45 protein-coding genes and 2 tRNA genes are annotated in these 51570 nt (G+C 69.9%); 31 read left to right on the top strand and 16 right to left on the bottom strand.

The window, feature by feature from the left end:
- A partial coding sequence (locus NS283_RS02515; RefSeq protein WP_346338191.1) for a sugar kinase occupies positions 1-897 on the top strand: 897 nt, incomplete at its 5' end.
- 132 nt (positions 898-1029) lie between these two features.
- On the opposite strand, the gene NS283_RS02520 is transcribed toward NS283_RS02515, so the two are convergent.
- Entirely contained in the window at positions 1030-1611 is a 582-nt protein-coding gene (locus NS283_RS02520; protein WP_153003263.1) for a hypothetical protein, read from the bottom strand.
- 278 nt (positions 1612-1889) lie between these two features.
- Between NS283_RS02520 and NS283_RS02525 the strand changes: the two genes are divergently transcribed.
- Positions 1890-2972, top strand: coding sequence for an NAD(P)-dependent alcohol dehydrogenase (locus tag NS283_RS02525; protein ID WP_428838648.1), 1083 nt, complete (start codon positions 1890-1892; stop codon positions 2970-2972).
- 833 nt (positions 2973-3805) lie between these two features.
- On the opposite strand, the gene pgm is transcribed toward NS283_RS02525, so the two are convergent.
- Positions 3806-5452 (bottom strand): phosphoglucomutase (alpha-D-glucose-1,6-bisphosphate-dependent), encoded by a 1647-nt coding sequence (gene pgm / locus NS283_RS02530; protein ID WP_058595317.1) that lies wholly within the window; start codon positions 5450-5452, stop codon positions 3806-3808.
- 114 nt (positions 5453-5566) lie between these two features.
- On the opposite strand from pgm, the gene NS283_RS02535 reads away from it, so the two are divergent.
- Both NS283_RS02535 and NS283_RS02540 read left to right on the top strand, forming a co-directional pair.
- On the top strand, positions 5567-6220 hold the full coding sequence (locus NS283_RS02535) for a response regulator transcription factor (RefSeq protein WP_058595318.1): 654 nt from the start codon (positions 5567-5569) through the stop codon (positions 6218-6220).
- Positions 6213-8381: a sensor histidine kinase gene (locus NS283_RS02540; RefSeq protein ID WP_058595319.1), complete on the top strand. Its 2169-nt coding sequence runs from the start codon at positions 6213-6215 to the stop codon at positions 8379-8381. Before NS283_RS02535 ends, NS283_RS02540 begins: the two co-directional genes overlap by 8 nt.
- Here the strand turns inward: NS283_RS02540 and NS283_RS02545 are convergent.
- Both NS283_RS02545 and NS283_RS02550 read right to left on the bottom strand, forming a co-directional pair.
- Positions 8348-9880 (bottom strand): chitinase, encoded by a 1533-nt coding sequence (locus NS283_RS02545; RefSeq protein WP_058595320.1) that lies wholly within the window; start codon positions 9878-9880, stop codon positions 8348-8350. The two genes, NS283_RS02540 and NS283_RS02545, sit on opposite strands and share 34 nt — an antisense overlap.
- An 8-nt stretch (positions 9881-9888) precedes the next feature.
- Positions 9889-12114 carry a glycosyltransferase family 2 protein gene (locus NS283_RS02550; RefSeq protein ID WP_058595321.1) on the bottom strand — a complete coding sequence of 742 codons (2226 nt, stop codon included), beginning with the start codon at positions 12112-12114 and terminating at the stop codon, positions 9889-9891.
- A gap of 229 nt (positions 12115-12343) precedes the next feature.
- Here NS283_RS02550 and pheA point away from each other — a divergent pair, with 229 nt between their 5' ends.
- Positions 12344-13306 carry a prephenate dehydratase gene (pheA, locus tag NS283_RS02555; RefSeq protein WP_058595322.1) on the top strand — a complete coding sequence of 321 codons (963 nt, stop codon included), beginning with the start codon at positions 12344-12346 and terminating at the stop codon, positions 13304-13306.
- 139 nt (positions 13307-13445) lie between these two features.
- Here pheA and NS283_RS02560 read toward each other — a convergent pair whose 3' ends face one another.
- Positions 13446-14483 carry an LLM class flavin-dependent oxidoreductase gene (locus NS283_RS02560; RefSeq protein WP_058595323.1) on the bottom strand — a complete coding sequence of 346 codons (1038 nt, stop codon included), beginning with the start codon at positions 14481-14483 and terminating at the stop codon, positions 13446-13448.
- Between the two features lie 98 nt (positions 14484-14581).
- Here NS283_RS02560 and NS283_RS02565 point away from each other — a divergent pair, with 98 nt between their 5' ends.
- Together NS283_RS02565 and NS283_RS02570 are read left to right on the top strand one after the other, a co-directional pair.
- Positions 14582-14887 carry a hypothetical protein gene (locus NS283_RS02565; RefSeq protein ID WP_058595324.1) on the top strand — a complete coding sequence of 102 codons (306 nt, stop codon included), beginning with the start codon at positions 14582-14584 and terminating at the stop codon, positions 14885-14887.
- Between the two features lie 121 nt (positions 14888-15008).
- Complete coding sequence (locus NS283_RS02570; RefSeq protein ID WP_058595325.1) at positions 15009-15428, top strand: Asp23/Gls24 family envelope stress response protein; 420 nt, start codon at positions 15009-15011, stop codon at positions 15426-15428.
- A 109-nt stretch (positions 15429-15537) separates the two neighbouring features.
- Here NS283_RS02570 and NS283_RS02575 read toward each other — a convergent pair whose 3' ends face one another.
- Both NS283_RS02575 and NS283_RS02580 read right to left on the bottom strand, forming a co-directional pair.
- Positions 15538-16908 (bottom strand): cryptochrome/photolyase family protein, encoded by a 1371-nt coding sequence (locus NS283_RS02575; protein ID WP_058595326.1) that lies wholly within the window; start codon positions 16906-16908, stop codon positions 15538-15540.
- Positions 16909-16983: 75 nt separating this feature from the next.
- Positions 16984-18273 (bottom strand): diacylglycerol kinase family protein, encoded by a 1290-nt coding sequence (locus tag NS283_RS02580; protein ID WP_193752617.1) that lies wholly within the window; start codon positions 18271-18273, stop codon positions 16984-16986.
- Positions 18274-18438: 165 nt separating this feature from the next.
- Here NS283_RS02580 and serS point away from each other — a divergent pair, with 165 nt between their 5' ends.
- On the top strand, positions 18439-19707 hold the full coding sequence (gene serS / locus NS283_RS02585) for a serine--tRNA ligase (protein WP_058595327.1): 1269 nt from the start codon (positions 18439-18441) through the stop codon (positions 19705-19707).
- Entirely contained in the window at positions 19704-20600 is an 897-nt protein-coding gene (locus NS283_RS02590) for an HAD family hydrolase (protein WP_058595328.1), read from the top strand. Before serS ends, NS283_RS02590 begins: the two co-directional genes overlap by 4 nt.
- Positions 20601-20603: 3 nt before the next feature.
- On the opposite strand, the gene NS283_RS02595 is transcribed toward NS283_RS02590, so the two are convergent.
- Complete coding sequence (locus tag NS283_RS02595) at positions 20604-20798, bottom strand: PLDc N-terminal domain-containing protein (protein WP_058595329.1); 195 nt, start codon at positions 20796-20798, stop codon at positions 20604-20606.
- Positions 20799-20924: 126 nt separating this feature from the next.
- Positions 20925-22202 carry a DUF2254 domain-containing protein gene (locus tag NS283_RS02600; protein ID WP_058595330.1) on the bottom strand — a complete coding sequence of 426 codons (1278 nt, stop codon included), beginning with the start codon at positions 22200-22202 and terminating at the stop codon, positions 20925-20927.
- Between the two features lie 83 nt (positions 22203-22285).
- Here NS283_RS02600 and NS283_RS02605 point away from each other — a divergent pair.
- The 10 genes from NS283_RS02605 to NS283_RS02650 all read left to right on the top strand — a co-directional run bounded on the left by NS283_RS02605 (position 22286) and on the right by NS283_RS02650 (position 31860).
- Positions 22286-22370 (top strand) — tRNA-Ser (locus NS283_RS02605).
- Between the two features lie 328 nt (positions 22371-22698).
- Positions 22699-22983, top strand: a complete 285-nt coding sequence (locus tag NS283_RS02610; protein ID WP_193751314.1) for a type II toxin-antitoxin system Phd/YefM family antitoxin — start codon at positions 22699-22701, stop codon at positions 22981-22983.
- Positions 22980-23252: a type II toxin-antitoxin system RelE family toxin gene (locus NS283_RS02615; protein WP_058595331.1), complete on the top strand. Its 273-nt coding sequence runs from the start codon at positions 22980-22982 to the stop codon at positions 23250-23252. The genes NS283_RS02610 and NS283_RS02615 overlap by 4 nt, the downstream gene beginning before the upstream one ends.
- 618 nt (positions 23253-23870) lie before the next feature.
- Positions 23871-26303 carry an OpgC family protein gene (locus NS283_RS02620; protein ID WP_058595332.1) on the top strand — a complete coding sequence of 811 codons (2433 nt, stop codon included), beginning with the start codon at positions 23871-23873 and terminating at the stop codon, positions 26301-26303.
- A complete protein-coding gene (locus tag NS283_RS02625) occupies positions 26300-28351 on the top strand; it encodes a glycosyltransferase (protein WP_081317215.1) in 2052 nt (683 codons plus the stop codon). The genes NS283_RS02620 and NS283_RS02625 overlap by 4 nt, the downstream gene beginning before the upstream one ends.
- The gene (locus NS283_RS02630; protein ID WP_081317216.1) at positions 28348-29538 is read left to right on the top strand and encodes a PP2C family protein-serine/threonine phosphatase; all 1191 of its coding nucleotides are present in this window, start codon (positions 28348-28350) and stop codon (positions 29536-29538) included. The genes NS283_RS02625 and NS283_RS02630 overlap by 4 nt, the downstream gene beginning before the upstream one ends.
- Complete coding sequence (locus NS283_RS02635; RefSeq protein WP_058595334.1) at positions 29535-29867, top strand: STAS domain-containing protein; 333 nt, start codon at positions 29535-29537, stop codon at positions 29865-29867. Before NS283_RS02630 ends, NS283_RS02635 begins: the two co-directional genes overlap by 4 nt.
- Positions 29857-30276: an ATP-binding protein gene (locus NS283_RS02640; RefSeq protein ID WP_058595335.1), complete on the top strand. Its 420-nt coding sequence runs from the start codon at positions 29857-29859 to the stop codon at positions 30274-30276. Before NS283_RS02635 ends, NS283_RS02640 begins: the two co-directional genes overlap by 11 nt.
- A gap of 128 nt (positions 30277-30404) precedes the next feature.
- Positions 30405-31673: an LCP family glycopolymer transferase gene (locus NS283_RS02645; protein ID WP_058595336.1), complete on the top strand. Its 1269-nt coding sequence runs from the start codon at positions 30405-30407 to the stop codon at positions 31671-31673.
- 98 nt (positions 31674-31771) lie between these two features.
- Positions 31772-31860, top strand: a tRNA-Ser gene (locus NS283_RS02650).
- Positions 31861-31907: 47 nt separating this feature from the next.
- Here NS283_RS02650 and NS283_RS02655 read toward each other — a convergent pair.
- Positions 31908-32846, bottom strand: coding sequence for a MauE/DoxX family redox-associated membrane protein (locus NS283_RS02655; protein ID WP_058595337.1), 939 nt, complete (start codon positions 32844-32846; stop codon positions 31908-31910).
- A gap of 234 nt (positions 32847-33080) precedes the next feature.
- On the opposite strand from NS283_RS02655, the gene NS283_RS18560 reads away from it, so the two are divergent.
- From NS283_RS18560 to NS283_RS02670, 3 genes are all read left to right on the top strand, one after another.
- On the top strand, positions 33081-33917 hold the full coding sequence (locus NS283_RS18560; RefSeq protein WP_058595338.1) for a PrsW family intramembrane metalloprotease: 837 nt from the start codon (positions 33081-33083) through the stop codon (positions 33915-33917).
- 120 nt (positions 33918-34037) lie between these two features.
- Positions 34038-34958, top strand: a complete 921-nt coding sequence (locus NS283_RS02665; RefSeq protein WP_058595339.1) for a DUF808 domain-containing protein — start codon at positions 34038-34040, stop codon at positions 34956-34958.
- Between the two features lie 62 nt (positions 34959-35020).
- Positions 35021-35344 (top strand): hypothetical protein, encoded by a 324-nt coding sequence (locus NS283_RS02670; RefSeq protein WP_058595340.1) that lies wholly within the window; start codon positions 35021-35023, stop codon positions 35342-35344.
- 19 nt (positions 35345-35363) lie between these two features.
- On the opposite strand, the gene NS283_RS02675 is transcribed toward NS283_RS02670, so the two are convergent.
- From NS283_RS02675 to NS283_RS02690, 4 genes are all read right to left on the bottom strand, one after another.
- A complete protein-coding gene (locus tag NS283_RS02675) occupies positions 35364-36902 on the bottom strand; it encodes an acyl-CoA synthetase (RefSeq protein WP_058595341.1) in 1539 nt (512 codons plus the stop codon).
- A 70-nt stretch (positions 36903-36972) separates the two neighbouring features.
- Complete coding sequence (locus NS283_RS02680) at positions 36973-37425, bottom strand: MaoC family dehydratase (protein ID WP_058595342.1); 453 nt, start codon at positions 37423-37425, stop codon at positions 36973-36975.
- On the bottom strand, positions 37422-38324 hold the full coding sequence (locus NS283_RS02685) for an amidohydrolase family protein (RefSeq protein ID WP_058595343.1): 903 nt from the start codon (positions 38322-38324) through the stop codon (positions 37422-37424). The genes NS283_RS02680 and NS283_RS02685 overlap by 4 nt, the downstream gene beginning before the upstream one ends.
- Before the next feature lie 5 nt (positions 38325-38329).
- The gene (locus tag NS283_RS02690; protein WP_058595344.1) at positions 38330-39259 is read right to left on the bottom strand and encodes an SDR family oxidoreductase; all 930 of its coding nucleotides are present in this window, start codon (positions 39257-39259) and stop codon (positions 38330-38332) included.
- Positions 39260-39339: 80 nt separating this feature from the next.
- Between NS283_RS02690 and NS283_RS02695 the strand changes: the two genes are divergently transcribed.
- Positions 39340-39813 (top strand): MarR family winged helix-turn-helix transcriptional regulator, encoded by a 474-nt coding sequence (locus NS283_RS02695; protein WP_058595345.1) that lies wholly within the window; start codon positions 39340-39342, stop codon positions 39811-39813.
- 110 nt (positions 39814-39923) lie between these two features.
- Here the strand turns inward: NS283_RS02695 and NS283_RS02700 are convergent, their stop codons facing one another.
- Positions 39924-40523 (bottom strand): PadR family transcriptional regulator, encoded by a 600-nt coding sequence (locus tag NS283_RS02700; protein ID WP_058595346.1) that lies wholly within the window; start codon positions 40521-40523, stop codon positions 39924-39926.
- A gap of 92 nt (positions 40524-40615) precedes the next feature.
- Between NS283_RS02700 and NS283_RS02705 the strand changes: the two genes are divergently transcribed.
- Together NS283_RS02705 and NS283_RS02710 are read left to right on the top strand one after the other, a co-directional pair.
- A complete protein-coding gene (locus NS283_RS02705) occupies positions 40616-41725 on the top strand; it encodes an aromatic ring-hydroxylating dioxygenase subunit alpha (RefSeq protein ID WP_058595347.1) in 1110 nt (369 codons plus the stop codon).
- Between the two features lies 1 nt (position 41726).
- The gene (locus NS283_RS02710; protein ID WP_058595348.1) at positions 41727-42710 is read left to right on the top strand and encodes a PDR/VanB family oxidoreductase; all 984 of its coding nucleotides are present in this window, start codon (positions 41727-41729) and stop codon (positions 42708-42710) included.
- A gap of 143 nt (positions 42711-42853) precedes the next feature.
- Here NS283_RS02710 and NS283_RS02715 read toward each other — a convergent pair whose 3' ends face one another.
- The gene (locus NS283_RS02715; protein WP_058595349.1) at positions 42854-43414 is read right to left on the bottom strand and encodes a flavin reductase family protein; all 561 of its coding nucleotides are present in this window, start codon (positions 43412-43414) and stop codon (positions 42854-42856) included.
- A gap of 251 nt (positions 43415-43665) precedes the next feature.
- Here NS283_RS02715 and NS283_RS02720 point away from each other — a divergent pair, with 251 nt between their 5' ends.
- The 6 genes from NS283_RS02720 to NS283_RS02745 all read left to right on the top strand — a co-directional run bounded on the left by NS283_RS02720 (position 43666) and on the right by NS283_RS02745 (position 50975).
- Positions 43666-44649 (top strand): ABC transporter substrate-binding protein, encoded by a 984-nt coding sequence (locus NS283_RS02720; RefSeq protein ID WP_058595350.1) that lies wholly within the window; start codon positions 43666-43668, stop codon positions 44647-44649.
- 74 nt (positions 44650-44723) lie between these two features.
- Positions 44724-46325 (top strand): sugar ABC transporter ATP-binding protein, encoded by a 1602-nt coding sequence (locus NS283_RS02725; RefSeq protein ID WP_058595351.1) that lies wholly within the window; start codon positions 44724-44726, stop codon positions 46323-46325.
- Positions 46322-47365: an ABC transporter permease gene (locus NS283_RS02730; RefSeq protein WP_058595352.1), complete on the top strand. Its 1044-nt coding sequence runs from the start codon at positions 46322-46324 to the stop codon at positions 47363-47365. Before NS283_RS02725 ends, NS283_RS02730 begins: the two co-directional genes overlap by 4 nt.
- Positions 47365-48384 carry an ABC transporter permease subunit gene (locus tag NS283_RS02735; RefSeq protein ID WP_058595353.1) on the top strand — a complete coding sequence of 340 codons (1020 nt, stop codon included), beginning with the start codon at positions 47365-47367 and terminating at the stop codon, positions 48382-48384. The genes NS283_RS02730 and NS283_RS02735 overlap by 1 nt, the downstream gene beginning before the upstream one ends.
- Before the next feature lie 52 nt (positions 48385-48436).
- A complete protein-coding gene (locus NS283_RS02740) occupies positions 48437-49969 on the top strand; it encodes a sugar ABC transporter ATP-binding protein (protein WP_081317221.1) in 1533 nt (510 codons plus the stop codon).
- On the top strand, positions 49962-50975 hold the full coding sequence (locus tag NS283_RS02745) for a LacI family DNA-binding transcriptional regulator (protein ID WP_058595355.1): 1014 nt from the start codon (positions 49962-49964) through the stop codon (positions 50973-50975). The genes NS283_RS02740 and NS283_RS02745 overlap by 8 nt, the downstream gene beginning before the upstream one ends.
- Positions 50976-51570: the final 595 nt, after the last annotated feature.

Consider the following 51570-nt stretch of genomic DNA (forward strand, 5'->3'; position numbering starts at 1 on the left):
TCCGTGCTGCTCGCCGTCGGCGAGACGATGGCGATGCTGGCCCCCGCCGACGGCGGGGGAGTGATGGGTGCCGTGGACTTCCTCGTCGACGCGGGCGGCGCGGAGTCGAACGTCGCCGCGCATGCCGCCGCCGGAGGAATGACCGCCCGCTGGTTCAGCAGGCTCGGCGCCGACGCGCTCGGCGATCGGGTGCTGCGGCAGGTCGCCGCGCGCGGTGTCGACACCGCGGGGGTCGTGCGCGACGTCGAGCGCCCGACAGGGCTGTACGTCAAAGACCCCGGCCGCGGTGTGCGGTACTACCGGCGCGGGTCCGCGGCATCCGCCCTCTCGTCGACGGATGCCGAGGTCCTCGCCCTCGACGACGTCTCCGTGCTGCACGTGTCGGGGATCACGGCGGCCATCTCGACCTCCGCGCGCGGGTTTCTCTTCGCGGCGATGGCCCGCGCCCGGTCGCGGGGCGTGACGGTGAGCTTCGACGTGAACCACCGGTCGGCGCTCTGGTCGGCGGCCGAGGCTGCCCCCGTGCTCGCCGACCTCGCAGCCCGCGCCGACGTCGTCTTCGTCGGACGCGACGAGGCCGAGACCCTCTGGAAGACACCCCGCGACGTCGACGTCCGCGCCCTGTTCCCCGACGTTCCGGAACTCGTCGTGAAGGACGGCGACATCGGCGCGACCGTGTTCGCGGGCGCCGAGCGCACGTTCGTCCCCGCTCTTCGCGTCGAGGTCCTTGACGCCGTCGGCGCGGGCGACGCCTTCGCCGGCGGGTATCTCGCGGCGCGTGCTCGCGGTGGCGATCCCGCGGCTCGCCTCGCGGCGGGGCACGAGAGGGCGGCCCTGACGCTTCGCACCTACGGCGACTCCCTGGACGACTCCGGGGCGCGCCGAGGCTCCGACTGAGACGACTTCCGAGCTGACCCGTCTCGACGCGGGCGTCGCCGTGTCCGGTCGCGTTCAGCGGGCCGAGGTCCAGTGGGCCGGGGTCCAGTGGGCCGGGGTCCAGCGGGCCGGGGTCAGCGGGAGAGCGTCACCTCAGGCGAGCGGCGGGCCGATGACGAAGTCGGTCGCGGCTTTCCACGGGGCCAGGATGACGGCGTCGCCCGTGAAGAGGAACGTCTGGTTGTAACGGCCGTCGATCTTGTACGTCAGGTAGGTGCCGCGCGGGCCTTCCTCGGTGAACCAGGCGCTGTCGGTGGTGAGCTCAGCGACGAGGGCGTCCCAGTCCGTCCGCGACGCCGGCGACCACGTGTAGTCGTCGCCGGCGGGTGACCCATCGGTGGAGCATCTGGGACCCTGTGCGATCGCGGGGTAGTCCGGGAGTGTGACGGCCCCCTCGGGGAGAACGACGTCGCGCACCGTCTTCCCGGATGCCGGATCCATGATGTTGTCACACGTCGGCGCCACGCGCGCGGAGGCCGGAGCCGTGAGACGCGCATCGGTGGTCGCGCTGACGCTCGGGGTGGGGGTGGCGGCCGCCACGGTCGGCGGGGTGGTCCGAGCCGCATCGCCCGAGGGCGTGGCATCCGGAACGCACGCCGTGAGAATCGACAACGTCACCCCGGCGAGCGCGAGGATCACGGGTGCTCGGCGAGTACGCGGCGAGAGGGAGGGCACGGGTTCACCGTAGCGCGCCGTGCGCCGAGAGCGCCGTCGACCGCACCCCTGCCCGCTCGCGAGGTCCCTGAGCCCGTCGAAGGGACTGAGACGAGTCGCGAGGCCCCGGGCCGTCCCGCGGACTCCGTCCCCGACACGCCGCCCAGGCCCTGTCCCCGCCCGCGCGCCGCCCACCGACTCCGCCTGACGGCACACTGCGCGAGCGCGCCATCGCCGCGTTCGTGACAGTTCGCGCACATCCGTGCAAGCCCGCGCCGGGAATCGCGGCGAGGAGGAGGATGGATGCATCCGCATCGACCCTCCTGAGGAGACCCATGCACGTCAACGCCTACGCGGCGTCGTCCGCGACCTCGCCCCTCGAGCCCACGACCATCGAGCGTCGTGACGTCGGCCCGAAGGACGTCCTCATCGACATCGCCTACGCCGGCATCTGCCACTCCGACATCCACACCATCCGCGGCGAGTGGGGCGACGTGCCCTACCCCCTGACCGTCGGCCACGAGATCGTCGGCACGGTCGCCGAGGTCGGCTCCGAGGTGACCTCGCACAAGGTCGGCGATCGCGTCGGCGTCGGCTGCATGGTCAATTCGTGCCGCGAGTGCGACAACTGCCTCGCGGGCGAGGAGCAGTACTGCGAGAAGGGCAACATCGGCACCTACGCCGGTAAGGACGTCGACGGCACCATCACGCAGGGCGGCTACAGCGAGAGAATCGTCGTCGACGAGCACTTCGTGCTGCGCGTGCCCGAGTCGATCCCCTACGAGAAGGCCGCTCCGCTGCTCTGCGCCGGCATCACGACGTACTCGCCGCTGAACCACTGGAACGCCGGCCCCGGCAAGAAGGTCGCGGTCGTGGGTCTCGGCGGACTCGGCCACATGGCCGTCAAGATCGCCCACGCCATGGGTGCCGAGGTCACGGTGCTGTCGCAGACGCTCAGCAAGAAGGACGACGGCCTGAAGATGGGCGCCGACCACTACTACGCCACGAAGGACGACGAGACGTTCGAGAAGCTCAAGAAGAGCTTCGACCTCATCATCAACACGGTCAGCGCCCCGCTCGAGCTGCGGAAGTACCTCGGCCTGCTCACGCTCAACGGCACGATGGTGAACGTCGGCGCCCCGCCGGAGCCCCTGCCCATCCAGGTCTTCACGCTGTTCACCAACCGCCGTTCGTTCGCCGGTTCGTCGATCGGCGGCATCCGCGAGACCCAGGAGATGCTCGACTTCTGCGCCGAGCACGGCATCGCGCCCGAGACCGAGCTCATCTCGGCCGACCAGATCAACGAAGCCTACGAGCGCGTGCTCAACAGCGACGTGCGCTACCGCTTCGTCATCGACGCGAAGACCTTCGCCCCCGCCTGACCCCGGCTCCGGATGCCACGGCCCCGACATTCCCTAGAGCGTCGGGGCCGCGGCGTCCCTCGCCCTGTGCCGTCGTGCGGAGTTCGTGCCCGACACGCCGTGACCCGTGCCGCGGGCACCGGCGTGTCTCTCTCGGGTTCCGCCTGACGGCTCGCGGTTCCGGATGCCGTGGCCTCGACGTTTCCGGGTCGCCGGGGCCGCGGCATCCCTGTCCCCGTGCCGTCGTGCGGAGTTCGTGCCCGACACGCCGTGACCCGTGCCGCGGGCACCGGCGTGTCTCTCTCGGATTCCGCCTGAGGGCTCGCGGTTCCGGATGCCGTGGCCTCGACGTTTTCGGGTCGTCGGGTCCGCGGCATCCCTGTCCCCGTGCCGTCGTGCGGAGTTCGTGCCCGACACGCCGTGACCCGTGCCGCGGCGACCGGCGTGTCTCTCTCGGATTCCGCCTGAGGGCTCGCGGTTCCGGATGCCGTGGCCTCGACGTTTTCGGGTCGTCGGGTCCGCGGCATCCCTGTCCCTGTGCCGTCGTGCGGAGTTCGTGGGCGACACGCCGTGTGCCGGGCCGCGGCCATCGGCGTGTCTCTCTCGGGTTCCGCCTGAGGGCTCGCGGTTCCGGATGCCGTGGCCTCGACGTTTTCGGGTCGCCGGGGCGGCGGCATCCCTGTCCCTGTGCCGTCGTGCGGAGTTCGTGGGCGACACGCCGTGTGCCGGGCCGCGGCCATCGGCGTGTCTCTCTCGGGTTCCGCCTGACGGCCCGCGCCCGGCCCGCGCCCCGCCCCACCCTACGCGCCAAAGCGGCGCCGCCCCGCAGGGCGACGCCGCTTTCGACGAGAGCGTTACGCCTGACCGAGCGCTGCCGACACGACCGCCCGCGCCTCTTCCTGCACCTCGCGGAGGTGCTCCTCGCCGCGGAGCGACTCGGCGTACAGCTTGTAGACATCTTCGGTGCCGGAGGGGCGGGCGGCGAACCACGCGGACTCGGTCTGCACCTTGAGGCCGCCGATCGCGGCGCCGTTGCCGGGCGCGTGCGAGAGCTTCGCGGTGATCGGCTCACCCGCGAGTTCGGTGGCGGTCACGGCATCCGGCGACAGCTTCGACAGCGCCGACTTCTGCGCGGGCGACGCGGGGGCGTCGACGCGCTGGTAGGCCGAGGCGCCGAACTCGGCCTCGAGCTCGGCGTACCGCTGCGACGGCGTCTTGCCGGTGACCGCGAGGATTTCGGCGGCGAGCAGGCAGAGCAGGATGCCGTCCTTGTCGGTGGTCCAGACGGTGCCGTCCTTGCGCAGGAACGACGCTCCGGCCGACTCCTCACCGCCGAAGGCGACGGAGCCGTCGAGCAACCCGGGGACGAACCACTTGAAGCCGACGGGAACCTCGAGCAACTGCCGCCCGAGCGACGCTGCCACCCGGTCGATGATCATCGACGACACGAGGGTCTTGCCCACGGCGGCGTCGGCGGGCCAGTTCGGACGGTGCGAGAACAGGTAGTCGATCGCGACCGCGAGGTAGTGGTTGGGGTTGATCAGCCCCGCGTCGGGGGTGACGATGCCGTGGCGGTCGGCGTCCGCGTCGTTACCGGTGAGGATGTCGTACTCGTCACGCGCGGCGACGAGCGACGCCATGGCCGACGGCGACGAGGGATCCATGCGGATCTTCTCGTCCCAGTCCAACGTCATGAACTTCCACGTCGGGTCGACCTCGGGGTTCACGACGGTGAGGTCGAGGCCGTACACCTCGGCGATGAGCGCCCAGTACTCGACCGACGCTCCGCCGAGCGGGTCGGCGCCGATGCGGACTCCGGCGCTCTTGATCGCGTCGACGTCGATGATGGATGCCAGATCCCGCACGTACGCGTCGCGGAAGTCGTACTGGCCCAGGCCGTCGAGGTCGATGTCGGCGTGACGGGTGCGCTTCACGCCCTCGAGACCCGCGGCGATGAGCTCGTTCGCGCGGTCGGCGATCCAGCCGGTCGCGTCGGTGTCGGCGGGGCCGCCGTGCGGGGGGTTGTACTTGAAGCCGCCGTCGCGCGGAGGGTTGTGCGACGGGGTGACGACGATGCCGTCGGAACGGCCCGGATCGTCGAGAGCGCGGCCGCGGTTGTAGGTGAGGATCGCGTGGCTGAGTGCGGGGGTCGGCACCCACGAGTCGCGCGAGTCGACGCGCACGTCGACGCCGTTCGCGACGAGAACCTCGATCGCGCTGCGCTCGGCGGGCAGCGACAGGCCGTGCGTGTCACGCCCGAGGAACAGCGGTCCGGTGATGCCCTGCGCCGCGCGGTAGTCGACGATCGCCTGGGTCGTGGCGAGGATGTGGTCCTCGTTGAAGCTCGTGCTCAGCGACGATCCGCGGTGACCACTGGTGCCGAACGCAACGCGCTGCTCCGGGACCGTGGCATCCGGTCTGCGGTCGTAGTACGCCGCGATCAGTTCGTCGATGTCGATGAGATCGGATGCCTCTGCGGGCTGCCCTGCGCGACTGCTCATGCGCCCAGTCTGCCCGCTGTATCCGACATGCGCACACGCGACGACACAATCCAAGGGAATCCGTTGTCGAAATGCTTTTCACCCCATGCACGCGAATACGTCATACTCATCGCCATGGGTGCCGGGACTGACGCGCGCGTGGCGATCGTCGACGATCACGAACTCGTCGCCCTCGCGGTCCGGAACCTCCTCGCGGATGCCGAGGGCCTGACGTTCGCACGGCACGCCGGCACCGTGAAGGCGCTGACCTCCCGTGCCCTCGACGCCGACCTGGTGCTCCTCGACCTGAGCCTGCGGGACGGCTCCACCCCGGACGAGAACGTCGCATCCTTGCGCAGGTGGGGCGCGCACGTTCTCGTGCTGACGTCGGGTGAGGACCCTTTCCTCGTGCGCGCCGCGTCACGGGCCGATGTCGCCGGGATCGTGCGCAAATCCGCCCCTCCGGCCGCCCTGCTCGAGGCCATCGCCGCGGCCGTCGCGGGCGAGCACGTCGCGACGACCGAGTGGGCCTCGGCCGTCGATGCCGATCCGCTGCTGCAGGGCGCGCCCCTGACCGAGCGTGAGCGCGAGGTGCTCGGCCTCTACGCGTCCGGCCTCGGCGCGCGAGAGGTGGCGGCCCAGCTCTTCATCTCCGAGAACACCGTGAACGATCACCTGCGACGCATCCGGGCGGTCTACCAGTTGCTCGGACGGCCGGCGGCATCCAAGGTCGAGCTCTATCAGCGCGGCATCGAAGACGGGTTCGTGCCGGGCCCGCGCCGTGTCTGACGAGCGGTCGGGGCTGCGCGCCGCCCGCCTCGTCGTCATCCGGGCGTCGGCGTTCCTGATCGTCGTCGTCGCGGTCGTCAACGCGGGGTTCCTCAGCCAGGGCGAGCAACAGGGATTCCCCCTCTGGTACAACGCGCTCGGGACGAGCGCGGGCGCGATCACGCTCTTCGTCGGGCTCATCGCGCCGCTGCTCCCGGCGCCCGCCCTGCGCACCGGAGCCGCTGTGGCGCTGGCGACGTACCTGATCTTCGTCGCCCTGTTCCCACTCGCCGCGAACGTCGGCCATGTGGAGCGGATGCCATGGCTCCTGACCGCGTCCAGTGCCGCCGTCGCGGCCGCTCTCGTCGCGGGAGGGGTCCGGTGGGGCTGGGCGACCGTGCTCTTCGGGGCGACGGCGGGGGTGTTCTATCGCCTGGGGTTCGGCGGCTTCGATGTCGATGGGGTCATCAACGACGCGCACGCAGTGCTCACCGCCTCGGTCATCTGCGTCCTCGGCGGGTACGTCCTCTCGGTCGGTGCCGGCCTCGACCAGGCAGCGGCCGCCCGACGGGAGGCCGGCTCACGCGAGTACGCCGAGCGCGGTCGACTCGCGGCGCGCACACGCACGGCGGCGCTCGTGCACGACGAAGCCCTCGCGACGCTCGCGCTGGCGGCGTCTCCGCTGCCGGTGCCCACGGATCGACTGGCCGCACAGGCACGGCGCGCGGTCGACATGCTCACGCGTCTCGTCGATGACGACGCCGGTGGCGTGGTGCCCCTCGAGGCCGCTCTCTCCTCCGAGGCCCGCGCCTTCGGCGCCGAGTACACCCCTCCCACGTCGAGTGTGCCGCCGCTGCCGCCGGCGGCGCGGGAGGCGATTCTCGGCGCCGCCCGCCAGGCCCTCGACAACGCCCGACGTCACGCTTCCGGGGCATCGCGCTCGATGACCGTGCGCGTGAGCGGCGGGGCCGTCGACGTCGAGATTGCCGACACCGGCGAGGGGTTCGACCCGACGCGCATCGCCGACGATCGTCTCGGTGTGCGTCAGAGCATCGTGGGTCGGATGGCGCGCATCCCGGGCGGCGCTGCACGCGTCGAATCGGCGCCCGGGCAGGGGACGCGTGTCGTCCTGTCGTACGTCCCGGAGGACGCCGTCGAAGTCGCCGTGCCCGGCGATCGGCGGTCTCTGCGGCGCGGAGCCGCCTTCATCGGGGCCGGCTTCGTCGTCGTACAGGTGGCGTGCGCCATCGTCATGGTGGTCGCCGACCCGTCGTCGTGGCCGCGCCAGCTCGCGATCCTCCTCGTCGTCGTCATCGCGGCGGAAGCGCTGCGACGGTCTCCGGGACTCGTACCCGGCCTGGGGCGGACGGCCGTCGTCGTCGCGGCCGCTGTGCTCGGTGCGGTCATCACCGTCGTCGCCGCTCCCACCACGTACGGCGATCTCTGGCCCGTCGTGGCTCTCGCGTTCCTTCTCGTCGGGCTCGCGATCCGGGGGAGATATGCGACCGCCCTCGTGGCCGGAGCGGTCGTGATCGCCATCGTGATCGCCGGTGGGCTGGTCGACGGTGCCTCCCTCGGTCAGATCCTCGCGCTGACGACCCGCCCCGCCCTCATCGTCGTCATCGCGACGGTGATGCTGCTGGTCGTCCGACGGATGCAACGGCGCATCGCCGCGCTCCATCACCAGGCCGTGACGGCGGCGGAGCAGGAGAGCTGGTCGCGCGGTGCGCGCGCCGAGTTGCGGGAGCGCACCGACGATCTCGCGCGCACCGTGGTCCCGTTACTCTCGCGCATCGGCGAGGGGCACCCGGTGTCCGACGCCGACCGGCGGGAGTACGCCGCGCTCGAAGGAGCCCTGCGCGACGGCCTGCGCGCGGGCGCTCTGTCTCGCGAGCCTCTGCGCGGAGCGGTCGCGGCGGCGCGCGGTCGCGGCGTCGACGTGGTCCTGCTCGACGACAGCGACCAGAGCCTGTCGGACACCGACATCCGCGCCGTGACGACCTGGATGGTCGACGCGGTGGCCCAGGCGCAGCGGAGTGTCGTCGGTCGGCTCCTTCCGCCGGGAAGACAGACGGTGGCGAGCGTCACGATCGACGGACGGCCGCTCCTCTTCGAGGATGCCGCTCACGGGGCCGCTGAGGGCGCCGCTCAGGGCTCGGTCACGAGCTTCCAGGGCGAGTAGTCCCGGTCCGTCACGGATCGGTCGGGGCGTTGACCCCGCGACCACCACTTGGCCTCGTACCCGCTGCCGTTGTACATGACGCGGTCGCCCTGGTTGTAGAGGTCGCCCGCGACCCACTCGGGATAGGTCCCCGCCGGAAGCTGAGGCAGGGCGTAGGGCTTGTCGCCGGGCAGCACAGGACCGACGTAGGTCCAGGCCGAGGCGGCGGCATCCAGGGTCGGGTCATCCGGGACCGCGCCGTCTTCGTTCCACCACTTCGACACGTAGACCGATCCGTGCCACACGACGAAGACGCCCGCCGAGTAGAACGACTGCGACGACCAGACGGGGAAGGGGCTGGTCTCGGGATCGTCCGCGATGACGGGGGAGTCGTCTTCGGGCGCGATCCGCCCCGAGGGGGTGCCGTCGCGCCCGGCGCCCAGCACGTCCGAGAACGTCTCTCCCGCCTGCTCGACACCGCTGCACGACACCGACACGGTCCGCGGATGCGGGTAGTTGGTGCCACAGGTACGGTCGCGATTCACCGACCACAACGACATGCGCTCGAGACCCACCTCGTCGGCGAACGCCGCGAGAGCGTGCGCGTCGTCGAGGCTGAACACCTCGTGCTCGACGTCGTTCTGCCCGATCATCGGCGTCGCTCCGAGCAGCGACCACGCCCCTCCGGCGGGCAGCGGCAGCTTCCGTTCGTTCCACGCGGTCTCGAGCTGCGCGGCGGTCGCTCGCAGCGCGCCGATCGACAGGTCGGCCATCGACACCGAGCGGTCGTCGGCGTTGAAGTTCATGGTCATCGCGTTCACCCCCGCGATCGACACCCCGGCATCCATCAACGACGACACCTGCGCGAGACCGTCGTCGGTCAGTCCGTTCGGGGCCACGGGCAGGGTGAGCCAGACGTCGAGCGGGCGTCCGTCCGCGGCGCGCTCCCGCTGGAGCTGGGCGACCGCGGCCGCCCGTCTCGCCGTCGCCGCGGTGTCGCGAAGCGCGTCGCCCTCGATGTCGAGGTCGATGACGTCGATGCCGTACCGGTCGAGAACCAGACCATAGGCGCGGGCGAGGGCGTCCACGGTGGAGCAGGCCGACGCGAGTTCCGTATTGATCGCGCCCCCGAACGACACGGCGAGCGGACGCCCCTCGCGGCGGAGGCGCTCCACGCGGCGGTCGAGTTGGAATCGGGATGCCGCGTCGTCGAGCGTGTACGCCTTGCCCCAGGTCGGCGTGCAGTCGGCGTCTCCGGCCGCCACGACGAACGCGAGCACGATCCCGCCGGGTCCCTCGGCCATGGTGCTCCGCGCGAGCTGCTCGCCGCTGTCGAGGGTGACGTCGTAGTAGCCGGCGAACCACCGGTCCGAGCCCGGCGCGGTGGCAGGCGTCGTGAGGACGGGCACGACGGCGGCCGCGGCCCCGACCCCGACGACGGCGAGAGCCGCGAGAACGGTCAACGCGACCCGCCCGAACGACAGGCGTCGCCCCGCGAAGCGCGAGCGGGCGGGTGCCATGACGGGGCTCACGCGACGGCTCCGGTCGCGTCCAGCGGGCCGTCGTCGAGCACGGCCGCCCAGCGCGCGCGACCGAGATCGGGCGCGGGCGCGGGCACCACCGGGGTGACCCAGATCCAGTCGAGCCACGCGAACCACAGGTCCGAGACCGTGTGCCGGATGCCGATCAACCGCGTGATCGCCCACAGGATCGCGAGCGCCGTGAAGGCGGCGAACACCGTCGTCCCCCACGCCTGAGTGAACACGGATCGGACGGCCACCGCGATCGCGATGCCCGCGATCGCGAGCGGAGCGAGCAGATACAGAGCGGGCACGCGGGTTCGCGTCGAGACCTTCGGCGTGCGGGCGAATCGGGCTCGTCGACCGCTCAGCACCTGGACGAGAGAGGCGGCGCTTCCCGCCAGGTTCACGGGCAGCAGGAGCAGGTTCAGCCCGTAGATCGCGGCGACGTCCCGCCGGTGATAGCCGAGCGCGTGCAGGTCGGAGGCCATCTCGGTGAAGTACGGCACCGCGATGAGCAGGAGCAGCAGCGTGACCAACTGCCCGTCCATCGGGTACAGGGTGAGGACCGCGAGCAGCCCGAGGGTCACCCACGAAACCGAGCCCAGGTAGTTCATCCTCAGCAGCCGTTGCGCGAGCCCCAGCGGCCGCCCTTCGCGCCGACGCTGGAGCGCCAACGCGTGCAGTCTCGGCAGCACGAGCAGTCCGCCGTCCGCCCACCGTCGTCGCTGGATCACCAGCGTCCCGAAGTCCGGAGGCGTCGCGCTGTAGCTCAGCCGCTCCGGGTAGTTCAGCAGCGACCAGCCGTGCGCGGCGATGTCGATCGACGACTCGGTGTCTTCGATCGCGGTGCGGTCCGAGATGAACCGGACGATGCGGATGCCGTCCTCCCGGCTTTCACGCCGGAGCGAGCGGACAGCTTCCCACCGCAGGATCGCGTTCGCCCCCACCCAGAAGGTGGCGTCGAAGGCGGTCAGCCCCTGGTGGACGATGTGCTGCAGGTCGGTGGTCGCCCCCGCGAGCCGTTCCAGGCGCGTCGGTGCTCCGCGATAAGCCGAGTAGGGAGTCTGGATCACGGCGACGCCGGCGTTCTCGGGCTGTTCGAGGGCGTGGATCAGACGCATGCAGTACCCGGGCAGCAGCATCGAGTCGGCGTCCAGGGTGAGCACGTAGTCGCTCTCGGGAACGTCGAGATCCGCGGGGCCCTCGTCGACCCGCTCGAGGGCGACACCCCCGACCCCCGCCTGCTCGCGGTACCGGCCGCCCATCAGCCCGAGGTACGCGTTGAGGTTCATGGCCTTGTTCGCCGTGTGCGGGAGGTTCGTGTACCGGCGCCGTTCGAAGGTCCGGGCTCGGAAGCCGAAGATCCGCACGAGCCGATCCATCAGGTGACGGGCGCGCTCGACGGCGAGCGGTGGCTCCCCGGCCTCGGCGGCCTCCTTGAGCGCGGTGGCCGTGGCATCCAGTTCGTCGGCGAGGCGTCTCAGGACCTGTTCGACGAAGAACACCTCCACGTGCGTCGTCGTGGGTTCCTCCGCGGCGCGAGCCCGCAGCCACTGGGCGCACGCGGCGTGCTCGCGCATGACGACCTCGGTCGCCTCCGCGTCGCCGATCGCCTCGTCCTGTACGCGGGCAGCTGCAGCCTCGACCCGGTCGACGACGGGCCGCAGCGTCGCCGTGAGTTCGCCGGTGAGCCGACGGCATCCCTCCAGCCCCGCCCGAGCGTCGTCGTCGACGGGCGAGGGGTCGTCGTCGAGCAGCAGCACGATGTCGATGCGCGGGAACTCCTGCAGCGCCACCGACCACAGCCCCATCCGTACGAGCGCGGGATCCTCCGCCCGCGAGGGCAGCAGCGCCGTGAGCCGGGGCTCGCGGCCGGCGAAGTGCTCGTCGAGCACGATGCGGCGCGTCCGCCGGTGGGCGGCGAATCGAGGCAGGGCGCCGGAGCGCGCGAGCAGGTGCATGCACGCCGAGAGGGTGAGGAACGTGACCGAGACGAGGAACACCGCGGTCGTGATGAGTTGGGCGGCGTCGACGAGCGCCCCGCCGCGGGAGAGGGCGACGACGACGGTGGCGCAGTACAGCACCCACATGAGCGCGCACAGCACCACGGCGAGGCGCGCCCGTGCGATGCGTCGCGCGGAGGGGCGCGTGTGCGTGACCGGTTGCGGTGTCGCGTCGCGGTCGGTTCCGCGCTGACGGCGAGGAGGAACGACGATGGTCTTCTCGGGCATGGTGGCTGGCCTTCGAGCGAGTGCCCGGCGGGTCGGGTCCCGCCGGGCAGGCATCGGTGGGGGTCGACGCCTACGTCGTATCGTCCTCGTTCGTCGTCGATGGCACGGTCGGTTCGCCCACCGATTCAGGTGGTTTGCGAACGGATGCCGAGCCCCGCCGCCGAAGGGGTCGCCGCGACCGAGGGGGTCGGCGAAACCCCGCTCGATCCCGGCGCACTAGGCTGAGCCGGTGCTGCCCGACACAGATCACACCCCCGCCCGCCGTACCTACAGCTACCTCGGCCCGGCCGGGACCTTCACCGAGGCCGCGCTCGCTCAGGTGCCGGAGGCGCGCGATCAGATCTGGCGGCCCGTCCGCAACGTCGGCGAGGCGCTCGCCGACGTAGTCGAGGGGCGATCGGATGCCGCGATGATCGCGATCGAGAACTCGGTCGACGGGGGCGTCTCCACCGCGCAGGACGCCCTGGCCACGGTGCCGGGCCTGCGCATCGTCGGCGAGTACCTCGTGCCGGTGAACTTCGTTCTCGTGGGGCGTCCGGGCGCGACCCTCGCCGACGTCTCGCTCGTCGCCGCGCATCCCGTGGCGTACGGCCAGTGCCTGAAGTGGCTGAGCGAGCACGTGCCCGCCCACGCGCACCTGCCCGCCGAGAGCAACGTCGCCAGCGCCCTCGGCGTGCTCGACGGGACGAGCGCCGCGGATGCCGCGATCGCCGCTCCCGGCATTGTCGCCCACCACGATGTCGCGGTGCTGGCCGAGAACATCGGCGACAACCCCAACGCGGTGACGCGCTTCGTGCTCGTCAGCCGCACCGTGGCCCCCGCTCCTCCGACGGGCGCCGACAAGACCTCGCTCATCGTCGAGCTGCCCGAGGACCACCCGGGTGCGCTTCTCGAACTGCTCGAGCAGTTCGCCACCCGGGGCATCAACCTGAGCCTGTTGGCATCCCGCCCCATCGGAGACGCGCTCGGCCGCTACCGCTTCGTCATCGACGCCGACGGACACGTGCAGGACGAGCGCATGGCCGATGCCCTCCTCGGCCTTCGCCGGTTCAGCCCCAAGGTGATCTTCCTCGGCTCGTACGCGCGTGCGGACCGCGCGATCGTCCGCTACCCGCAGCGGTACAGCGACGACGTCTTCGTCGAGGCCCGCGACTGGCTCCGCGGCCTGCTGAGCGGAGAGCCCGAGGCCTGACGGCCCTTCCGTCGAGCCCTGCCGGCCGGACCGTCCGGCGGAGTTTCTGCCGGACACGCCGGTTCAGGATGCCGTGCCTCGGCGTGTCGGAGACGGACTCCGCCCGACGGTACAGGCCACCGGCCCCGGCCGCGAACCCTCAGGCCGCCACGGCCGCCGGCGCCGCGATGAGCTCGAGCGTCTGCGCGCGCCCCTCGGAACCCTCGCCGTCGTACGCGCCCGCCACGGGCGACACCATGATCTCGTCGACGCCGTGCTGCGCGGCGAACGCGGCAAGCTGCCCCTGAACGTCAGCACCCGTGCCCACGAACCACTTCTGCCGCGTCGAGGCCATGATCGACTCCGCCATCGCGTCGAACGGATCGGCCTTCGCCTGCTCCACCGTCTCGAGCGGCGTCAGGGGGCGGTTCGTGCGCAGACGCGCCATCATCCGCAGCTGCGGCATCGCCCGCTCCTCCGCCTCTTCGGCGGTGGGCGCGGCGACGACGTTGGCGGTGACGAAGGTGCGGGGTCCCTCGCCCGACTCGTTCGGGACGAACTGGTCGCGGTACAGGCGCAGGGCGTGATCGAGTCCCTCGCCCGAGAAATGGTTGGCGAAGACGTACGGCAGACCGAACGAAGCCGCGAGCTGCGCGGAGTAGTCACTCGAACCGAGGAGCCAGACCTGTGGCATCCCGGATGCCGACGGCGTGGCCTTCACCTGATACTCGGTGCCCGAGGTGAACCGGACGGTCGCCCCCTCGGGTGAGGTGAGCGCCATGATGTCGGTCACGTGGTCGGGGAAGCGGGAGACGTCGCTCGTCGTGCCCGAGCGGTTCAGCAGCTGCGTGATGACCGGGTCGCTGCCGGGCGCGCGGCCGATCCCGAGGTCGATGCGGCCGGGGGCGATCGCCTCGAGTGCGGCGAACTGCTCGGCCACGATGAGCGGCGAGTGGTTCGGCAGCATCACGCCGCCCGACCCCACGCGGATGCGCGAGGTGCGAGCGGCGGCAGCGGCGATCAGGACGGGGGGAGTCGTCGACGCGACAGCGGGCATGTTGTGATGCTCGGCGAACCAGTACCGGCGGTAGCCGAGGCGGTCCGCGCGCTCCACCAAGTCGAGGGCCGCAGCCACGGCTTGAGCGCTGGTCTGTCCCGCACGAACCGGGACGAGGTCGAGAACAGAGAGGGAGGGCATCACGGTGGAGAGAACCCCGCGGAGGCGCTGTGTATTCCGTCGTCGTGCACACGGCAACCCCCCTCGCGGTCTTCACCCGAGCCGCCTAGCCTCCCGGCATGAGCCACGATCAGGCAGGTGACATGCAGCCCGACCGACGCACGATGGTGCGGACGCAGATCGCGATCGACGAGGCATCGTTCTTCCTCGCGCAGGGGCAGGACCTCGTCGCGCTGAAGGCGCGAATCGAGGAAGCGGTCCAGGCGGGCGGCGGCTTCGTGTCGTTCGTCGTCGTCGGCAACCGCGAGGTGAGCGCCCTCTTCACCGCGCATTCGCGCGCGATCCTCTCGGTCGAGACCGTCCCATACGACGCGCGCGACACCGGCGACTCCGACGACCCGTACGGCGGATTCTTCGACGCCTGAACCCGCGGCATCCATCCCCAGCTTTCTCTCAGGAAATCCTCGTGACGAATCCGCTTCCCGCCTCGTCTCATCTATGACATCGCGGGACACACGGTCCCGGAGACGACGGAAGGAAAGTGACATGGCCACCCCCACCACCACCCCCACCACCGCTACGAAGGACGGCGGCTCGACCGTCATCGTCGACGCCGTCGTCGCAAAGGTCGCCGGCATCGCCGCGGCCGAGGTTCCCGGCGTCCACGCCCTCGGGGGCGGTGCGGCCCGCGTGATCGGCAACATCCGCCAGGCCGTCGGCGCGAAGGACTACGCCCAGGGCGTGAGCGTCGAGGTGGGCGAGACCGAGGTCGCCGCCGACATCGCGATCCAGGTCGACTACCCCGAGCAGCTGCAGCGTGTCGCGTCGAACGTCCGCGCGGCCGTGCACCAGGCCATCACCGAGCTCGTCGGCATGAAGGTCGCCGAGATCAACGTGACCGTGGTCGACGTCTACATCCCGGGCGACGACGACGAGGACGACGCCGACGAGGCTCGCGTCAACTGACATCCATCGTGAGAAGGGGCGTCGCCGAGAGGCGGCGCCCCTTTCGCGTGCCGCGACGTCGAGCGACCGTCCGTCCGGGGCCGCGACGCCACGTCGACGGAGGCTCGGCTCAGCCGCCGTGCCGGACGTGCGCGTAGGCGTCGAGCGCGCGCCTGCGGGTCTCGCTCAGATCGACCATTGGCTCCGGCGGGTTCTCGTCCAGGAACTCGGGCGCCCATTCCCGCACGTACTCGTCGTGCGGGTCGAACTTCTTGCGCTGCGTGTCCGGATTGAACACGCGGAAGTACGGGGCGGCATCCGCGCCGGATCCCGCGACCCACTGCCAGTTGAAGGGGTTGCTCGCGGCATCCGCGTCGACGAGGCAGTCCCAGAACCACTGCTCCCCGTGTCGCCAGTCGATCAGCAGGTTCTTGATGAGGAAGGATGCCGTCACCATGCGCACCCGGTTGTGCATGACGCCGGTCTTCCACAGCTGACGCATCCCGGCATCCACGACCGCGACGCCCGTTCTGCCCTGCTGCCAGGTCTCGAGGTGTGCGCGGTTCAGGCGCGGCCAGGGGAACGCGTCGAAGTTGCGGCGCCAGTTCACGGTCGCGATGTCGGGGGAGTGATAGGTGACGTGCCACGCGAACTCGCGCCACACGAGCTCCGACAGGAACCCGCTCGCGCTCCTCGCGTGCTCTCCCGAGCCGCGGTGCTCGATCGTGTCGTGCCACACCTGGTAGGGGCTCACCTCGCCCCAGCGCAGGCGCGGCGAGAGGTTCGAGGTCGCGCCTCCCGCGAACTCGTCGCGATAGGTCGAGTAGTCGCCGAGGTCGTCGTCGAGGAACTCCCGCAGCCGTGTCTTCGCGGCCGGCTCGCCCGGCTCCCACGTCTCGCGTAGACCGCCGGCCCAGTCGGGCTTCGTGGGCAACAGGTCCCAGGCGCCGAGCTCGTCGCCGTCGACGTGCCCGTCGAACCCCGGCACCTTGCGCGCCTCCGGCATCGGCGGACGCGGCGCGGGAAGCTTCTGCACCGCGCGGGCGAACGGGCTGTACACGCCGTAGGGCTTGTCGGCCTGCGTGCGCACCGTCCACGGTTCGTAGAGGAGGTTCGCCGCGAACGACGCGACGGTCACGCCGTCGTCGCGCAGCTTCTCCTTGAGCCCGGCGTCGATCTCGCGCTCCACTCCGCCGTAGCGCCGATTCCAGAACACCGCCCCCGCGCCGACCTCGTCGACGACGGCCGGTACGACCTCGGCCGCGCGGCCTCGACGCAGCACCAGCTGTCCGCCGCGCTCTTCGAGACGTTCGCCGAGGGATGCCAGAGACCCGTGCAACCACCAACGGGCCGCCCCGCCGATCCGGCGCACCCCGTCGGACTCCTCGTCCAGGACGTACAGCGCCACGATCGGCTCCTCGCGGTCGAGGGCCGCGCGCAGAGCCGGATTGTCGGTCAGGCGCAGGTCGTCACGGAACCACACGATCGAGGGCGAAGCCATCCCTCGACGCTATCCACCGCGGCATCCGTTGATCCGGGCTTGACACCCGCCCGCGCGATCGGCCCGCTGGCCCCGTCAGAGCGTCGAGACGTCGTGCCCCTTCGGCAGTGCCACGACGAGACCGTCCGCCACGATGCGCGTGTAGATGCGGGTCGCCTCGCCGAACTCATCGCCGTCGAGCTCGATGGGCTGTGCCGGTGCCGTCGCCAGCTCGATGCCCGTGCCGCGGAGGTACCGCACCGACGTGTCCTTTCGGCGTTCGAGCACACGGCGACCGGCGCGGAAGCGGCGCAGAACGGAGTTGTCCCACACGATGCTCCTCCACACGCCCAGCCAGCCCAGCACTCCGGTCGGCTGGAGCACGGCCACGTCGAGGCGACCGTCGGCGATGGAGGCATCGGGGATCAAGGCCACTCCGCCTTGCAGGGCGCCGCAGTTCGCGAAGAGCACGCTGTGCACCTTCGCCGAGTGCAGGCGGTGTTCGTCCAACTGGTACATCACGCGGAAAGGCTTCGCGTTCACGAGGGAGCGGGCGGCGCCGTCGACGTACGCGACCCAGCCGACCTGCTTCTTCAGGTCGTCGCGGGTGTTCTGGATCATCGCGGCGTCCAGGCCCATGCCGGCCATGACCGAGAACCCGTGTTCCTCGACCTCGCCGTCGGCGCGGCGGATGCGAGCCAGCCCGGTGTCGATGGAATGGATGTCGCCCTCGAAGGTGGCGCGGATCATCGCGTCGGTGTCGGTCAGCGGGAGGTTCAGGTTGCGCGCGAGGAGGTTCCCCGTGCCGCTGGGCACGATCGTGAGCGGGACGCCGGTGGAGGTGAGAGCCTCGGCGACCGCGCGCACGGTACCGTCGCCGCCCGCCACGAGCACGGCATCCACCTTCTCGTCGAGAGCGGCGCGGGTCGCGTCATCGCCGAGGTCGTCGACGGTCGTCTCGTAGAACAGCGGCTCTGCCCACCCGGCGTCGGCGGCGAGCTCGGCCACCCGGGCGCGCAGCACCTCGGGCTCGACCTTCGTGGGGTTGTAGACGAGAGCGGCGCGCTTCTGCTGCGTGCGCTCGGCGTCTATCGGGGCCTCCTCGCCCTCGGCGTCCACGCGCTGCGTCTTGCCGGGCAACTCGGCCGAGGAGTCGGGCTCGATGTCCTCCGGCTGACGGATGGTGTCGTCGGGCTCCGCGGCGTCCTTCGGATGCGGGACGTCCTTGCGCGGATGATCGGCCACGTCGTCGCCCAACCGAGCGGCGTCGAAGTGCTCGTGGGAGCCGTCGGCCGCGGCCGCGTCGGCTTTCACCTCGTCGGGCGCGTCGGAGGGGACGTTCTCGGGGGACTCCGCGTCGTCACGCGGCTCGTCAGGGGCGGCCATGCGTCAACCATAGGACCGCGATCCACTGCGGAACGGGCGAATCGTCCGGGCTTGACGACCGGATGCCGTTGGCGCATAGCCGTCGCGACGCGCCCGGGGTCCCCGGGCTCGGTGCGTGCCGTCCGGGCGCGGATTCGCAGTCGGCGCCGACCGTAGGATGGACGCGTGATCGACCTGACTCTGCTGCGTGAAGATCCCGAGCTCGTGAAGCGCTCCCAGATCGCCCGCGGGGAATCGCCCGCGTCGGTCGACGACGCGATCGAGGCGGACAAGCTGCGGCGCGCCCGAATCACCGAATTCGAAGAGCTGCGCGCCGCTCAGAACGCGCACGGCAAGCGCGTCGCGCAGGCGCCGAAAGACGAGAAGGCCGCCCTCGTGGCCGAGGCCAAGCAGCTCAGCGAGCAGGTCAAGGCCGCGCAGCACGCGGTCAGCGAGGCCGAGGCCGCCGCCGATGAGGCGCTGGCGAAGATCGAGAACATCGTGCTCGAGGGAGTCCCCGCCGGCGGCGAGGAAGACTTCGTCACCCTCCGCACGCACGGTGAGATCCCGACCTACGACTTCGCGCCGCGCGATCACCTCGAGCTCGGCGAGAAGCTCGGCGCCATCGACATGGAGCGCGGCACGAAGGTGTCGGGCAGTCGTTTCTACTTCCTCACCGGCATCGGCGCGCGTCTCGAGCTCGCGCTCATGACCCTCGCCCTCGACCGGGCGCTGCAGGCCGGGTTCACGCCGATGATCCCCCCGACGCTCGTCCGTCCCGAGGTGATGCGCGGCACCGGCTTCCTCGGCCAGCACGCAGACGAGGTCTACCACCTCGACAAGGAAGACCTCTACCTCGTCGGCACGAGCGAGGTCCCGCTCGCCGGCTACCACATGGACGAGATCCTCGACCTCGAGCGCGGCGCGAAGCGCTACGCCGGGTGGTCCACGTGCTACCGCAGCGAGGCCGGTTCCTACGGCAAGGACACCCGGGGCATCATCCGCGTGCACCAGTTCAACAAGCTCGAGATGTTCGTCTACACCGACCCGGCAGATGCCGAGGCCGAGCATGACCGTCTCGTCGCGATGCAGGAGGGCATGCTGCAAGACCTCGGGCTGGCGTACCGCGTGATCGACGTCGCCGCGGGCGATCTCGGCTCCAGCGCCGCGCGCAAGTTCGACATCGAGGCCTGGGTCCCGACGCAGGACGCCTACCGCGAGCTGACCAGCACCTCGAACTGCACGACCTACCAGGCGCGCCGGCTCGAGACGCGTTTCCGCCCCGAGGGGGGCGGCAAGACGCAGCCGGTCGCGACGCTCAACGGCACGCTCGCGACCACCCGCTGGATCGTCGCCCTCCTCGAGACGCACCAGCGTGAAGACGGGTCGGTGACGGTGCCCGAGGTGCTCCGCCCGTACCTGGGTGGGCTCGAGATCATGGAGCCGATCGCGTGACCGACGAGGCCGCTCTCCCCGACACCGGCGCCGTCGAGAGCGCGCCGAAGCAGGAGGCGGCTGACGCCGTCGCCGACCTCGCCGACGCCCCCGTCGCGCGGATGCTGATCGCGCTCGACATCGACGGGACGGTCCTGCTCGAAGACGACACCCTCAGCCCCGGCGTCGTCGAGGCCGTCGCCGACGCTCAGGCGGCCGGGCACGAGGTCATGCTCGCGACCGGTCGCAGCTGGGACAGCACCCACACGATCATGGACCGTCTCGGCATCCGTCCCGAGTACGCGGTGTGCTCGAACGGAGCGATCGTGATGCGTCGGACCGGAGAAGGGGATGCCGCGCCCTACGAGCGCGCGCACGTCGAGACGTTCGATCCGACCGAGGTGTTGACCCTCCTCGGCGAGCATCTCGCCGGAGCGCACTTCCTGGTCGAGCTTCCCGACGGCTCGCGCCTGTTCACCGATTACCTCGACGACTGGAACCTCGAGGGTGCCAACCGGGTGAGCTTCGATCAGCTGTCCGAGCAGCCGGTGTGCCGCGTCGTGGTGGTCGCACCCGAGAAGACCGATAAGGACTTCCTCCAGCTCGTCGAGCGCATCGGCCTGAGCCAGGTGTCGTACGCGATCGGGTGGACCGCGTGGCTCGACATCGCTCCGCAGGGCGTCGACAAGTCGACCGCTCTCGAACTCGTGCGCGAGTGGCTCGGCATCCCGCCCGAGCGTGTGCTCGTGATGGGCGATGGCCGCAACGACATCGAGATGATGCAGTGGGCCGTCCGCAACGGCGGCCGCGCGATCGCGATGCACCAGGGCCCGCCCGAGGTGCACGCGGCCGCGGGCGAGGTCGGCCTCTCGGTGACCGAGGGTGGAGTCGCCGCGGTGCTGCGCGCTCTCTAGCTCTCAGATGTGCGCGGCGTGCCCCGGGCGGTGGCTCACGACGCTCGCGACCAGCCACGCCAGAAGCCCAAACGGCGGCAGGAGCAGCAGCGCCGTCGCCCACGTGGCCTTCAGCCCGATGGAGACCTGCGCGTCGCGGATCGTGACGACGGTGGCCCAGATGGATGCCGCGTAGATGAGTGCGAAGACGATGAGCATGGGGTTCCCCTCCTTGTCGAACAAGGCCCGCTGCGGAGGGCGGTGGGCTGTTTCTCTCGGTCTACGCCTGCCGTCCGGCGGATTCAAGCGCCGGTGGACGGCGCTGGGTGAACCGATATCCGCGGCTTAGCGTTCGCTCAGGAACGGATGCCGCCCCCCCCCCCAGGCCTCGCGCATCGCCGCGCGCAGGACCCGCGTATCGCTCCGGTCGAGAGCGCGGCGACTGCGGTCGGACGCCGCGCGAGCGGCATCCTGAAACACTCCGGCGCGGGCCGGTGCGGTCGCCGCGAGTGAGGCGAGGCATTTCTGGAGGCGCACCTGGACCTCGATGTCGGCCGCTCCGTCGCGCGCGAGCGGACGGAAGGCGTCGTGAACGAGGTCTTCCCACGTCGGCGGGGTCACGAAGACGCGCTCGTGTTCGACATCGTGCGTCGGCTCGGTGACCAGGGCGCGGGTGAGCACGCGCTGCAGGGCCGCGATCACCTCGATCGCCGTGCCCGGGTCGTTGGTCGCGGCCGAGAGCGCGCGGCTGCCGATCTCGGTGAGGGCGATCACCCCGAAGCGGGGATCCTGTTCGTAGGTGCGGTGGTGCTCGATCCGGAAGCAGCGACGGATGCCGGATCTCAGGCTGTCGTCGATCGTCCCGCGCACGAACACGAGGGGCACTCGTGCGTCGGCGATGCGCCCAGGGGCGGCGTGCACGTGGATGTCGACGTCATGGGAGCGCGCGAGTCGATCGAGGCCGGCCATGTCGACGTTCGTGACGTAGCCCACCTCCTCAGCGACCACGGCTTCGGCATCCGCCGGGATGCCGGTGCTTCGACGTGCACCGAGCGCGGGGGAGGCGGCGAACACCTCGAGCGAGGCGGTCGCCGCCTTCTCGACGCGGTCGATGACGTCGGCCATGCGCCCGAAGGTGGCGAGGTGCGAGATCCACCGCAGGAGCGTCACGACGACGATCGCGATGATGACGATCGTGCCGACGAAGAGGATCGTCCTGCCCTGGTCGGTGTAGTACCCGGTCGAGAGCGCGACGATTCCGACGAGAGAGAACGCGAAGGCGCCGACGAACGTCGACACGGCGTTCTGCGAGGTCGGGTCGGCGATGAGCAGCGAGGTCGAGCGCGGGGTCGCCGTCGTCGTCGCGGAAGAGAAGGCGGTGACCATCGCCGTCACCGAGAAGGTGCTCACGGTCAGCATCGCCGTGGCGATGATCTGCAGGAGCGATCCGACCGCGTTCTGCCCGAGGTCGATCGAGAGCGAGAACGGCAGCAGCGGTCCGAGGAACCGCGCGGCCAGCGCGACGAGCACCGCGATCACGGTGAAGATCGCCGCGCGCACCCACACCTGGCGCCCGAGACGGAGGAAGAGGGATGCCACCGACCCGCGCACTGCTTTCGCCATACCCTCGACGCTACTCACGGCTTCGCAACGGCGACGGGGCTGGACGCGCGGTCCGCCGCGCCCTCGGTAGACTCGGACGACCGGGAGGGTTGTCCGAGCGGCCGATGGACCTGGTCTTGAAAACCAGTGGGCAGCAATGTCCCGTGGGTTCGAATCCCACACCCTCCGCAACGACGCAAGCGGCTCCCGCAGGGGGCCGCTTCCGTCGTTATGGCCGGCTGAGCGGGAGGCGAACGGAGTTGGGCCCACGCCGCCGGAGGCTCCGCGCGTCGCACAGCGGCGCGTGGAGGGGCGGTGGGGAGAATCCCACACCCTCCGCAACGACGCAAGCGGCTCCCGCAGGGGGCCGCTTCCGTCGTTATGGCCGGCGGAGCGGGAGGCCGCGGTCGTCGGGGGCGCCGGGCGTGTCTCGGTTGATATGGACGGCCGTCCCGTGCGCACAGGACATCGCCCAACTCCAGCGGTGCGGAGCGGCAAGCGCGCTATAATTCTGTACATGACGACGCTCTCGCTAGCCGACGCACGAGCCAACCTCTCGAAGCTGGTCGAGTCGGCACGGACAACCCACGAGCGCTTCGACGTGACCAAGAACGGAGACCGAGTCGCCGTTCTCTTGAGCGCGGACGACTACGACGCGCTGCTCGAGACGGTCGATGTCCTGAGTCGTCCTGACGAGGTCGATGCGATCAGGCGTGGTCTCGCGGAGCTCGAGGCCGGAGACGTCTCTTCCGCCGCGGAGGTGCGTGCTGCGATGAGCGCTCGTGGTCGCCTTTCTGCATGACTGACGGTTACGAGGTCGTCTTCACTCGAAGTGCGCGTCGTGCGCTCGAGCACGATCTTCCCGAGAAGGTGGCGGCTGCGGCTTTCGAGTTCATCGTCGGGGCTCTCCACGAGAACCCGCGGCGAGTAGGGAAACCACTCCGCGAACCTTTGGCTCCGCTTTACTCGGCTCGCCGGGGCGAGTACCGAGTGCTCTATCGGATCGTCGATGAGCGTCTGATCATCGAGGTCGTTTCCGTCGTTCATCGTCGCGACGCTTATCGCCGCTGATCCAGTCAGGTAATCCCGCTCCGGTCGGCGGCACCTCATCGAGACTCTCGCCTTCGAGGCGTGGGTGCGCGATCGGGGCCTCGCTCGTCGTCACGGTGGTCCAAGACGTTGTCGGTGCCGTCTGGATGACCGTGAGAGAAGCAGTCGGATCCGGCGAGCCTCAGCCGCCGCGGGTCAGTCGCGGAGGTGAATGTCCCGGGTCGGGTGAGCCGGATTCACCCCGACGGTGCCCACATGGATGTCGCCTTTGGGAACGAACTCGGACCGATGGCGGGCTTTCGTGGCGCGGCATCCCTGCGCATGTACGCGAACACCGGTCTCGATGGCTTCGCGGCGCTAGGCCCCGGGCAGCCGATCGCGTTCTACGACGTCGCCGACGTGGCAGGGCCCGCTTCGTGGTCCAGCCGAGCAGGCGCTGCGTTTCTCCTGGGGCGGCGACGGGAGCTCCGAACCCTCCGTCGCTTGCGGCTCCGGACGCCTGTATTGCGTTCTCCGTACCACCCGCCCTCACCCTCACAGCCTTTCGATAGGGTCCAGTCAGTCGACGGAATCGGGGGCTGGCTCCACGTGCAGAACCGGGAATTCGAGGAGGACACCGCTCCGCGGAATCGCCCCTCCATGGCTGGTGTCCGCCGATCGGTCATCGCCCTCCTCGCCGCTCTCCTCGTCGTTCTTCTGAGCGCGCCGCCAGCGCTGGCATCCGATCGAGGCGAGCCGACAGACCTCGTCCCGCGAGACGGCGCGTACTTCGGGTCGATCCTCGACTGGAGCCGCGACAATGTCGCCGACCAGGCCGAACGACTCGGGGCCCCCAGCGCGGTCTATCAGCGCGATGTCTCGTATCCCCTGACGGATACGGAGAAGGGGTATCTGGCGGGCTTCTTCGACCAGACCGCCGCGGCCGGCGCGATCTCGGTGGTCGCCGTGAACCCCACGGTGCCGCTCGCCGAGCTCGATCGCGTGGACGCGGAGGCCTTCGTCGACGCGCTCGACCGGATCGCCCGGCCCACGGGCGCCCCCCTCTACCTCAGCTTCGCGCCCGACATGAACACGACGTGGGTCGGGTGGGGACAGCGCCCCGATGAGTACCGCGCCGCGTTCACCCTCTTTGCCGACGTCGTGCACGAGCGACTCCCCGACGCGGCTCTCGTGTGGTCACCGTTCTGGGGCGGGGACTACCCGTTCGCGGCGACGTCCACCCCCGCACCCGCGGGGACCGACACCGACGGCGACGGCGCTCTCACCTCCGCCGACGATCCGTACGCGCCCTACTACCCGGGCGACTCCGCGGTCGACGCGGTGGGGCTGTCGCTCTACTTCGACGAGACGGGCGGAGTGGAGGCCCGCAACGTGGTGCCGGACCCGGACGCCTTCGTCTCGCGCCTGACCGGCGCTGACGAATCCGGCACCCCGGACTTCGCCGGTGTGTACTCCTCACCGGACCGGCCCCTGCTGATCGAGACGGCGGCCTTCTACAGCGCGAGCGTCGGCGGTGCCTCCGAGCTCGAGGTCAAGTCGGCCTGGTGGCGGCAGATCGAGGGGGCGGTGGCATCCGGTCTGCTTCCCTCGCTCGCGGCGGTCATCTGGGAAGACACCGCCACCACGCGCGGCGTCGTGGGCGAGACGGTGATCGACTGGTCCGTGACCCTGTCGTCGGATGCCGTGCGCACGGCTTTCGTCAGCGACCTGCGCTCTTCCGACCTGGTGCTCGGCCCGGTGCGCGAGCCCTCGGGATCGTCGGCCGTATCGACCCCCGTGGAGGGGTGGGCGGGCTGGATCGTCGTCGCGGTGGTCGTCGCCCTCATCGCGGGTCTGGTGATCTTCGCGACCCGCGGCTCGGCCCGCGCCCAGCGACTGCGGTACGCCGGCTCGCCCTCGAGAGACGCCCGCATCGACCTCTTGCGCGGTCTCGCGATCGTCTTCGTCGTCGTGAATCACCTCGGTCTCGCGAGCTACCTGCAGATCGGGACGCAGGAGTTCCTGGGGGTCGTCTCGGGCGCGGAGCTGTTCGTTCTGCTCTCGGGTGCCGTGCTCGGTCTCGTCTATCGGCCGAAACTCGTGTCGGGCGGCATCGGAGAAGTCGTGATTCGCACCGCCGGGCGCTCGTGGAAGCTTTATCGCACCGCGCTGGTGGTCGTGGTGCTGATCTTCTTCCTGTCGCTCCTCCCCTTCCTGAACGGGCGGGCGGTCACCACCTTCACCGACCAGGGCACGGGTGCCGCCGGTACCGGTGCGACGGGACGGGTCTACGACCTCTACGCGGGAGCCGACCGCCTGCTGCAGTACCCCGTGGATCCGCAGGTCGTGATCGACTTCCTCCTCCTGCGGATGGGGCCCTGGCAGTTCAACGTCATGGGGCTGTACGTGGTTCTGCTGCTGATCTCCCCGCTCGTGCTGTGGGCGCTCGGGCGGCGCTGGTGGCCGTGGGTGCTGGGCGCGAGTCTCGCGCTCTACGTGGTGGGCCACGTCACGCGGTTCCGGTTGGTCCCCGCCCAGTTCGAGGATTCCTTCCCGCTGCTGGTGTGGCAGCTGCTCTTCGTCGTCGGGATGGTCGCCGGGTTCCATCGGCGAGAGATCCTCGCGTGGTTCGCCACGCGGGCAGGCCGGGTCGCGTTGATCGCGATCGTGGCGGTCGCCGTCGCGCTGATGCTGTTCTCGTGGAACAACCCGTACGCGCCGGCCCCGGGCGACCCGCGCCTCGCCCTGATCTCCGACAACACGTTCCGCGGCGTCTACGGGGCGCTGTTCGAACGCACCTATCTCGCCCCGGGTCGGCTGATGAACGTCCTCGTGCTCGTGGTGGCGCTCTACGCGCTGCTCACGACCTTCTGGAAGCCGATCGCCGCGGTCGCCGGTGGCTTCCTCATACCGCTCGGACAGTCCACGTTGTACGTGTTCGTCATGCACGTGTTCTTCGCCCTCGCGGTCGCCAGCATCCCGTTCCTCACACGCGGCGACCTCCTGCTCGACACCCTCGCCAACGTCGTGGTCCTGGCCCTCCTGTGGGTCATGGTGCGCACGCGATTCCTCTTCGCGGTGGTGCCGCGATGAACGGGCCGGAAAGGACGGATGCCGTGACCGACGACACTCGCATCAGCGAAGGGCGACTGCTCGTCCTGCGGATCGTCGTCGTGCTCACGATCCTTCTCGGGGTCAACTACGTCTCGTGGCGATGGCTGTTCTCGCTCAACTGGGATGCGTGGTGGATCGCCGTCCCGCTCATCGCCGCCGAGACCTACAGCCTGATCGACGTCTGCCTGTTCGGGATGATGATGTGGAAGGCTCGCGGCCGACCGGCGCCGCCCCCACCCTCCGAGGGTCTCGCTGTCGACGTCTTCATCGCGACGTACAACGAGCCGATCGACCTCGTAATGGCCACGGCTCTCGCCGCGCAGCGCATCCGCTATCCGCACCACACGTGGATCCTCGACGATGGCGGGCGCGCCGAGATGCGAGACCGCGCCGAGGCCGCGGGCATCGGATACATCTCGCGCGGGGCCGAGTGGGACGATCGTCCCCGGCACGCGAAGGCCGGCAACATCAACAACGCCCTGCAGGCCACCGACGGCGAGTTCATCCTCATCCTTGACGCGGACATGATCCCCCGACCCGAGATCCTCGACCGCACGCTCGGTTACTTCGATGATCCGCGCGTCGCACTCGTGCAGACGCCGCAGGTCTTCAGCAACGTGGCCACGGGCGACCCCCTCGGCAGCCAGGCGCCGCTGTTCTATGGTCCGATCCAGCAGGGCAAGGACGGGTGGAACGCCGCCTTCTTCTGCGGCTCGAACGCCATCCTTCGACGCGAAGCCCTCATGCAGCTCGGCATCGTCGGATACGTGCGCGAACTCGATCAGTCGGTCGCCCGCGCATTGCGCAGCGCGACGCGCGTGATCGAGAAGGCGCGCACCTCACCCGCGGCATCCGACCCCGCGGTCTCGGCGGCTCTCGACGAGGTGTCGGCAGGGGTCGCCGAAGCCCGGTCGCGCCTGCGGGCGCGTGAGCCGCTGGGCGAGGTCACCTATCGCCTGCACCGCCGAGTGGATGCCGCCACCCAATCGATCGTGGCGTCCGACGTCGCGGGGATCGACGACGACCTCCGCGAGCTGGCCGCCTTGGCCGGCCCCGCGGGCGCGGGAGCGAGCCCCGAGGAGCAGGCGTTCGACGTGGAGCAGGCGGTCGCCGCGCTCGCCACGCGTGAACTGTCTCCGCTGAACGCGCTCGAGGCCGTGCAGGCGGTGCTGCGCACCATCGGCGTGGACCGCGCCGGGGAGGCGCAGCCGGTCATGCCGCTCGCGACCATCTCCGTGACCGAGGACATGGCGACGTCGATGCGCATGCACGGCTTGGGCTGGAAGAGCGTCTATCACCACGAGCTGCTCGCCGACGGTCTTGCGCCGGAGGACCTCGGCACCATGCTCACCCAGCGGCTGCGCTGGGCGCAGGGCACCATGCAGGTTCTCCTGCGCGAGAACCCGCTCGTGCAGTGGGGCATGTCGCTACCCCAGCGGCTGATGTACTTCGCCACGATGTGGAGCTACCTGTCGGGGTACGCCGCCGTGGTCTACTTCGCCGCCCCCATCATCTTCCTGGTGCTCGGCATCCTTCCCGTCCACGCGTACGCGGGGGACTTCTTCGCGCGGTTCATCCCGTTCATGCTCGTCAATCAGCTGCTGTTCTTCGTCGCGGCGAAGGGGGCTCCCACGTGGCGCGGGCAGCAGTACAGCCTGGCGTTGTTCCCGGTGTGGTTGAAAGCGTGCTCCACGGCGTTCACGAACGTCGTCCTGCGGATTCCGCTCGGTTTCGCCGTGACCCCGAAGACGCGTCCGAGCACGAACGGGCCGCAGTGGCACCTCATCAAGACCCAGCTGGTCGTCATGGGGCTGCTGGTCGTGGCGATCATCGTCGGCGCCATCCGCCTGTTCGTCAACGGTGCCGAGCCGATCGGCACCGCCGTCAACATCGCGTGGGCGATCTACGATCTTGTGGTGCTCAGCGTGCTCTTCCAGGCGGCGACCTTCACCGGGTACGACCCCGTCGCCGAGGCTGAGCGGCTCGCCGAGCACGGGCGGCGGTCGTCGCGAAAGGAGCGCCGATGAGTGTGACCATCCCGGAGTTCGACGATGCAGCCCGGCAGCGGGCGATCGAGGAGCTCGGCATCCTCGACACCCCGCGCGACGAGCGCATCGACCGCGTCACGCGCCTCGCCCAGGAGGTGTTCGGCGTGCCCATGGTGAGCGTGACGCTCCTCGACCGCGACCGGCAGTGGCGCAAGTCCGAGATCGGTCTCGGCGGGCGCGAGGCGCCGCGCGAAGATGCGTTCTGCGACTTCACCGTGCGAGAGGGGCGCACCGTCGTCATCCCCGATGCGAGCGCCGACGAGCTCTGGGCCGCGAACCCCTTCGTCGAGGGAGACCCGCACCTGCGCTTCTACGCCGGTCATCCCCTGCAAGCGGCCGGGGGCGAACGCATCGGGACCCTCTGCCTGCTCGATACGAAACCCCGCTCGCTCGACGAGCGCGAGGAAGACCTGCTCCGCGACCTGGCCGCGTGGGTCCAGTCCGAGATCCTCCGGCAGAACGAGCTCGATGACGCCGTGGCGGTGCAGAGCACCCTGCGCCCCCGCACGGCGCCGGAACTCCCCGGATACGAGATCGCGGCCGTCACCGTCGCCGCGGGCCAGATGTCGGGCGACCTCTACGACTGGTACCCGGTCGGAGAGGGGGTTCGCTTCACTCTGGCCGACGTCATGGGCAAGGGCCTCGGCGCGGCCCTCCTGGCGGTCGGCCTGCGCGCCTCGCTACGCACGCTCCCCGATCGAGAGCTCCTGGATGCCATCCGCGAGGCGGACCGCCTGCTGGAGGCGGACGTCGCCGACCTCGGCACCTTCGTCACCGCGTTCCACGCCCAGCTGGAGGCGGGTACGGGCATCCTGCGCTTCGTTGATGCCGGGCACAGCCTCGGTTACATCCTGCGCGCGGACGACACGTGGGAGCACCTCTTCTCCACCGGGATGCCGCTGGGGATGGGTTTGGCGGACGCGCGCGCCGAAGCCGAGACGAGGCTCGCTCCGGGCGACATCTTCATGGTGTGCAGCGACGGTCTGCTGGATGTGCTGGATCCGTCGGATCCCCTCGGGCACGTACGGCGCGTTCTTCGCGAGAACGGTATCGCCGGCGCGCTGGACGAGGCCGCCCGCCTCGCGCGCGGCGCGACGGCGACGGACGACGTGACGGTGATGGTGGTGGCGCGCGACGGCGACGTCGCCTGGGAAGGAGCACGATGAACATCGAACGACGCGAGTCTGCGGACGCGGTCGTCCTGGGGGTCGAGGGAAGGCTCACGGCCGCGGTCGCCCCGCAGCTCCGAGCGGAGGTCTCGGATCTCGTCGCGGCCGGTCGGACCCGGCTCGTCGTCGACCTCGAGAGAGTCGACTTCATCGACTCCTCTGGTCTCGGGGCACTCATCGGTGCCCTGAAAGCGACACGCGTCGCCGGGGGAGACCTGAGGATCGCCGCCGCGGGGGAACAGGTGCGACAGGTGTTGCGCCTGACCAACCTCGATCGGGTCCTCCATGTGTACCCCGACGCCGACGGTGCGTTCGATGGTGTCTGAGATCACCGTCACCCGCGAGGGGGCCGCGACTCTCGCGTTCGTCGAAGGGCTGCACGGCGCGCTCGAGGAACTGGCTCATTGCGTTCCGCACATCGCCGAAGACGATCTCTCGCTCTTCTCGCTCGCGGTGATCGAGATCGCCACGAACATCGCCGTGCACGCGCCCCGGGGCGGTGACGAGGTGTCGTTGTCGGTGGAGCTGTCGGCCGGCGACGAGCTGCGCGCGGTCCTGCGCGACTCCGCACCGCCGGTGCACCTCGACCTCACCGCCGCCACGATGGCCGACGCGCTCGCCGAATCGGGCCGCGGTCTCGCGATCGCGGCTGCGGTGTGCGACGAGCTCTCGGTCGAGCGCCACCGGGGGAATCTCTGGCGCCTCGTCCGCCGTGTCGGTCCCCGCTCCGTGTGAGATTCCCCTGACCCTCACACGATTCTCAGCCGCGCGTCCCTAAGATGGCTCCGACCTGTGGCCGCGGCCCAGGTGCGATGCCGGGATGCGATGTCCTGCCGATGGCATCCGTCCCCGAAAGGACCCGAGTGAGCAAGAGCACGACCCCGCGCGGGCAGAAAACCGTCGCGCGTCACGGACGTCTGCGGACGCTCAGCCCCGCCGGCCAGATCCTTCGCGGTGTCGCCGTGGGTCTGGCCGTTCTTCTCGTCGCCGGCTTCGGCGTCGGTGCGTACGCGATCTACGACCTGTCGTCGAGCTTCACCGCCGACGCGGTCGAGCTGAAGGGCCAGCCCGCCGTTCCGCCCGACATCGGCGAGCTCAAGGGCGGGGTGAACATGCTGCTCGTCGGTACCGACGAGTGCGAGCCCGCCTTCGCCTCGCTCTTTGGCGACCGCTGCACGGGCGCTGACTCCGAGGGCAGTCTCAACGACGTCAACATGCTCGTGCACATCTCCGACGAGCCGCGACGCGTGACCGTCATCTCGTTCCCGCGCGACCTCATGGTGCCGATTCCCTCGTGCACGGATGCCAACGGCAACGAGACCTCCGCAATGAGCAAGCAGCAGATCAACAGCGCTTTCTCGTACGGCGGGCTGTCGTGCGTCGTGCAGACCATCTCGAAGCTCAGCGGACTCGAGATCCCGTTCGCGGCGAAGGTCAGCTTCGGCGGGGTCATCAACATCACCGACGCGATCGGTGGCGTCGACGTGTGTATCGCCAACGGCATCAAGGATCCGTACACGGGCATCGACTGGCCCGCAGGAATGCGCACGGTGCAGGGCCTCGACGCGCTCCAGTTCCTGCGCACCCGTCACGGGGTCGGCGACGGCGGCGACCTCGGCCGCATCTCGAACCAGCAGCAGTACATGTCGCGCCTGGCCAACAAGCTGAAGAGCCAGGAGGTGCTGTCGAACCCGGCGACCCTCTACAAGCTCGCCTCGACCGCGCTGCGCAACGTCGACCCGTCGACATCGCTGACCAACCCGCTGACGCTCGTTCAGATCGCGTCCGCCGTGAAGGACGTCCCGTTCAGCGAGATCGTCTTCATCCAGTACCCGACGTTCACCGACTCTGCCGACCCGAACCGCGTCGTGCCCGACTACGACGCGGCCGACACGCTCTGGGCCGCGCTCGCGGCGAACCAGCCGCTGCAGCTCTCGGGCAACCTGAGCGACGGAGACGGCGTGGTCGTCGACGAGAACGCCCAGCCCACGCCGACCGACACGGCCACCCCGGCACCGACCGACAGCGCCGCGCCCACCCCCGACCCCTCTTCGTCGGCGATCACCCTGCCGTCGGAGATTGCGGGTCAGACCGCGGCGCAGGCGACCTGCTCGAACGGCAACGTCCGCTGACGCTCTCGCCCTGGCATCCCGGCCGGTTCGGATTCGGATGCCAGGGCGCGAGCGGGTAGTATGAACCGGTGTGCTCGCGCCTTCGGCGTCGATCACCTGGAGACGTCGCATAGTCAGGCCTAGTGCACCACCCTGCTAAGGTGGAGTCCCCGTAAGGGGACCGAGGGTTCAAATCCCTCCGTCTCCGCACCATGAGAAAAGCCCCGGTTCGCCGGGGCTTTTCTCGTTGCTGCGTCAGTCGAGCCTCTGTTCGCGGAGCGCGGCGACGACGGTGTCGATGAGCAGATTCGTCTCCTCCGCGCCCACGGCGAAGGGGAGGAGACGATCGCCGGTGGTGGTCAGGAGGATGCCGGCCGGCCGTTCCGGAGGAACGCCGAGGGACTCGGCGAACCTCCCCGACAGATCGGTGTGGATGGGTTCGTCGGTCGCGAGGCGCTGATCGTCGCCCACGGCGGCGATGAGGCGGACGTCGATGGCATCCAGTTCGGCCAGGTCGGTCGTCGCGCGCTCGATCAGCGCCTCGCACGGCGCACAGCCGCGGCGCACGAACAGCAGGAGCTGCGCGCGCCCGCGCAGTGCGCGCTGCCGCGGAACCACCACCGTTCCGTCGGGGGTGAGCAGGGGCAACTCCGCCGCCGCGGTCGCCGTCGCCGAATCGGGCCGGAAGGACGCTCCGATCACGGCGACCGCGGCGCCGGTCACGGCGAGGGCCAGCATCGACGCGGGGTCTCCGAACGTTCGCGGCAGAAGGGCGATCGAGGGCGGGTCGACGATCGACCCCGCGAGTGTCGCCGCGGCGAGGACGGTGAGGGCGACGTTGCGCGCCGTCATCCACGGGCCGACCCGGGTGGATGCCACCCGCCCGAAGCATCCGCACTCGTCGGTGGAGTGCTGCTGCTGCGCATGGACGGCGACGGTGAGAAAGGCCAGCGTCACGACGAGGGAGGCGACGGCCGCCCCGGAGAAGAGCTCGCGCGTGCCGAAGGCGAGCCCGAGGGCGACGGCGAGCTCCGCCGACGCCGCCGCAGCGACGGTCGGCCGGGCGGGAAGAGCGCCGAGTCGGAGGGCGCGCATCGTCGTCGCGGCGGAGCCGAGATCGAAGAGCTTGCTCACCCCGCTGACGCCGACGACGACGAGGAGCAGCAAGGGAGGGAGCGTGGTGAGGACGGGCATCCTTTCAGCATCGCGTCGCCCGGGAGTGGGCGGGGGAGCGTGTCGGGTGAAATTCGGCCACGACGGGGTGATGTGCTCTGCCACACTCTGACTCAGGGCGCGCTGGGCGTTCCGGACAGGGGGAGAGCCGTGACCACGGCGGAGAAGCACATCACTCGTTCACACAGACACGCGTCGCTGCGCCGCGAGCATCGCCGCCCCCACACCATCTGGTTCTTCCTTGGAGGCTTGGCGGTGTGGTTCTACCTCGGGATCGTCGTGCTGCACATCCTGCGAAACACGGCGGTGGAGGAGACCTGGATCTTCGTCGGCGCCGCGCTCGTTCCGGCGACGATCTTCTGGATCATGGTGCATCGGCTGCGCACCACCGACACCATCACCGCGGTGAATCTCGTCGTCGCCGCCGTGATCGGCGGTACGCTCGCGATCACCGCCGGAGCGACCCTGGACAAGCTGATCGGGATGATCCCGCAGGCGGAATTCGGGGGGAAGGGCATTCTCGCGCTGTCGATGGCCGGCTTCGTGGAGGAGCTGTGCAAGGGAATCGTCATCGTCATCGTCGGTTGGAAGCTCGCGAAGAGCACGCGGAACGGTCTCTTCGTCGGCGGTGCCGTCGGCCTCGGATTCGCGGTACTGGAGACCATGTTCTACATCGCCTCGTCGGTGGGCGGCGCTGACCCGATCATCGACGCTGCGCGGGAGGCCGTCGGCCGCGGTCTGCTCGCTCCGTTCGGCCACGTCCTCTGGAGCTCGCTCTTCGGTGCGGCGCTCTTCACGGCCGCGGCGAAGACGGGTCGCTTCCGCCTGTCGTGGCTTGTGCTCGGGACGTACGTGGGGGTCGCTCTGTTGCACGGTGCATGGGATGGGTCGGGCGGAATCGTCCTCGCTCTGACGGGAAGCGACCTTCTGTCCCTGCTCGCGGAGTTCGGCGGGTCGCTTGTCGTGATCGCGATCGGCGTGCCGATCTGGCGTCATGTGGCGAAGAAGCATCCCGCACCCCCGCTGCCCGACGACGATATGTCGGAAGCCTCCGCGACGCCGCCGGCAACGCCCCATCCGGTTCCCGCCTGACCTGCTCCCTCGGTCGCTGCAGCGGAGGGGCCGGTCCGCGGCGACAAGCCCCTCCGTCTCGGCAGCGCCGATATCCTCGCTGAAGACTCTCGTCGCCTTCCCCTACCCCCGGAGATCCCCATGTCTGTCGGTCTGCTCGCCGTCGTCGATGACATCCTCAGTGCCGCCATGAAGGCGAGCGCGAAGACCGCGGGCGTCGTCATCGACGACGCCGCCGTCACACCGCAGTACGTGCAGGGGCTCACTCCCGCGCGCGAGCTGCCGGTGGTGTGGAAGATCGCGCTCGGCAGCATCATCAACAAGTACATCATCATCATCCCGATCGCGCTGCTGCTCGAAGCCTTCGCTCCGATGGTGCTGCCGTACCTCCTCATCGTCGGTGGCGCCTTCCTCTGTTTCGAAGGCGCCGAAAAGGTGCTCGAGTGGTTTGGCGTCAGCCACGGAGAGCACGGCGACGACGGCCCGCGCGACGAGAAGAAGCTCGTGCTCGGCGCCGTCCGTACCGACCTCATCCTCAGCACCGAGATCATGCTTATCGCGCTGTCGAGTCTCGACCCCGACTTCGGGATCTGGATGACGTTGGGCGCCCTCCTCATCATCGGTCTCGCCATGACGGTCGTGGTCTACGGTGCCGTCGCGTTGCTGGTGAAGATCGATGACATCGGCCTGCGGTTCATGAAAAGCCCCTCGCGCGGGGTCCGCCGCTTCGGCGTGCGGGTCGTGGCATCCATGCCCGCGGTGTTCCGGGTCATCAGCATCGTCGGCACCGTCGCGATGCTCTGGGTCGGTGGACACCTTCTGCTCCAGAACCTCGCCGAGACGCTGTGGGCGGGGCCGTACGACCTCGTGCACGTCGTGACGCACGCGATCGAGGCCGCGGGACCCGTGATCGTCTGGATCGTCGAGACGGCGATGTCCGCGGTGTTCGGCCTGGCGATCGGGCTCGTCATCGTCGCCGTCATCACCGGCATCACGCGCCTCACGAAGCGCGGGGGGCACTCCGACGAGAGCGCCCCCGCTCCCTCGCACGTCGACGGCTGACCTCCGTCGCCGAGCGGGGAGGCCCTTGAACGGCCGTGGCGCGCGACATAGCGTGGGGCCGTATGACCGACCGACTGGCCCCCGGCTCCGACCGACTGAGCGTGACGCCCCCGAGCCCCGCCGCTCGACGTGCCGCCCTGGTCGTCGCGTGGCTCGTCGTCGCCGTGGCGCTCGCTGTCCTTCTTCTGCGCTTCCCACCCGCCGACGCTCTCGGCGCCCTCGCGGAGGCTGCGAGTGTCTCGACCGGCGTCGTGCTGTTGTCTCTGGCGGCGCTGCTGTTCTCAGCATCCCTGCTCGTCGGAAACGAAGGGCAGGATCGCGGCGTCCGCCGGGTCAGCCTCGTCCTCGGTGCGATCACGCTCGTGCTCGGGCTCTTGTCCCTGTGAGCTGATCGATGCGGAGGGTTCAGATCGGCGAAGCTCCGAAGCGCTCGCGCAGCTCAGCCTTGACGATCTTCCCGGAGGCCGTGCGGGGAAGCGCCTCGACGACGACGACATCCTTGGGCAGCTTGTACCGCGCCACCTGCCCGTCGAGGTGTGCGCGCACGGCGGCCGTGTCGACCGTCGTCCCCTGGCTCACGGTCAATACCGCCAACGGAACCTCTCCCCACCGGTCGTCCGGGATGCCGATGACGGCGACGCCCGTGACTCCGGGTATGTCGGCGATGAGGGCTTCGACCTCGGCCGGGTAGATGTTCTCGCCGCCGGAGATGATCATGTCCTTCGATCGTCCGCAGATGTAGAGGTAGCCGTCGGCGTCGAGGTACCCGAGGTCGCCGGAGCGGAACCACCCGTCGTCCGTCTTCGCCGCGCGCGTCGCTTCGTTGAGACCGAGGTAGCCGGCGAAGACGTTCGGTCCCGTGACGTGGATCTCTCCCACGGTGCCGGCGGGGACGGGGCGCCCCTCGTCGTCGACGACGCGCACCTCGGTGAAGAAGTGCGGGAGACCGACACTGCCCTGCTTTGCCCGCGTCATGTGCGGAGCGAGCGAGGTCGCCCCGGGCGAGGTCTCGGTCATGCCGTACCCCTGCGAGAACGACAGTCCGCGCTCTTCCCACGCCCGCAGGATGCGGTCGGGGACGGCGGATCCGCCGCAGGTGAGGGTGTGCAGGCTCGAGATGTCGGTGCTCGCCCAGGAGGGGTGGTCGGCCATGAGCTGGAAGGTCGTGGGGACCCCGGAGATCATGGTCACGCGGTGCTGCTCGACGAGGTCGAGCGCGCGGCCGGCCTCGAACCCCTTCTCGAGGACGAGGGTCCCGCCCTTGAGGACGACGGGGAGTGCGCCCATGCCGAGAGAGGCGACATGGAAGAGCGGCGAGATCATGAGCGCCACATCGTCCGAGACGACGTCGTAGTCGATGATCGTGTTCACGGCCACCGCGGTCAGGTTCTCGTGCGTGAGCACCGCGCCCTTGGGCCGACCTGTCGTGCCCGAGGTGTAGACGACGGCGGCGGGGGCGTCCGGTTCGGCGATCACGAGAGCGGGCGCGGGGCCGGCGGCATCCATTCTCCGATCGAAGCCCGCTTCGCCGTTGCGGCCGGACGCTCCCGTGCGGATGCGTCGTGGCGGACTCGCGAGACCGCTCTCGATCGCGTCGAGACGGTCGTCGAACACGGCGTCGTGGATGAGCACGCGGGCGCGGCTGTCGGTGAGGACGTGGGCGATCTCGGGCCCCGCCAGGCGGGTGTTGACCGGGACGAAGACGGCGCCCATGCGCACCGCGCCGAACAGTGTGACGAGGAAATCGGGGCTGTTCTCGCCGAGGTAGGCGACGGTGTCACCGGTGCCGACGCCCTCCTCGACCAGGACGGCGGACACCGCCTCGGCGCGGTCCGCGAGCTGCCGGTAGGTCAGTCGCTGGTTCTCGCCGAACACCACGGCGGTCTTCTCGGGTGATCGCAGCCGGCGGCGGGGGAGCCAGGCTCCGAGTCCTTGGGTTCTCATGCGCGGTCTCTTCTTCGAGTGCGGATTTCGCGAAGGGGTCGGGGCCCGCGCGTGGCGGGCCCCGCGCGGCTCACGCGTAGAAGCGGTAGAGGCCGCGTGCGACGACGGCGGGCTTGCTGCCGCCCTCGATCTCGATCGTCTGGTCGACGGCGAGCTGGTAGCCGCCGGCGATCTCGGTGATCTCGGCGACGACGGCGTTCATGCGAACGCGGGCGCCGACCTTCACCGGCGAGATGAAGCGGACCTTGTCGAGGCCGTAGTTCACCTTGGTGGTCACGCCCGTGACGTCCAGCAGCTCGGTCCAGAACTTCACGGCGAGCGACAGGCTGAGGAACCCGTGGGCGATCGCGCCGCCGAAGGGGCCGTCCTTCGCGCGCTCGGGATCGGTGTGGATCCACTGGTGGTCATCGGTCGCGTCGGCGAAGAGGTCGACGCGGTCCTGCGTGATCTCGAGCCAGTCCGACCAGCCGAGGTCGGTGCCGGCGAGGCCCGCGATGTCGTCGTAGGCGATGGTGGTGGTCATGCGTTCTCCTTGGAGGGGGTCGAGAGACCGAGGAGGCGCGCGGCGTTGTCCTTGAGGATCCCCGGCATCACCTCGGCTTTCAGGGCAGTCTGCTCGACGTCGCGCATCCAGCGGTCGGGGGTGAGCAGGGGGAAGTCCGAGCCGAACAGGATGCGGCTCTTCAGGAAGGAGTTGGCGGCTCGCACGAGCTGCTCGGGGAAGTACTTCGGGCTCCAGCCCGACAGGTCGATCCACGTGTTGTGCTTGTGCGTGGCGACCGAGATCGCCTCGTCCTGCCAGGGCACCGAGGGGTGGGCCATGATGATCTGCAGGTCGCCGAAGTCGGCCGCGACCGCGTCGAGCAGCATCGGGTTCGACAGGCCGAGGCGCAGGCCCCGCCCGCCCTTCATGCCCGCCCCGATCCCGGTCTGGCCCGTGTGGAAGAGCGCGACCACGCCCGCCGCCTGCAGCAGCTCGTAGAGCGGGTAGTGGCGCTCGTCGCTCGGGTCGAAGTTCTGCACGGTGGGGTGGAACTTGAACCCGCGGACCCCGGAGTCCTCGATGAGTCGGCGCGCTCGGTCGACCGCGTCGACGCGGTTCGGGTCGACGGAGCCGAAGGGGATCAGGACGTCGTTGTGGCGCGCGGCCCCCGTGGCGATGTCCGCGCTGGAGAGAGGGGGGTGATCGAGGTGGCTCTCGGCATCCACCGTGAAGACGACCGCGGCCATCGACCGCTCGCGGTAGTACTCCGCGATGCTGTCGAGGTCGGGTCGTGCGGCGTCCACGGCGAAGTAGCGACTCGCAGCTGCCGCCAGATCGTCGGGCAGTGAGGCATGGCCGTGCCCGTCGATCTCGACATGCACGTGCACGTCGATAGCCGTCAGCGCCGCGACGTCGATCGCGGATTCGTAGCGGGTCATCGCGGTCAGACGGTCGGAGCGGGGCGCTGCAGGTCGGCCGGCAGAGCGGGGAAGCGCTCCCCGACGCTCTGCAGCTCGCCGACGGCGTCGGCGAAGCCCTCGTGCAGCGCCTCGAACGTCCATCCGCCCTCGCGGTACGCCGTCGCGACGGGCTCGGGGTGCGACCACAGCTGGAGACGGTCGCCGCCGATGCCGATGGCCTGGCCCGTCACGCCGGCGGCGGCGTCGGAGGCGAGATAGGCGACGAGACCGGCGACGTCGTCGGAGGTGCCGAAGCCGAGGTCGTGCCGGAAGAACGCGGGCATGGGCTCGCCGGCAGCGTCGGCCTCGACGGCGGCGGCGAAGTAGGGGACCGTCGCGGTCATCGCGGTGGCGGCGACGGGGATCACGGCATTCGCGGTGATGCCGGCCTTCTTGAGCTCGAGCGCCCAGGTGCGCACCATTCCGACGATGCCGGCCTTGGCGGCGGCGTAGTTGGTCTGGCCGAAGTTGCCGCGCTGGCCCGTGGGCGAGCCGATGCAGATGATCCGCCCGGGGATCTCGTTCTGGCGCATGTAGGTGGCCGCGGCACGGACCGTGGTGAACGTTCCCCGCAGGTGCACGCCGATCACGGTGTCGAAGTCGTCGTCGCTCATCTTCCAGAGGACCGTGTCGCGCAGGACGCCGGCGTTGGTCACGAGGATGTCGAGGCGTCCGAAGTTCTCCACCGCGGCCGCGACGAGGGCATCGGCGGTCTCGGTTGGGCCGACCGGGGCGGCGACGGCGACGGCGCGTCCGCCCGCGTCGACGATGGTCTTCACCGCGGCGTCGGCGGTGGCGGCATCCACGTCGTTGATGACGACCGCGGCCCCCTGTCGGGCGAGCTCCTGGGCGTAGGCGAGGCCGAGGCCGCGGCCCGAACCCGTGACGATGGCGACTTTGCCGGTGAGCGACATGGTGAACTCCTTCGTGTCGTCGCCATCGTGGCATCGATTCGTTGAAAATGTCAATGATTGAATCTCGCTACACTGTTTTCATGACTCCCGCGGCCGACGACGGTGCCGGCGAGGCGTCGCGGCTGGAGCACGCTCCTCTCGCGGACGACCTCGGCTTCCTGCTCGCGCGTGCCGCGGCGATGTCGCAGGCGGCGGGCAACGAGGCGCTCGCGGCGCACGGGCTGAAGGTGCGGTCGTACTCGGTGCTCGCCCTCGCCGTCACCGGCGGGCGGCCCTCGCAGCGCGAGCTCGCGGCGTTCCTGCGGCTCGACCCGAGCCAGGTGGTGGCCCTGATCGACGATCTCGCGCGGCGCGGGCTCGTCACGCGGGAGCCCGACCCGCGCGATCGCCGCGCGAACGTCGTGGCCGCGACCCTCGAAGGGCGGGCGCTCTACCGTCGTGCGCTCGTCGACGTCGAGGCGGGGGAGCGGCGCGCGCACGCGGCGCTCTCTCGTGCCGATCGGGCGGAGCTGGCGCGGCTGCTGCGAGCGGCGGCGTTCCCGGCCGAGGGCTGAGGGGCGCCCGCTCCCGGCTCACGTGCCCGGGACTCTCGCCCCGAGGCTCGCGCCCCGGTTCAGGCCCCGGGTTCACGCCCGCGGCTCGGGCCCCGGATCAGCCCCCCGGCTCAGGCCCCGGCTTCGCGCCCCGGGTTCAGCCGCTCCAGCAGCTCCAGCCCGTGCCGCGCCCAGGCGATCTCGCCCTCCGCGCGGTCGAGGAAACCCTCGTACGTGAACACCTTGAAAGCCACGATCGCGTCGTGGTCGTGCTCGGTGTCGCTCGCGAGGCGACGCTCCACGATCGGGTGCGTGCGTCGGTGGATAGCGTCCAGCTGCGCCTGCCACTGGGTGCGGCGCAGCTCGTACTGTGCGATGTGCTCCTGCAGATGGCGTCGCGCGACCTCGGGCTCGGTCCACTCGAAGTAGGCCGCACGCAGGTGCGCCGGATCGCGTTCGTTCGGGTAGTCGATCGCCTCGCGCATCCACGCGCGGAACGCGGCGACGCCCTCGTCGGTGACGGAGTACCGCGTCTTCGTCGACTTCTCGCCCCACGGCACCGACTCGTCGACCAGCAAGCCGTCGCGGACCATGCGCTTGAGCTCGGGATAGATCTGCGAGTCGGGGGCGTGCCAGACGTGCCCGACCGACACGTGGAAGGCCTTCGCGAGGTCGTATCCGGTCATGGGCTGGGCGGTCAGCAGGGCCAGGAGGGCGTAGCGCAGGCTCATCGGCCGCCTCCTTCGCGCTTGCGGATGCCGAGCTTCCACCGTATCTTCTCCGCTATAACTATCTTGATAGTGAGTGGACAAGGGAGTGCACCATGCAGGAGACAGTGACCGCGAAACTGCTCGATCACCCGCGCAACGCCTGGTACGTCGCCGCGTGGGACCACGAGGTCGGGCGCAAGAAGATCCTCGCCCGGACCGTCGCGGGTCGTCCTCTCGCTCTCTACCGCACCGAGGACGGCCGCGCGGTCGCGCTCGCCGACGCCTGCTGGCACCGCCTCGCGCCGCTGTCACAGGGGGCGCTGGTCGGCCCGGAAGACATCCGCTGTCCCTACCACGGCATCACCTACGACGCTCGCGGACGCTGCACGAGCATGCCCGCGCAAGAGACGATCAACCCGAGCGCCCTCGTCCCCTCGTTCCCCGTCGTCGACCGGTACCGCTACGTGTGGGTATGGGTGGGCGACCCCGCTCTCGCCGATCCCGCGCTCATCCCCGACATGCACCAGATGACGGATGCCGCGTGGACCGGCGACGGCCTGACGATCCACGCTCCGTGCAACTACCAGCTCATCCTCGACAACCTGATGGACCTCACGCACGAGGAATTCGTGCACTCCAGCAGCATCGGCCAGAAGGAGCTCAGCGAGAGCGAGTTCGTCACGAGCCACACCGATACCACCGTCACCGTCGAGCGGTGGATGCACGACATCGAGGCGCCGCCGTTCTGGCTGAAGAACATGCGCGACAAGTTCCCCGGCTTCTCGGGCCGCGTCGACCGCTGGCAGATCATCCACTTCGAAGCACCGTCGACGATCTGCATCGACGTCGGTGTCGCCAAGGCGGGCACCGGGGCGCCCGAGGGCGACCGCTCGCAGGGCGTCAACGGCTACGTGATGAACACGATCACCCCCGAGACCGCGCGCTCGAGCCACTACTTCTGGTCGTTCCAGCGCAACTACCGTCTCGACAGCCAGCTCATCACCACCCAGCTGCGCGACGGCGTGCACGGCGTCTTCGGTGAGGACGAGGCGATGCTCGCCGCTCAGCAGGCCGCGATCGACGCCAACCCCGACTACGAGTTCTACAGCCTGAACATCGACGCGGGCGGCATGTGGGTGCGCCGCATCCTCGAGCGGATGCTGCTCGCCGAGGGCCGCGACCACGCGCCCGCCCCGCGCCGCGGCGCTCAGCTGGTGCGCTGACGTGGCGGTCTCACGCACGGAGGTCTGGCAGGGCGGCACGGTCGTGGCATCCAGGCCGTTGACGCCCGAGATCCGCCGCATCGAGATCGACGTGGACGATCCGGCGCCGGTCGCCCCCGGTGCGCACATCGACGTGCGCCTGACGATCGCGGGCGAGCGGGATCGACGGTCGTACTCGATCGTGGATGCCGCCGACGGCGGCCGCCGCATCGCGCTCAGCGTCTACACCTCGCCGGTGAGCCGCGGCGGCGCTGCCGTCATGAACGCCCTCGCGCCGGGCGACCGACTGGAACTCACGCAACCACTGAACGACTTCCCGCTGCGGCCCGGAGCGGACCGCTACGTGCTCATCGCCGGAGGGGTCGGCGTCACCGCGATGGTGGGCATGGCGGCGAGCCTTCGCTCTCGCGGAGCCGACTACCGTCTGCTCTACGCCGGTCGCAGCCGCCCGCTCATGGCGTACGTCGACGAACTGCGCGACACGCACGGCGATCGTCTGAGCCTGCACGTGCGGGACGAAGCGACCTCTCTGTCGATCCCCGACCTGGTCGCCGGCATCGACCCCGGCACCGAGGTCTACGTCTGTGGTCCCATCCGACTGATGGATGCCATCCGTCGGGAGTGGATGAGGCAGAACCGCCCCATCGCGGACCTCCGCATGGAGACGTTCGGCAACAGCGGATGGTTCGACGCGCAGGAGTTCACTGTGCGCATCCCGGCGACCGGCATCGAGGCGCGGGTGCGCCCGAACCAGTCGATGCTCGAGGCTCTCGAGGCCGCCGGGGCCGACATGATGTGGGACTGCCGCAAGGGCGAGTGCGGCCTGTGCGAGGTGCGGGTGCTGGGCCTCGAGGGCGACATCGACCACCGCGACGTGTTCTACAGCGAGCGTCAGAAGGACGCGCGCTCGAAGATGTGCTGCTGCGTCTCGCGCGTGGTGGCCACCGCGGGTCGCGACGCGGTGGTGGAGATCGTCACGAGCTGACGGGGTCGCTCTCCCGCGATGCCGGGGTGAGACTGCACGCTGCTGACATCTCCATTGCAGCGTGCAGCGGAGATGTCAGCTGTATGCAGTCTCGCGGGCGCGTGCCGCGGCGGCGCGTGCCGCGGCGGAGCGCGGAGCCGGGGTCAGTCGAGCCGCGAGTGCTCGCCGAGGCGGTGCCAGGTGCGGTTGTGGTAGACCAGCGCGGCGCCCGGCTCGCCGGGCTCGAGGTCGCGCTCGACGTCGACCTGCAGGGCCTGTGCGGCGATCACGGTCGAGCCGCCGGCATCCATTCGGCTGACGATCTTGCACCGCAGCCAGGCGCGCACGCCGTGGTAGACGGGCTCGCCGGTGGGAAGACGCGACCACGTCGACGTGTCGGCGAAGCGATCGAGGCCGCTGGTCGATGCGGTGCGTGCGAGACCGATGTCTTCGGCGTCGAGCAGGTGCACGACGATCGTGTCGGCCGCGACGATCGTCGGGGTCGCCGACGACAGCGCCGACACCGAGAAGATCAGCAGCGGCGGGTCGGCGCTCACCGACGACACCGACGACGCTGTCAGCGCGACGGGCCCGTTCTCGCCGTAGGCGGTGATGACGGCGATGCCGCCCGGGTGCCCGCGGAACGCGCGCTTGAAGTCGTCCGCCGAGACCGAGGTGCCGATGGCCGGGGTGCTCTCGGGGGCTGCATGCGGAAGGGAAGTCATACCTCAAACGGTAGGCGCTTCCGCGTGCCTCGGCGTCGTCGCGTGCAACACGGCGACACGCTTCGCGCGGTCCACCGCGGTCCTGAGTCATGGCGTGTGAAGCTTCACATTTATCAATTTGTGATGATTGAGCTGCGGATATTTCTTGACACAGCTGATTGTGTGAGCGCTAACATTCACGAGTCAGCCCACCCGAGGGGGCTGCATCACATGAACCGGCAGCGGTGCCGGCGAAACGAGGAGGTTTCAACATGAAGGCGAAGAACATTCTTGCCGGGTTCGCTCTGGTGGGCGCGATCGCTCTGACCACGGCCGGCTGCGCCGGTGGGGGCAACACCGCCGGCGGCGGGGGCGGCGACGACAAGGTCATCACCGTCGGCTTCGCGCAGACCGGCTCCGAGAGCGGGTGGCGCAGCGCCAACACCGAGTCGATGAAGGAGGCATTCAGCGAGGCGAACGGCTTCAACCTCATCTTCAACGCGGCCGACAACAAGCCCGAGGCGCAGATCGCCGCGGTCCGCAGCTTCATCAACCAGGGCGTCGACGCGATCGTGCTCGCGCCGATCGTCACCGACGGCTGGGACGACGTGCTGAAGGAGGCGAAGGATGCCAACATCCCCGTCATCCTCGAAGACCGCACGGTCTCGGCTCCCGAGGACCTGTACGCGAGCTGGGTCGGCCTCGACTTCAAGAAGGAGGGCGAGACCGCGGGCAAGTGGGTCGCCGACAACTTCGGCAAGACGCCCACCAACCTCGTCGTGCTCGAGGGCACCACGGGTTCGTCGGCCGCGACCGACCGTGCCGCCGGCTTCGACGAAGCCATCAAGGGCACCGACATCAAGGTCCTCGACTCGCAGACGGGCAACTTCACCCGCGCCGAGGGCAAGACGGTGATGGAGGGCTTCCTGCAGAAGTACGGCTCCACGATCAACGTGCTGTTCGCGCACAACGACGACATGGGCCTCGGCGCCCTCGACGCGATCAAGGCCGCCGGTCTCAAGCCCGGTACCGACATCAAGATCGTGACGATCGACGCCGTCAAGGACGGGATGACCGCTCTGGCCGACGGCGAGTTCAACTACATCGTCGAGTGCAACCCGCTGCTCGGTGACAAGGTCGCCGAGGTCGTCAAGAAGGTCGTGGCCGGCGAGTCCGTCGACAAGAGCTACATCGTCGAGGACCAGGCGTTCGACCAGGAGCAGGCCAAGGCCGCTCTGCCCGACCGCAAGTACTGATCCCTCCCTCCCGGGGTGTGCGGGGCCGTGACCGGCCCCGCACACCCTCCCGGTACCCCAGAAAGCGATCGAGCATGACATCCGAACGTGCTGCCGCGGCCCCCGGCCCGCGGGCCGCCGTGGTCGAGATGCGAGGAATCAGCATCTCCTTCCCCGGAGTGAAGGCCCTCGACGGGGTCGACTTCACCCTCTACCCCGGCGAAGTCCACTCCCTGATGGGCGAGAACGGCGCCGGCAAGTCCACGCTCATCAAGGCCCTCACCGGTGTCTACGGCATCGATGCCGGCACCATTCGCGTCGATGGCGAGCAGCGGCTCTTCCGCGCCACCGCCGACGCGCAGGCGGCGGGCATCGCCACCGTCTATCAAGAGGTCAACCTCTGCCAGAACCTCACCGTCGGCGAGAACGTCATGCTCGGTCAAGAGGTTCGTCGCGCGGGCATGATCGACTGGAAGGCGACCCACGCGGCCGCCGAGCGTCATCTCTCCGAGCTCGGTGTGCGCATCGACACCCGGTCGATCCTCGCGAGCCACTCGATCGCGATCCAGCAACTCGTCGCCATCAGCCGTGCCATGGTCGTCGACACGAAAGTGCTCGTGCTCGACGAGCCGACATCCAGCCTCGACCGCGGCGAGGTCGAGCAGCTCTTCGGCGTCGTGCGCGACCTACGCGACCGCGGCGTCGCGATCCTGTTCGTCTCGCACTTCCTCGACCAGATCTACGAGATCTCCGACCGCCTGACCGTGCTCCGCAACGGCACGCTGGTGGGGGAGTACCCGGTCGAAGAACTCGGCCGTGAACAACTCGTCGCCAAGATGATCGGCCGCGAGCTCGGCGAGTTGGATGCCATCTCCGCCAGCGCCGAGCGCCCCATCGACCGTTCCGGCACCCCCGTGCTGCGCGCCGTCGGCCTCGGCCGCAAGAACGCCCTCGAGCCCGTCGACCTCGAAGTCTTTGGGGGCGAGGTCGTCGGGCTCGCGGGACTCCTCGGCTCCGGCCGTACCGAGCTCGCGCGACTCATCGCCGGGGCCGACCGCACCGACGGCGGATCGATCGAGGTGGCGGGCACATCGGCGCGCACCGGATCGCCCCGCCACGCGCTCGACCGCGGCATCGCCTTCTCGTCGGAGGACCGTCGCGCCGAGGGCATCGTCGGCGACCTCACGGTGGCCGAGAACATCATCCTCGGTGTGCAGGCCCGTCGCGGCGCACTCCGTCGTGTCGGCGCCGCCGAGAAACAGGCGATCGTCGACGAGTACATCACCGCTCTCGGGGTCCGCCCGGCCAACCCGAACGCCCTGATCCGCAACCTCTCCGGTGGCAACCAGCAGAAGGTGCTGCTCGCCCGCTGGCTCGCCACCGCGCCGGAGCTGCTCATCCTCGATGAGCCGACGCGCGGCATCGACGTCGGCGCCAAGGCCGACATCCAGCGCAAGGTCGCCGAGCTCGCCGAGAAGGGCCTGTCGGTCATCTTCATCTCGTCGGAGCTCGAAGAGGTCCTGCGCCTCGCCCAGCGCGTGGCCGTGCTCCGCGACCGTCGTAAGATCGGCGAACTGGCCACCAAGGACGTCGATCTCGACGGCCTCGTGGCGTACATCGCCGAAGGTCAGGCGGAGCCGACCACGCCCGCAACCGCCCCCGAGACATCGCCGTCCGATCGGGAGAAGATCGCATGAAGAAGTTCCTCACGCACCGCCTGGTCTGGCCGATCGCGGCGCTCATCGCGCTGATCGCCGTCAACACCATCTCGCGGCCCTCGTTCCTCAGCATCACGGTGCAGAACGGCCAGTTGTACGGGTCGTTGATCGACATCCTGCGCAACAGCGCACCGCTCATGCTCGTCGCGCTCGGCATGACGCTGGTCATCGCCACGCGCGGTATCGACCTCTCGGTCGGCGCGATCATGGCGGTCTCCGGCGCCGTCGCGCTCACGATCATCGAGGCGTCCCCCGAACCGGGGAACCTCGGCGTCGTGATGATCGCGATCGTCGCCGCGGTGGGAACCGCCCTGTTGCTCGGCGTCTGGAACGGTTTCCTGGTCTCGGTGCTCGGCATCCAACCGATCATCGCCACGCTCGTGCTGATGCTCGCCGGCCGCGGGGTCGCCCTGCTCATCACCAAGGGCTTCATCACCACGATCAACAGCGATCCGTATCAGTTCATGGCGCAGGGATACGTGCTGGGCCTGCCCTTCGCCTTCTACGTCTCGATCGTCGCCGTGATCGTGGTCGGGGTCCTCGAGCGTCGTACTGCTCTCGGCATGCTCACCGAAGCGGTCGGTATCAACCCCGAGGCGAGCCGTCTCGCCGGCGTCCGCTCGCGCGGCATCATCTGGGGTGCCTACATCGCCAGCGGCACTCTCGCGGGTATCGCCGGCATCCTCTACAGCTCGAACATCATGGCGGCCGACGCGAACGCCGCGGGGCTCTACATCGAACTGGATGCCATCCTCGCGGTGGTCCTCGGCGGCACCTCGCTCGCGGGCGGAAAGTTCAGCATCGCCGGCACCGTCGTCGGCGTGTTCACGATCCAGACGCTCAAGAGCACGATCACCTTCCTGGGCGTCCCGCCCGCGGTCAGCCCCGTGTTCATGGCCGCGGCCGTGCTCGTCGTGGTGCTGCTGCAGTCGCCGCGGTTCCGCTCGTTCTTCCACGCGGCCGGTCGTTCCGCCGCCCGCCCGCTCACCCGCCGTCCTGACGCAAAGGTGCTGTCCTGATGACCACTCTCACCGCCCCGGAGCGCGGCGCCGCGTCGTCGACGAGCGCGTACCGGCGCTTCCTCAGCCGTCACATCTCGTGGGTCCCGGTGTTCGCCGCCGTGGCCATCCTGATCATCATGATCGCGGGCTCGATGGCCTACTTCCCGAACTTCCAGCTGCCGCGCATCATGTCGTCGATCCTGCTCGACAACGCGTACCTCCTCGTTCTGGCCGTGGGTATGACCTTCGTCATCCTCACCGGGGGGATCGACCTGTCGGTCGGCGCGGTCATGGCGTTCACCGGCATCCTGTGCGCCAAGCTCCTCGGCGACGGGGTCCCCGTGGCCGTGGCCGTCCCCGCGATGGTGCTCATCGGTGCCGCGATCGGGCTGCTGATCGGTGTGCTCGTGCAGTTCTTCGACGTGCAACCGTTCATCGCCTCGTTGATCGGCATGTTCCTCGCCCGCGGCCTCGCATTCGTGGTGAGCCTGGAGTCGATCAAGGTCGAGAACGACGGCATCCTGTGGCTGCAGTCCACGCGATTCTCGTTCGCGGGCTGGTACATCACACCGACGGGCATCATCGCCCTCCTGACCGTCGCGATCGCAGCGTTCGTGCTCCGGTACACGCGCTTCGGCCGCACGGTGTACGCGGTCGGCGGCAACGAGCAGTCGGCACGACTCATGGGTCTGCCGGTCGTGCGGACGAAGCTGTCGGTCTACGTCATCAGCGGAGTGTGCGCAGGCCTCGCCGGCATCGTGCTGACGGCGTACTCCGGTGCGGGATACCCCCTGAACGGCGTGGGCACCGAGCTCGACACGATCGCCGCGGTCGTCATCGGCGGCACGCTCCTGACCGGCGGCAGCGGTTTCGTCCTCGGCTCGATGATCGGCGTGTTCGTCTACGGTCTGATCCGCACGATCATCTCGTTCTCCGGAGCCGAGCAGTCGTGGACGCGCATCACCGTCGGCGCCCTGCTGCTGCTGTTCGTGGTGGTGCAGCGCATCATCGTGTCGCGCTCCGCGCTCAGCCGGTGATGCTCCCGCGCCGTGTTAGCGATCACCGCTTCGCGCGGGCATGATTGACCCCATGTCCACCGTCGCTCCGCCCCTCCTCGAGGTGCGCGGAGCGACGGTGCGTTTCGGCGTCGAGTCGGCGCTGTCCGACGTGGACTTCCGCCTCCTCCCCGGCGAGGTGCACTCGCTCATGGGCGAGAACGGCGCCGGCAAGTCCACGCTGATCAAGGCGATCACCGGAGCCCTCCGCCTCGACTCCGGGGTGATCGAGCTCGACGGCCGCGAGGTGCGGTTCTCCTCCCCGGCCGACGCACAGGCGGTCGGAATCTCCACCGTCTACCAAGAGATCGACCTGCTGCCGAACCTCACGGTGGCCGAGAACATCTCGCTCGGCCGTGAGCCCCGACGATGGGGCGTCATTGACCATCGCGCGATGCGCGAGCGGGCGGTCGAGGCGCTGACCTCGCTCGGTGTCGACGTCGACCCGGCCTCCGTCCTGTCGTCGCACCCCCTCGCGGTGCAGCAGCTCGTCGCCATCGCGCGCGCGGTCTCGACCGAGGTCAAGGTGCTCGTGCTCGATGAGCCGACGTCGAGCCTGGATGCCGATGAGGTCGCCGAACTGTTCCGCGTGATCCGCGACCTCAAGGCGCAGGGCATCGCGATCGTCTTCGTCTCGCACTTCCTCGACCAGGTGTACGAGATCTGCGACCGGGTCACCGTCCTTCGCGGAGGACGCCTGGTCGGCGAGTACGGGACCCGCGAGCTGCTGCGCATCGACCTCGTCGAGAAGATGCTCGGCGCGACCGCCGACGTCCTCGCCCCGCTCGGCCAACGCGAGGTCGAGACCACCGAGGGGCCGTCGGTGTTGAGTGCCCGGGGGCTGGCATCCGGGGTCCGTCTTCGTGAAGCCGACGTTGACATCGCCGAGGGAGAGGTGATCGGGGTCGCGGGTCTTCTCGGATCCGGCCGGAGCGAGCTCGCGCGCTCCCTCACCGGCGTCGACCGCCCCGACGGCGGGGAGCTGCTCATCGACGGTGAGCCCGTCCGCCTGTCTTCGCCGCGCGAGGCGATCCGTCGTCGTGTCGCTTACTCGTCTGAGAACCGACGCACCGAGGGCGTCATCGGCGACCTCAGCGTTCTCGACAACATCACGTTGGCGCTGCAGGCGCAGCGCGGGATCTTTCACAGGCTGAGCACCGCGCGGCGTCGAGAGCTGGCGATGAGCTGGGTCGAGGCGCTCCACATCCGGCCAGCCGATATCGACCGGCCCGTTCGGACACTGTCGGGCGGCAATCAGCAGAAGGTGCTCCTCGCGCGCCTGCTCGCGTTGTCGCCGCGCCTCATCGTGCTCGACGAACCCACGCGCGGCATCGACGTGGGGGCCAAGGCGGAGATCCAGCGGCTCGTCGGCGAGCTGAGCGACAACGGCCTGTCGATCGTCTACATCTCGGCCGAGCTCGACGAGGTGCTGCGCGTCGCGCATCTGGTCGCGGTGATGCGCGACGGCGTGCTCGCGCAGATCGTGCCCGCCGCCGACCTCACCTCCGACGCGCTGCTCGCGCTCGTGGCCGGCCACACGAGCGGAGACGAGGGCAGCGGTGCCTGACGACAAATCCTCACGGACCGCCAACATCTTCGATGTCGCGCGTCTCGCCGGTGTGTCGCATCAGACGGTCTCGCGCGTGCTCAACAACATGCCGAACGTGCGGCCGGCCACCCGAGCGCGCGTCGAACAGGCGATCGCCCAGCTGCGCTACAGCCCCTCGCCCGCCGCTCGCGCCCTGGTCACCCGCCGCACCCGCACGATCGGCCTCGTCACCCCGGGCACGGTCGACTACGGTCCCACGTCGATCGCGACGAACTTCAACTTCGCCGCGCGAGCGGCGCGCTACAACGTCGACGCGATCAGCTCCCCGCAGAGCGACGTGGCCCCCGTCCGCGCGGCCATCGACGGTCTGCTGAAGCAGCGGGTGGACGCCATCGTCCTCGTCGTGGTCGACACCGAAGTGCTCGCGGCGGTCCAGGCGCTCGACATCGACGTCCCGATCGTCGCGGCCGCGGCCAGCGCTCGTCCCCACCCGCGGCTCGTGGCGATCGATCAGTACCGCGGGGCGCGCAGCGCCGTCCGGCACCTGCTCGAGGCGGGGTACGACACCGTGCGCCACATCGCCGGTCCCGCCCGCAACCCCGACGCCGTCGAGCGCATCCGCGGGTGGCGCGAAGAGATCGCGGCCGCTCGCGCTCAATCGACCCCGGCCGTGCACGGCGACTGGTCGGCGGCGAGCGGCTACCGCATCGCCTCCGAAGCCGATCTGTCGCCGGGCGAGGGCATCTTCGTCGCCAACGACCACATGGCCATCGGCGTGCTCTCGGCGCTGCGCGAGCGTGGTCTGCGCGTGCCCGAGGACATCGGGGTCGTCGGCTTCGACGACGTTCCCGAGGCCGCGTTCGTCTACCCGTCGCTCACCACCGTGCGCCAGGACTTCGCCGCTCTCGGCGAGATCCTCATGCAGAAGGTGCTGCTACTCGTCGAAGAACCCGACACGGTGACCGAGAGCACGCCGCTGCCGACGCGGCTCGTCGTGCGGTCGTCGGCGCCGCTGGCGCGCTGAGGCGCGGCGCCGGCGCGCCTTGGCCGTGCGGTCGTCGGCGCCTCTCGCGCGCTGGGGCGCGGCGCCGGCGCGTCGGGCCGGGTCGCCGTTCCCGCGGCGGGGTGGGTCACCCTTCGCACGCGTCGTGCCGGGCCGCCGTTCCGCGCGGTGGGGCGCGGGTCTCTGCCCCGCATAAACGCGATCCACTCGCATAAACGCGGGCAGAGCGTGTTTCTGTGCGTGGATGGCGTTTACGGGCGGTTCGCGGCCTCGGCGACGGCCCCGGATGCCACGGGTTTACGCGCCGGCGGGTGATCCGCGCCGCGGGATGGTGTCGCTTGCCGGGGCGGGCTTCGGGAGCGTTTCGCGCCGTCCCCGACCCCGCATAAACGCGATCCACTCACATAAACGCGGGGGGAGCGTGTTTCTGTGCGCGGATCGCGTTTATGGGCGGTTCGCGACGGCCCCGGATTCCACGGGGGCACGTGCCGGTCGGATGGTTCGGGCCGCAAGCGGTGCCGCTTGCCGGGGCGGGTTTCGGGAGCGTTTCGCCCCCTCCCGCTGCGGATAAACGCGATCCACTCGCATAAACGCGGGGAGAGCGTGTTTCTGTGCG

It is taken from the genome of Microbacterium testaceum, from assembly GCF_001476285.1.
GTDB lineage: Bacteria > Actinomycetota > Actinomycetes > Actinomycetales > Microbacteriaceae > Microbacterium > Microbacterium testaceum_B.

Coding starts and splice junctions, on each gene's coding strand:
- NS283_RS02525 (WP_428838648.1), top strand. CDS start 1,890: ATGGATGCATCCGCATCGACCCTCCTGAGGAGACCCATGCACGTCAAC.
- pgm (WP_058595317.1), bottom strand. CDS start 5,452: ATGAGCAGTCGCGCAGGGCAGCCCGCAGAGGCATCCGATCTCATCGAC.
- NS283_RS02535 (WP_058595318.1), top strand. CDS start 5,567: ATGGGTGCCGGGACTGACGCGCGCGTGGCGATCGTCGACGATCACGAA.
- NS283_RS02545 (WP_058595320.1), bottom strand. CDS start 9,880: ATGGCACCCGCCCGCTCGCGCTTCGCGGGGCGACGCCTGTCGTTCGGG.
- NS283_RS02550 (WP_058595321.1), bottom strand. CDS start 12,114: ATGCCCGAGAAGACCATCGTCGTTCCTCCTCGCCGTCAGCGCGGAACC.
- NS283_RS02560 (WP_058595323.1), bottom strand. CDS start 14,483: ATGCCCTCCCTCTCTGTTCTCGACCTCGTCCCGGTTCGTGCGGGACAG.
- NS283_RS02565 (WP_058595324.1), top strand. CDS start 14,582: ATGAGCCACGATCAGGCAGGTGACATGCAGCCCGACCGACGCACGATG.
- NS283_RS02570 (WP_058595325.1), top strand. CDS start 15,009: ATGGCCACCCCCACCACCACCCCCACCACCGCTACGAAGGACGGCGGC.
- NS283_RS02575 (WP_058595326.1), bottom strand. CDS start 16,908: ATGGCTTCGCCCTCGATCGTGTGGTTCCGTGACGACCTGCGCCTGACC.
- NS283_RS02580 (WP_193752617.1), bottom strand. CDS start 18,273: ATGGCCGCCCCTGACGAGCCGCGTGACGACGCGGAGTCCCCCGAGAAC.
- NS283_RS02595 (WP_058595329.1), bottom strand. CDS start 20,798: ATGCTCATCGTCTTCGCACTCATCTACGCGGCATCCATCTGGGCCACC.
- NS283_RS02600 (WP_058595330.1), bottom strand. CDS start 22,202: ATGGCGAAAGCAGTGCGCGGGTCGGTGGCATCCCTCTTCCTCCGTCTC.
- NS283_RS02610 (WP_193751314.1), top strand. CDS start 22,699: ATGACGACGCTCTCGCTAGCCGACGCACGAGCCAACCTCTCGAAGCTG.
- NS283_RS02615 (WP_058595331.1), top strand. CDS start 22,980: ATGACTGACGGTTACGAGGTCGTCTTCACTCGAAGTGCGCGTCGTGCG.
- NS283_RS02620 (WP_058595332.1), top strand. CDS start 23,871: ATGGCTGGTGTCCGCCGATCGGTCATCGCCCTCCTCGCCGCTCTCCTC.
- NS283_RS02625 (WP_081317215.1), top strand. CDS start 26,300: ATGAACGGGCCGGAAAGGACGGATGCCGTGACCGACGACACTCGCATC.
- NS283_RS02630 (WP_081317216.1), top strand. CDS start 28,348: ATGAGTGTGACCATCCCGGAGTTCGACGATGCAGCCCGGCAGCGGGCG.
- NS283_RS02635 (WP_058595334.1), top strand. CDS start 29,535: ATGAACATCGAACGACGCGAGTCTGCGGACGCGGTCGTCCTGGGGGTC.
- NS283_RS02640 (WP_058595335.1), top strand. CDS start 29,857: ATGGTGTCTGAGATCACCGTCACCCGCGAGGGGGCCGCGACTCTCGCG.
- NS283_RS02655 (WP_058595337.1), bottom strand. CDS start 32,846: ATGCCCGTCCTCACCACGCTCCCTCCCTTGCTGCTCCTCGTCGTCGTC.
- NS283_RS02665 (WP_058595339.1), top strand. CDS start 34,038: ATGTCTGTCGGTCTGCTCGCCGTCGTCGATGACATCCTCAGTGCCGCC.
- NS283_RS02670 (WP_058595340.1), top strand. CDS start 35,021: ATGACCGACCGACTGGCCCCCGGCTCCGACCGACTGAGCGTGACGCCC.
- NS283_RS02675 (WP_058595341.1), bottom strand. CDS start 36,902: ATGAGAACCCAAGGACTCGGAGCCTGGCTCCCCCGCCGCCGGCTGCGA.
- NS283_RS02680 (WP_058595342.1), bottom strand. CDS start 37,425: ATGACCACCACCATCGCCTACGACGACATCGCGGGCCTCGCCGGCACC.
- NS283_RS02685 (WP_058595343.1), bottom strand. CDS start 38,324: ATGACCCGCTACGAATCCGCGATCGACGTCGCGGCGCTGACGGCTATC.
- NS283_RS02690 (WP_058595344.1), bottom strand. CDS start 39,259: ATGTCGCTCACCGGCAAAGTCGCCATCGTCACGGGTTCGGGCCGCGGC.
- NS283_RS02695 (WP_058595345.1), top strand. CDS start 39,340: ATGACTCCCGCGGCCGACGACGGTGCCGGCGAGGCGTCGCGGCTGGAG.
- NS283_RS02700 (WP_058595346.1), bottom strand. CDS start 40,523: ATGAGCCTGCGCTACGCCCTCCTGGCCCTGCTGACCGCCCAGCCCATG.
- NS283_RS02705 (WP_058595347.1), top strand. CDS start 40,616: ATGCAGGAGACAGTGACCGCGAAACTGCTCGATCACCCGCGCAACGCC.
- NS283_RS02715 (WP_058595349.1), bottom strand. CDS start 43,414: ATGACTTCCCTTCCGCATGCAGCCCCCGAGAGCACCCCGGCCATCGGC.
- NS283_RS02720 (WP_058595350.1), top strand. CDS start 43,666: ATGAAGGCGAAGAACATTCTTGCCGGGTTCGCTCTGGTGGGCGCGATC.
- NS283_RS02725 (WP_058595351.1), top strand. CDS start 44,724: ATGACATCCGAACGTGCTGCCGCGGCCCCCGGCCCGCGGGCCGCCGTG.
- NS283_RS02730 (WP_058595352.1), top strand. CDS start 46,322: ATGAAGAAGTTCCTCACGCACCGCCTGGTCTGGCCGATCGCGGCGCTC.
- NS283_RS02735 (WP_058595353.1), top strand. CDS start 47,365: ATGACCACTCTCACCGCCCCGGAGCGCGGCGCCGCGTCGTCGACGAGC.
- NS283_RS02740 (WP_081317221.1), top strand. CDS start 48,437: ATGTCCACCGTCGCTCCGCCCCTCCTCGAGGTGCGCGGAGCGACGGTG.